Origin of the sequence: Teichococcus wenyumeiae (assembly GCF_003696345.1) — a bacterium.
GTDB lineage: Bacteria > Pseudomonadota > Alphaproteobacteria > Acetobacterales > Acetobacteraceae > Pseudoroseomonas > Pseudoroseomonas wenyumeiae.
Window position 1 is genome coordinate 1 of the sequence record NZ_RFLX01000006.1, and the last position, 56650, is coordinate 56650.

General features: G+C 67.6%; 49 protein-coding genes, 1 tRNA gene, 1 pseudogene and 1 riboswitch (1 of these 52 cut by a window edge). Of the genes and pseudogenes, 22 read left to right on the forward strand and 29 right to left on the reverse strand.

The window, feature by feature from the left end:
• Positions 1–76: 76 nt before the first annotated feature.
• Positions 77–862: an SPL family radical SAM protein gene (locus EBE87_RS09980; RefSeq protein ID WP_147425942.1), complete on the reverse strand. Its 786-nt coding sequence runs from the start codon at positions 860–862 to the stop codon at positions 77–79.
• Between the two features lie 77 nt (positions 863–939).
• The gene (locus tag EBE87_RS09985) at positions 940–1980 is read right to left on the reverse strand and encodes an amino acid ABC transporter substrate-binding protein (protein WP_120636805.1); all 1041 of its coding nucleotides are present in this window, start codon (positions 1978–1980) and stop codon (positions 940–942) included.
• Between the two features lie 128 nt (positions 1981–2108).
• On the opposite strand from EBE87_RS09985, the gene EBE87_RS09990 reads away from it, so the two are divergent.
• The 3 genes from EBE87_RS09990 to EBE87_RS10000 all read left to right on the forward strand — a co-directional run bounded on the left by EBE87_RS09990 (position 2109) and on the right by EBE87_RS10000 (position 5962).
• Entirely contained in the window at positions 2109–3488 is a 1380-nt protein-coding gene (locus EBE87_RS09990; RefSeq protein ID WP_120636753.1) for a deoxyribodipyrimidine photo-lyase, read from the forward strand.
• A 572-nt stretch (positions 3489–4060) separates the two neighbouring features.
• The gene (locus EBE87_RS09995; RefSeq protein WP_120636754.1) at positions 4061–4867 is read left to right on the forward strand and encodes an IclR family transcriptional regulator; all 807 of its coding nucleotides are present in this window, start codon (positions 4061–4063) and stop codon (positions 4865–4867) included.
• A 93-nt stretch (positions 4868–4960) separates the two neighbouring features.
• Positions 4961–5962, forward strand: coding sequence for a Bug family tripartite tricarboxylate transporter substrate binding protein (locus tag EBE87_RS10000; RefSeq protein ID WP_120636755.1), 1002 nt, complete (start codon positions 4961–4963; stop codon positions 5960–5962).
• A 43-nt stretch (positions 5963–6005) separates the two neighbouring features.
• Here the strand turns inward: EBE87_RS10000 and EBE87_RS10005 are convergent, their stop codons facing one another.
• The 11 genes from EBE87_RS10005 to EBE87_RS10055 form a co-directional block, all read right to left on the reverse strand.
• On the reverse strand, positions 6006–7223 hold the full coding sequence (locus EBE87_RS10005) for an ABC transporter substrate-binding protein (protein WP_120636756.1): 1218 nt from the start codon (positions 7221–7223) through the stop codon (positions 6006–6008).
• A gap of 72 nt (positions 7224–7295) precedes the next feature.
• Positions 7296–8210 carry an SDR family NAD(P)-dependent oxidoreductase gene (locus EBE87_RS10010; protein WP_367604569.1) on the reverse strand — a complete coding sequence of 305 codons (915 nt, stop codon included), beginning with the start codon at positions 8208–8210 and terminating at the stop codon, positions 7296–7298.
• A gap of 8 nt (positions 8211–8218) precedes the next feature.
• Positions 8219–8620, reverse strand: coding sequence for a Zn-ribbon domain-containing OB-fold protein (locus tag EBE87_RS10015; RefSeq protein ID WP_120636758.1), 402 nt, complete (start codon positions 8618–8620; stop codon positions 8219–8221).
• Between the two features lie 4 nt (positions 8621–8624).
• Positions 8625–9797 (reverse strand): thiolase domain-containing protein, encoded by a 1173-nt coding sequence (locus EBE87_RS10020; RefSeq protein WP_120636759.1) that lies wholly within the window; start codon positions 9795–9797, stop codon positions 8625–8627.
• A 14-nt stretch (positions 9798–9811) separates the two neighbouring features.
• Positions 9812–10807 carry a Bug family tripartite tricarboxylate transporter substrate binding protein gene (locus EBE87_RS10025; protein ID WP_233553035.1) on the reverse strand — a complete coding sequence of 332 codons (996 nt, stop codon included), beginning with the start codon at positions 10805–10807 and terminating at the stop codon, positions 9812–9814.
• A gap of 61 nt (positions 10808–10868) precedes the next feature.
• Positions 10869–12014, reverse strand: a complete 1146-nt coding sequence (locus tag EBE87_RS10030) for an acyl-CoA dehydrogenase family protein (protein ID WP_120636761.1) — start codon at positions 12012–12014, stop codon at positions 10869–10871.
• Complete coding sequence (locus EBE87_RS10035; protein WP_120636762.1) at positions 12011–13078, reverse strand: acyl-CoA dehydrogenase family protein; 1068 nt, start codon at positions 13076–13078, stop codon at positions 12011–12013. Before EBE87_RS10035 ends, EBE87_RS10030 begins: the two co-directional genes overlap by 4 nt.
• The gene (locus tag EBE87_RS10040) at positions 13075–13920 is read right to left on the reverse strand and encodes a MaoC/PaaZ C-terminal domain-containing protein (RefSeq protein WP_120636763.1); all 846 of its coding nucleotides are present in this window, start codon (positions 13918–13920) and stop codon (positions 13075–13077) included. The genes EBE87_RS10035 and EBE87_RS10040 overlap by 4 nt, the downstream gene beginning before the upstream one ends.
• A complete protein-coding gene (locus EBE87_RS10045; protein ID WP_120636764.1) occupies positions 13917–16055 on the reverse strand; it encodes an acetate--CoA ligase family protein in 2139 nt (712 codons plus the stop codon). The genes EBE87_RS10040 and EBE87_RS10045 overlap by 4 nt, the downstream gene beginning before the upstream one ends.
• 331 nt (positions 16056–16386) lie before the next feature.
• Positions 16387–17433 (reverse strand): zinc-dependent alcohol dehydrogenase family protein, encoded by a 1047-nt coding sequence (locus EBE87_RS10050; RefSeq protein WP_233560076.1) that lies wholly within the window; start codon positions 17431–17433, stop codon positions 16387–16389.
• A gap of 84 nt (positions 17434–17517) precedes the next feature.
• On the reverse strand, positions 17518–18267 hold the full coding sequence (locus tag EBE87_RS10055) for an SDR family oxidoreductase (RefSeq protein ID WP_120636766.1): 750 nt from the start codon (positions 18265–18267) through the stop codon (positions 17518–17520).
• A gap of 390 nt (positions 18268–18657) precedes the next feature.
• On the opposite strand from EBE87_RS10055, the gene EBE87_RS10060 reads away from it, so the two are divergent.
• The 4 genes from EBE87_RS10060 to EBE87_RS10075 are packed head-to-tail and all read left to right on the forward strand — an operon-like array spanning position 18658 to position 21947.
• Entirely contained in the window at positions 18658–19593 is a 936-nt protein-coding gene (locus EBE87_RS10060; protein WP_120636767.1) for a branched-chain amino acid ABC transporter permease, read from the forward strand.
• Positions 19590–20531, forward strand: a complete 942-nt coding sequence (locus EBE87_RS10065) for a branched-chain amino acid ABC transporter permease (protein WP_120636768.1) — start codon at positions 19590–19592, stop codon at positions 20529–20531. Before EBE87_RS10060 ends, EBE87_RS10065 begins: the two co-directional genes overlap by 4 nt.
• Positions 20528–21298, forward strand: a complete 771-nt coding sequence (locus EBE87_RS10070; RefSeq protein ID WP_120636769.1) for an ABC transporter ATP-binding protein — start codon at positions 20528–20530, stop codon at positions 21296–21298. Before EBE87_RS10065 ends, EBE87_RS10070 begins: the two co-directional genes overlap by 4 nt.
• On the forward strand, positions 21285–21947 hold the full coding sequence (locus EBE87_RS10075) for an ABC transporter ATP-binding protein (RefSeq protein WP_120636770.1): 663 nt from the start codon (positions 21285–21287) through the stop codon (positions 21945–21947). Before EBE87_RS10070 ends, EBE87_RS10075 begins: the two co-directional genes overlap by 14 nt.
• A 17-nt stretch (positions 21948–21964) precedes the next feature.
• Here the strand turns inward: EBE87_RS10075 and EBE87_RS10080 are convergent, their stop codons facing one another.
• Positions 21965–22882: a LysR family transcriptional regulator gene (locus EBE87_RS10080; RefSeq protein ID WP_199707100.1), complete on the reverse strand. Its 918-nt coding sequence runs from the start codon at positions 22880–22882 to the stop codon at positions 21965–21967.
• 98 nt (positions 22883–22980) lie between these two features.
• Between EBE87_RS10080 and EBE87_RS10085 the strand changes: the two genes are divergently transcribed.
• The 7 genes from EBE87_RS10085 (at position 22981) to EBE87_RS10115 (ending at position 31296) form a co-directional block, all read left to right on the forward strand.
• A complete protein-coding gene (locus EBE87_RS10085) occupies positions 22981–24315 on the forward strand; it encodes an ABC transporter substrate-binding protein (RefSeq protein WP_233553038.1) in 1335 nt (444 codons plus the stop codon).
• Positions 24316–24375: 60 nt separating this feature from the next.
• Entirely contained in the window at positions 24376–25545 is a 1170-nt protein-coding gene (locus tag EBE87_RS10090; protein ID WP_120636771.1) for a CaiB/BaiF CoA transferase family protein, read from the forward strand.
• A 10-nt stretch (positions 25546–25555) separates the two neighbouring features.
• Positions 25556–26950: an MmgE/PrpD family protein gene (locus EBE87_RS10095; RefSeq protein ID WP_120636772.1), complete on the forward strand. Its 1395-nt coding sequence runs from the start codon at positions 25556–25558 to the stop codon at positions 26948–26950.
• Positions 26951–26964: 14 nt separating this feature from the next.
• On the forward strand, positions 26965–28134 hold the full coding sequence (locus tag EBE87_RS10100; protein WP_408887708.1) for an acyl-CoA dehydrogenase family protein: 1170 nt from the start codon (positions 26965–26967) through the stop codon (positions 28132–28134).
• A 10-nt stretch (positions 28135–28144) separates the two neighbouring features.
• A complete protein-coding gene (locus EBE87_RS10105) occupies positions 28145–29005 on the forward strand; it encodes an FAS1-like dehydratase domain-containing protein (protein WP_120636773.1) in 861 nt (286 codons plus the stop codon).
• Positions 29006–29058: 53 nt separating this feature from the next.
• Positions 29059–30036: a tripartite tricarboxylate transporter substrate-binding protein gene (locus tag EBE87_RS10110; RefSeq protein WP_120636774.1), complete on the forward strand. Its 978-nt coding sequence runs from the start codon at positions 29059–29061 to the stop codon at positions 30034–30036.
• Between the two features lie 261 nt (positions 30037–30297).
• Positions 30298–31296, forward strand: a complete 999-nt coding sequence (locus EBE87_RS10115; protein ID WP_120636775.1) for an MBL fold metallo-hydrolase — start codon at positions 30298–30300, stop codon at positions 31294–31296.
• Positions 31297–31391: 95 nt separating this feature from the next.
• On the opposite strand, the gene EBE87_RS10120 is transcribed toward EBE87_RS10115, so the two are convergent.
• From EBE87_RS10120 to cyoA, 8 genes are all read right to left on the reverse strand, one after another.
• Complete coding sequence (locus EBE87_RS10120; protein WP_120636776.1) at positions 31392–33422, reverse strand: M3 family metallopeptidase; 2031 nt, start codon at positions 33420–33422, stop codon at positions 31392–31394.
• Positions 33423–33521: 99 nt separating this feature from the next.
• On the reverse strand, positions 33522–34052 hold the full coding sequence (locus EBE87_RS10125; RefSeq protein WP_120636777.1) for a response regulator transcription factor: 531 nt from the start codon (positions 34050–34052) through the stop codon (positions 33522–33524).
• On the reverse strand, positions 34042–35379 hold the full coding sequence (locus EBE87_RS10130; RefSeq protein WP_199707101.1) for an ATP-binding protein: 1338 nt from the start codon (positions 35377–35379) through the stop codon (positions 34042–34044). The genes EBE87_RS10125 and EBE87_RS10130 overlap by 11 nt, the downstream gene beginning before the upstream one ends.
• Positions 35380–35425: 46 nt before the next feature.
• Positions 35426–36184 (reverse strand): SURF1 family protein, encoded by a 759-nt coding sequence (locus tag EBE87_RS10135; protein WP_120636779.1) that lies wholly within the window; start codon positions 36182–36184, stop codon positions 35426–35428.
• A 9-nt stretch (positions 36185–36193) separates the two neighbouring features.
• On the reverse strand, positions 36194–36595 hold the full coding sequence (gene cyoD, locus EBE87_RS10140) for a cytochrome o ubiquinol oxidase subunit IV (RefSeq protein ID WP_120636780.1): 402 nt from the start codon (positions 36593–36595) through the stop codon (positions 36194–36196).
• Positions 36592–37230 carry a cytochrome o ubiquinol oxidase subunit III gene (gene cyoC / locus EBE87_RS10145; RefSeq protein WP_120636781.1) on the reverse strand — a complete coding sequence of 213 codons (639 nt, stop codon included), beginning with the start codon at positions 37228–37230 and terminating at the stop codon, positions 36592–36594. The genes cyoD and cyoC overlap by 4 nt, the downstream gene beginning before the upstream one ends.
• Positions 37231–37234: 4 nt before the next feature.
• Positions 37235–39205: a cytochrome o ubiquinol oxidase subunit I gene (gene cyoB, locus EBE87_RS10150; RefSeq protein WP_456316258.1), complete on the reverse strand. Its 1971-nt coding sequence runs from the start codon at positions 39203–39205 to the stop codon at positions 37235–37237.
• A 107-nt stretch (positions 39206–39312) separates the two neighbouring features.
• A complete protein-coding gene (gene cyoA / locus EBE87_RS10155) occupies positions 39313–40368 on the reverse strand; it encodes a ubiquinol oxidase subunit II (RefSeq protein WP_120636783.1) in 1056 nt (351 codons plus the stop codon).
• Between the two features lie 174 nt (positions 40369–40542).
• Here cyoA and EBE87_RS10160 point away from each other — a divergent pair, with 174 nt between their 5' ends.
• Complete coding sequence (locus EBE87_RS10160; protein WP_120636809.1) at positions 40543–41886, forward strand: MFS transporter; 1344 nt, start codon at positions 40543–40545, stop codon at positions 41884–41886.
• A 364-nt stretch (positions 41887–42250) separates the two neighbouring features.
• On the opposite strand, the pseudogene metZ reads toward EBE87_RS10160, so the two are convergent.
• Positions 42251–43438, reverse strand: a pseudogene (metZ, locus tag EBE87_RS10165) (O-succinylhomoserine sulfhydrylase); the annotation flags it as partial.
• Between the two features lie 56 nt (positions 43439–43494).
• A riboswitch (SAM riboswitch) is annotated at positions 43495–43573 on the reverse strand.
• 67 nt (positions 43574–43640) lie between these two features.
• On the opposite strand from metZ, the gene EBE87_RS10170 reads away from it, so the two are divergent.
• Positions 43641–43715: transfer RNA gene (locus EBE87_RS10170), tRNA-Gly, on the forward strand.
• A gap of 20 nt (positions 43716–43735) precedes the next feature.
• Here the strand turns inward: EBE87_RS10170 and thiM are convergent.
• Positions 43736–44533, reverse strand: a complete 798-nt coding sequence (thiM, locus tag EBE87_RS10175; RefSeq protein WP_120636785.1) for a hydroxyethylthiazole kinase — start codon at positions 44531–44533, stop codon at positions 43736–43738.
• 137 nt (positions 44534–44670) lie between these two features.
• Between thiM and EBE87_RS10180 the strand changes: the two genes are divergently transcribed.
• Together EBE87_RS10180 and EBE87_RS10185 are read left to right on the forward strand one after the other, a co-directional pair.
• Positions 44671–45552, forward strand: coding sequence for a LysR substrate-binding domain-containing protein (locus EBE87_RS10180; protein ID WP_120636786.1), 882 nt, complete (start codon positions 44671–44673; stop codon positions 45550–45552).
• Between the two features lie 163 nt (positions 45553–45715).
• Positions 45716–46729 carry a zinc-binding alcohol dehydrogenase family protein gene (locus tag EBE87_RS10185; RefSeq protein WP_120636787.1) on the forward strand — a complete coding sequence of 338 codons (1014 nt, stop codon included), beginning with the start codon at positions 45716–45718 and terminating at the stop codon, positions 46727–46729.
• Here EBE87_RS10185 and EBE87_RS10190 read toward each other — a convergent pair whose 3' ends face one another.
• Together EBE87_RS10190 and EBE87_RS10195 are read right to left on the reverse strand one after the other, a co-directional pair.
• The gene (locus tag EBE87_RS10190) at positions 46730–47497 is read right to left on the reverse strand and encodes a HugZ family pyridoxamine 5'-phosphate oxidase (protein WP_120636788.1); all 768 of its coding nucleotides are present in this window, start codon (positions 47495–47497) and stop codon (positions 46730–46732) included.
• Between the two features lie 183 nt (positions 47498–47680).
• Entirely contained in the window at positions 47681–48631 is a 951-nt protein-coding gene (locus tag EBE87_RS10195) for a LysR family transcriptional regulator (protein WP_158600805.1), read from the reverse strand.
• Positions 48632–48688: 57 nt separating this feature from the next.
• Here EBE87_RS10195 and EBE87_RS10200 point away from each other — a divergent pair, with 57 nt between their 5' ends.
• The 4 genes from EBE87_RS10200 to EBE87_RS10215 all read left to right on the forward strand — a co-directional run bounded on the left by EBE87_RS10200 (position 48689) and on the right by EBE87_RS10215 (position 53961).
• On the forward strand, positions 48689–49894 hold the full coding sequence (locus tag EBE87_RS10200) for a CaiB/BaiF CoA transferase family protein (RefSeq protein ID WP_120636789.1): 1206 nt from the start codon (positions 48689–48691) through the stop codon (positions 49892–49894).
• A 16-nt stretch (positions 49895–49910) separates the two neighbouring features.
• The gene (locus EBE87_RS10205; RefSeq protein ID WP_120636790.1) at positions 49911–51647 is read left to right on the forward strand and encodes an acyl-CoA dehydrogenase C-terminal domain-containing protein; all 1737 of its coding nucleotides are present in this window, start codon (positions 49911–49913) and stop codon (positions 51645–51647) included.
• 99 nt (positions 51648–51746) lie between these two features.
• Positions 51747–52985, forward strand: coding sequence for a CaiB/BaiF CoA transferase family protein (locus EBE87_RS10210; RefSeq protein WP_158600806.1), 1239 nt, complete (start codon positions 51747–51749; stop codon positions 52983–52985).
• Positions 52986–52989: 4 nt separating this feature from the next.
• Entirely contained in the window at positions 52990–53961 is a 972-nt protein-coding gene (locus EBE87_RS10215; RefSeq protein WP_120636811.1) for a D-2-hydroxyacid dehydrogenase family protein, read from the forward strand.
• 17 nt (positions 53962–53978) lie between these two features.
• On the opposite strand, the gene EBE87_RS10220 is transcribed toward EBE87_RS10215, so the two are convergent.
• The 3 genes in view from EBE87_RS10220 to EBE87_RS10230 are tightly spaced (at most 40 nt apart) and all read right to left on the reverse strand, a layout consistent with a single transcriptional unit that may run on beyond the window.
• Positions 53979–54944, reverse strand: coding sequence for a Bug family tripartite tricarboxylate transporter substrate binding protein (locus EBE87_RS10220; protein ID WP_120636792.1), 966 nt, complete (start codon positions 54942–54944; stop codon positions 53979–53981).
• A 13-nt stretch (positions 54945–54957) separates the two neighbouring features.
• Positions 54958–55716: an enoyl-CoA hydratase/isomerase family protein gene (locus EBE87_RS10225; RefSeq protein WP_120636793.1), complete on the reverse strand. Its 759-nt coding sequence runs from the start codon at positions 55714–55716 to the stop codon at positions 54958–54960.
• Between the two features lie 40 nt (positions 55717–55756).
• On the reverse strand, positions 55757–56650 hold the 3' portion of the coding sequence (locus EBE87_RS10230) for a CaiB/BaiF CoA transferase family protein (RefSeq protein WP_120636794.1). The gene runs 297 nt beyond the window's last position; 894 of the gene's 1191 nt are visible here — the last part of the coding sequence; its start codon lies beyond the right edge, outside the window — the gene reads right to left on this strand; its stop codon occupies positions 55757–55759.

Sequence of the window (56650 nt, forward strand, 5' to 3'; positions counted from 1 at the left end):
GCGGCCACAGCCCGCAGGACATATTCCTGGCCGGGTCATTTCTCGATGAAAACGCCGGGTCAGGTCTCAGCGAAAATCAACACTCCCGCCAGTTCACCAGGGGCAGGATGGGAGCCAACGTGATGCCGACAGGGTAGCCTGCCTGCGCGACGGAGCGCAGGGCCTGCAGGCGGCGCGGCATGCGGGGCGCGCCGCCTTCATATTGTTCCGCCGCCCGTGCATTGAGCGAGAAGCGGATGCGCGTGCGGCCACCGTGCGGCAGGCCGAGCAACGGCGCCACGGCATCGAACTTGGTGGTGAAGCGGAGTTGCACGGGGGCGTTCCATGCACCGAAGTGGCGGATTGCAACCGCGAGGCTGCCGGTCAGAGGCTCAATGGCCAGCGGATCGGTGTAGCAGGAGCATTCGAAGGTGGTGCCCTCGTCCCGCCGTGCCTTCGAGCGCGAGGTGACGCTGCCCTGGCCCAGCAGGGGCGGCAGTTCAGCCAGGATCTCGGGCAGATTGGCATAGGCACGGATGATCGGCGGCCCGGCGAGCGAGCCTGCGAGATAGCAGTACTGGCAATGCGCCGGGCATCCCTCGGCCAAGTCGAACCGCCAGTCGGCCGAGGGCGGTATCGGCTGTGGCCGGCGGCGGCTGGGCGAGGCTACCACCACGGCCATGGTGGTCTTGGCGTCGCGGTAGGTTGCGGGCAGTGCGCTCAGCCTGTCGGCCGGCAGCCGGACGATCTCGGTGCCCGCCGCCGCGGCGCGCTCCACCATGGCCGCGCCATGGTCGAAGCGCAGGGCGGCCGGTGTCACCAGCAGGCGCTTGGGGGTCCAGAAGGGTGCAGCGGGCATGGCGATGATGTGGGGTCTCGCCACGATCCGCGAAGGGTGGCCGGGCGGCGATGGGCTAGGCCCAACCCGCCGTGCCGGCCATCGCCGCCGCCGCCGTCAATCTAGCGGAATGGCGGCGACCACATCAGCCCGCCATCGCGCGCCAGTCGGTCCTGCGTCCGCTGCAGGCCCAGCGGCGCCAGGTTGCGCTGCCAGATCTCGCCGTAGTTGCCCACGGCCTTGATGGCGGCCAAAGCCCAGCCATTCTCCAGCCCCAGGGCCTTGCCGAATTCGCCGCTGGTGCCGAGCAGGCGCTGCACCTCGGGGCTGGCGTCATTGTGGCGGCTTTCGGCATTGGCGGCGGTGATCCCGTGCTCCTCGGCCGCCACCAGGGCGTTGTTGGTCCAACGCACGATGTCGAACCAGCGCCAGTCGCCCTTGCGGACCAGCGGCCCCAGCGGCTCCGCGCTGATGGTTTCGGGCAGGATGACGTAATCTGCCGCCCGGTCGCCCTGAGCGGCGCGGGTGGAGGCCAAGCCGGAGCGGTCGGTGGTATAGACGTCGCAGCGGCCGGACAGGAAGGCCCCCACCACTTCCTGGAAATTCTCGATCACCACTGGGGTGAACTTCAGGTTGTTGGCGCGGAACCAGTCGGTCAGGTTCAGCTCCGTGGTGGTGCCGGGCTGCAGGCAGACCGTGGCGCCATCCAGCTCCTTGGCCGAGGAGACGCCCAGCGCCTTCTTGACCATGAAGCCCTGGCCATCATGCATCAGTACGCCGGTGAAGCTGAGGCCAATACCCACGTCGCGGCCGAAGGAGAAGGTGGTGTTGCGCGCCAGCAGGTCCACCTCGCCCGATTGCAGCGCAGTGAAGCGGTTCTGCGGCGTGGTGGGAACGAAGCGGACCTTGGTGGCGTCACCCAGCACCGCCGCGGCGACGGCGCGGCAGAAATCGGTGTCGATGCCCCGCCATTCTCCCCGGCTGTCCGCCTGGGACAGGCCGGCGACACCGGTGGAGACGCCGCAGGCCAGCACCCCCCGCTCCTTCACGGCGGCCAGGGTATCGGCAGGCGCGCCCCGCTGGGCTGCTGCCCCACCTGCGGCGCCGAGCAGTCCCAGCGCCAGCCCGGCCAGACCCCAATGCCATCCTTTTCGCAGTGCCATGGTCATCTCTCCGTCCGCATCCTCGGTGCCGGCACAACGCCTGGGGCGACGGCGCGTAACATGCCCCGAGCGGCATTCTGCCCACTGGGCAGTAGTCAACCGGCAGTCCGGCACCACATCGCAGCACCATGATCCAGCAAAGCCGCATCAAGACCATCAACCAAGCCCCTGAGGGGGAGGCGCCGGCCTATGTCCTGTACTGGATGGGGCTGTCACAGCGCGTGCGCTGCAATCCGGCACTGGAGTATGCGGTGGAGGAGGCGAATGCGCGGGGCCTGCCCGTGCTGGTCTGCTACGGCCTCGCCGAGGGCTTTCCCGAAGTGAATGCCCGCCACTGGAGCTTCCTGCTGGAAGGCATGGCGGAGATCGGGCCGGCACTGAGGCAGCGCGGCATCGGCTTCGTGGCGCGGCGTGCGCCGCCGGTGGAAACGGCCCTGCGCTATGCCGCGAAGGCGGCGTTGGTGGTCTGCGACCGCAGCGAGCTGCGCCTGGCGCGGCAGTTCCAGGCCGATTTCGCTGGCCGCGCGCCCTGCCGTGTCGTGCAGGTCGAGGGCGACGTGGTGGTGCCGGTGGAGACTGCCTCGCCCAAGCATGAGTTCGCGGCCCGCACCTTTCGCCCGAAGATCAACCGGCTGTTGCCGGACTACCTGGTGCCGCTGGAGGAGCGGGAGGTCCTGCACCGCGCGCACGGCCTGCCGGATGACAGCACGCTCGACCTCAGCGACGTGCCGCGCCTCGTGGCCAGCCTGAAGGCGGATCAGCGCGTCCGCCCCGTGCGCCGCTTTCGCGGTGGCACGGCGCAGGCTGAGGCGCGGCTGCGCGATTACCTGGAAGATGCTTTCGGCGGCTATGCCACCGGCCGTGGGCGGCCGGAAGCGGGTGCGGCCTCCCACATGAGCCCTTACCTGCACTTCGGCCAGATTTCCCCCGTGGCCCTGGCGCTGGCGGTGCGGGGCGCACCGACCGGGGATGGGGATGACCGCGCCGCCTATCTGGAAGAGCTGATCGTGCGGCGGGAACTGGCGCAGAACCATCTGCACTACGAACCACGCTACGACGAATACGCCGCCGCCGTGCCGGCCTGGGCACGCAAGACACTGGATGCGCGCCGGGACGACCCGCGCCCCTTCCTTTATTCGCCCGAGCAGTTCGAACTGGGCCTGACCCATGACCGCTACTGGAACGCGGCCATGACCGAGATGCGGGAGACCGGCTACATGCACAACCACATGCGCATGTACTGGGGCAAGAAGATCGTGGAATGGTCGGCCTCGCCAGAGGAGGCCTGGGATACGGCGCTGCGCCTCAACAACCGCTACTTCCTCGATGGCCGGGATGCGAATTCCTTCACCAACGTCGGCTGGCTGTTCGGCCTGCACGACCGGCCCTGGGGGTCGCGCCCGGTCTATGGCAGTGTCCGCTCCATGGGTCCGGCCAGCCTGAAGAAATTCGATGCCGATGGCTATGTGCAGGAAGTGGCGCGGCTGGCGGCGGCGGAGCAGGACTGAGGCTGAGGCAGCAAGCACCAGTACGCAAGGCCGCACGTCCTTGGTAGCCGGCGAAGATGGCCATGTGCGACGCAGCGGCTGGCGCAGGATGCCGATCCCCGGCCGATTCCTCTTGCGGGCCTGGGCTGCGCTGAATCCCCCGGCCTGCATATCGCCAGAGACTTTTCCACAGTTTGCGGGGACAGACCTGTGGATCAGTGGGTGGACAGCTTGTGCGCAGCAGGAAGGGGGCTGACCAGCCGCTCTTATCGGCCCGCGCGTACGGGCCATCGCTGGCGTGCCGTCCGGGAACAAAAGACAGGGAGGTATAGCGGGGCCGTCACCTTGTCGTTTCGACTGCGTTCATTGCGCATGCGAGGCCAATCTGAAGATACCACCAAGGGCCCTGGTACCCGCCGCGCGCTCCTCGCGCTCGGCCTATTGCTCTGCGTCCTCCTGTCCGTGGTAGGCACGTTTCTGTTGGGCTGGCTGGACGCATTGCGTTGATCCCCTGGCGTGGCAACTCAGGGCGCAAGGTTTGCCAAGCTCTTCCGCTGCCATAGATTGGCCCTCCTATCGGAGCAGGCTGTTGAATGGGCGAGCGTTCCTCTCTTGAACCCGGCAAGGCGACGGGCCAGCGCGACGTGGGTGCCGTGGTCCATGCCATCGGCATCCTGCGTTATCTGTCCATGGCCACCACGCCATTGGGGGTGGCCGCCATCGCGCGGGGCACGGGCATCAGCGTCAGCACCTGCTTCAACATCCTGCGGACCCTGGCCCGGGCGCGCTACGTCTCCTTCCACGAAAAGGACAAGACCTATGCGCTGGGCCTTGCCGTGGCCGAGCTGGCGGCGGGCCTGCTGGGGATGAGCCATGCGGAGCTTCTTCAGCCGGAGCTGCAGCAGCTCGCCCTGAAATACGAGATGATCATCGTGCTCTGGCGCGTGACCGAGGATGGGCACATCGTCCTGATCGACCGCGCCTATAGCCCCGCGGCGGTGCGGGTGGAGATGGCCATCGGCATCCGGCTTCCAATGCTGGTGGGCGCCGTCGGCCGCTGCGTGGCGGCGGCACTGGCGCTGAAGCAGGATGAACTTCGCCAGCGGTTCGCCGCCCTCCGCTGGCAGTCCCCGCCCAGTTTCGAAGCCTATTGGGCAGATGTGCAGGCGGCGCGGCAAAATGGATGGAGTATCGATTCCGGCCACCTTTACCGCGGCCTCACCACCATCGCAGCGCTGGTGACGGATCAGGAGGGGCGGCCGCGCTTCGGCATCAGCGGCATCACCATCACGGCGCAATATGATCCAACGGTCTCGCCGCGCCTTGGCGCCGAACTACGCGACCTGGCGGAGCTGACCGGTAAGGCGCTCTTTCCCCGCCCTTTACCAGATAGTGAATAGCATTCCCGATTTGGAATGACTCCCAGGCAGGACTTGCCGCAAAATCTTCCGATGCGGATCGCCGGCACAGGCTGACCGCGAAGGAGGACGACCATGACCCGATCAGCCCGTCGTGTCCTGTTGCAACATGGCGCTTTACTGGTGGCGGGGCTGGCGGTGCCCGGCCTTGCCCGTGCCCAGGGCCGCTGGCGGCCCAGCCAGCCTGTCCGCATCGTCGTGCCCGCTGCCGCCGGTGGCACGACGGATATCATGGGGCGCCTGCTGGCCCCCTTTCTGCAAGAGCGATGGGGTCAGCCCGTCGTGGTAGACAACCGCTCCGGCGCCGGCGGAACGCTCGGCGCGGCGGAGGTAGTCCGCGCCAAGCCAGATGGCCATACCATCCTGATTGGCAATATCGGCCCGCAGGCCATCGCTTATTCATTGTTCCGCGGCCTGTCCTACCGGCCTGACCAGCTCATCCCGGTCTCCAACATGATCCGCGGGCCGAATGCGCTGATGCTGCACCCTTCGCTGCCGGTACGCACGGTGCCGGACTTCGTGCGCTACCTGAAGGAGAATCCGGGAAAGCTGAACTACAGTACCTCCGGCCCTGGGCAGTCGCCGCATCTCTCCGGCGTCTGGTTCCATCAGCTGACCGGCACGCAGGCCACCGCGATCCATTACCGGGGTGCGGGACCGGCGATGGTGGGAATGGTGGCGGGTGACGTGCAGTTCGGCTTCGATAACCTCACCAGTTCCGTCGAGCAGATCCGCGCGGGGCAGGTGCGCGGGCTGGGCGTCACCAGTGCCGACCGAAACCCGCAGATGCCGGAGTTGCCCGCGCTGCGGGAAACCATGCCGGAGCTGGCGCAATACGATGTCAGCACCTGGTTCGGCGCCTTCCTTCCCGCCGGCACGCCAGAACCGGTGGTGCAGGCCCTGAATGCCGAGATCAAGGCACTGCTGGAACTGCCGGTGACGCAGCGGCGCTTCGCCGAAATGGGTGGCGTGCCGGCCTATGGCACACCAGCCGAATACAGCGCCTTCGTCCAGGCCGAGATCGAGAAATGGGGAGGCGTGGTGCGGAAGGAAGGGCTGCAGATGGACATCGGCTGAAGCATGCCGGGCGGCGCCGAAAGCCGCCGCCCGGTAAGCATAGTCAGGCCAGAGAGCAGCCGCCTTCCGAAAGCGGACGGAAGGCTTCGGCCGCCGGCGTGCTCCGGACGAGCTTCAGCAGGTCCCACGGATGCGTGGATTCCGCTGGAGCCTTGGCCTCGAAGAGATGCACGTCATGCAGGTGCCGCCCGTCGACGCGGATGCTGCCGGCACCGAAGGCATCGTCATCCGTGGGCATGCGGCGCATCACCTCGATCACGTCGCGGCCGGACGCCTTGGCCCGCGCGGCACCGACCTCCGCTACGGCTTTCAGGTAATGAATGACGGCCGAGTAATTGCCCGCATGTGTCTGATTTGGGTAATTGTCCGGCGTCTTCGGCAGCACGCGCTTCGTGAAGGCACGGGTTCGATCGTTGAGGTCCCAGTAGAAGCTCTCGGTCAGCAGCAGACCCTTCGTCGTCTCCAGCCCCAGGGACTTCACGTCGTTGATGAAGGCGATGGTTCCCAGCAGCTTCTGGCCGCGTGCCATCAGGCCGAATTCATGCGCCTGCTTCACGCAGTTGATGAAATCCGCCCCGGCATTGGCGAAGGCGACGACCTTGGCCCGGCTGCGCTGCGCCTGCACCAGCATGGAAGAGAAATCCGTCGTGCTAGGAAAGGGATGGCGAAGCGCGCCGACCACCTTGCCGCCGCCGGCCTCGACGAACTTCGTGACGTCGCGCTCCATCTGGTGGCCGAAGGCCATGTCGGCGGCGATGATGAAGAAGGTATCCGCCCCTGCCTGCACCGTAGCCACGCCGGAAGAGCGGGCGAGCATATAGGTATCGTAGGTCCATTGGATGGTATTGGGGCTGCAGGCCTTGGCTGTCAGTTCGGAGGTGGCGGCGCCGGTATTGAGATGGATCTTGTCCTTCTCCCGCACCAGCGCATTCAGCGCGAGGGCGATGGAGGAATTATTCACCTCCAGCACCACGTCGACCCCGCCGCGGTCGAACCACTCGCGCGCCGTGGCCAGTCCTACATCAGCCTTCTGCTGATGGTCGGCCTGCAGCACCTCCACGGTGATGCCTTTCTGGCGGATGCCCGAATCTTCCACCGCCTGCTGCACGCAGGCAACCGCTGTGGGGCCGGAGAGATGCCGGTAGGGTCCGGAGAAATCCCCGAGCACCGCGAGGCGGATAGGCTGGGCCTGGGCCTTTGCCAGACGGGAGCCGAGCGGTGCCAGGGCGGCGCCGGCCAGAAGCACTCTGCGTCCGAACATTCCTCTCTTTCCCCCTAAATTTTGTTCTGTGTGGAAGCTCCCGTGCCATGCATCTCCTGCCAGGAGGCGAGGCTAAACCGGGTCCCAGGAAAACACGTCCGGGCTGCGGTCCAGTGGCAGGAACTGCGCACGCAAGGCCGGCATAGCGTGCTCGGCAATCAGTTCCGGAGTCCAGCCCTCGCCGCGGTGCGTGCTGCGGAGCGGGCGGGGCTGGCTGAACAGGAAGATCTCGTTGTTGCGCGCGGCGAAAACCTGGCCATTCACATCCTTCGCGGCATCGCTGGCCAGGAAGACGGCCAGGGGCGCGTTCTTCTCCGGCGTCATCTGCTTCAGCTTCTCCACCCGCGCCTTCTGCTCCGGTGTCTCCGCCGGGATGGAACTGGTCATGCGGCTCCAGGCGAAGGGTGCGATGCAGTTGGAGCGTACGCCGAAGCGGTGCATGTCCAACGCGATGGATTTAGACAGAGCCGTGATGCCGAGCTTCGCCGCCGAGTAGTTCGCCTGCCCCACATTGCCGACCAGACCTGAAGTGGAGGTCATGTGTACATAGGCGCCGGAGCCTTGCGCCCGGAAGTGCCCCGCCGCCGCGCGCGAGATATAGAAGCTGCCGTTCAGATGCACATCGATGACGGCGCGCCATTCCTCGGGCGTCATCTTGTGGAAGATCTGGTCCCGCAGGATACCGGCATTGTTGACCACGATATCGATCCGGCCGAAGGCATCGATGGCGCTGGCGACAATACGCTGCGCGCTCTCCCAATCGGCGACACTGTCGGTATTGGTGACGGCCTGGCCGCCGCGCTGCTCAATGATGGCCTTGGTCTGCTCGCCGGGCGTGGCGGAGGTTTCGCCAATACCGGTGAGCGAAGCGCCAATGTCATTGACCACGACCCTCGCGCCGGCCAGTGCCATAGCCAACGCGATTTCCCGGCCGATCCCGCCACCCGCGCCGGTGACGACCGCGACCTTTCCTTCCAACATGGACATGATGTCGGTCAATCCTCAAGCGGGGTGAACATGGGAATGGGCTGGCCTGCTTCGCTGTCCACGAAGGTCAGGCGCACAGGCTGGCCCACTTGCAGCGCCGCCATGTCGCAATGGACAATATTGGTCATGATGCGCGGCCCCTCGGCCAGTTCCACGTAGGCGATCACGTAGGGTGTCTTGGCCCGCATGATGCTGAAGGTGTAGATCGTGCCCTTGCCGCTGGCGGGGACATATTCCACCTCCCCCTCGTCATCGAAGGGGCAGACGGGGCGGGGCGGGTAGTGCACGCGGCCTGTGCGGATGTTGCGGCCGATCAGGAGTGTTCCTTCCCGTGCCGCGTCCCAGAAGGCGCGGGTCGAGGGGTCCGGCACGGGCGAGGGCGGCACGCGCTGCGCGGTTTGTTCGCTCATGGCTTCATTCCCTCTCCAGGACCAGCGTGCCGCTGCCATGGCGGGTGCCGAGCGAGCCGCCCGTGCCATGCGCCAGCGCAAGGTCGCAATTCTTCACCTGCACCGCCGGGTGCGCTTCACCGCGCAATTGCCGCACCGCCTCGATCACCTTGGTGATGCCGCCGCGATTGGCCGGATGGTTGTTGCAGAGCCCGCCGCCATCCGTATTGAAAGGCAGCCGACCGACGCCGCTGATCAGGTTGCCATCAGCCACGAAGCGGCCACCCCGGCCCTTCTCGCAGAAGCCGAGGTCCTCCAGTTGCAGCAGCACGGTGATGGTGAAGCTGTCATAGATGCTGGCGTATTTGATATCCGCCGGCGTCACGCCAGCTTCCTCGAAGGCGCGGGCGCCGGAGAAGCGGGCACCAGTATAGGTCAGGTCCAGCTCGCCGCCCATCTGGTGCTTCACCGCCTCGCCAGCGCCGCGCACCGTCACCACCGGCCGCTTCAGGCTACGCGCAATCTCTGGCCGAGCTACCACCAGCGCGCCGCCGCCATCGCTGATGACGCAGCAATCCAGCCGGTGCAGCGGGTCGGCCACAAGCGGGGAGTTCACCACTTCCTCCACTGTCACCACCTTGCGCAACATGGCGTGCTTGTTGTGCTGGGCATGATGGCTGGCCGCCACCTTGATCCAGGCCAATTGCTCGCTGGTAGTGCCGAACTCATGCATGTGGCGCTTGGCGCACATCGCATACATGTTGGCGATGGCGGCGCCGTAAGGATATTCGAACTGCACATCCGGCTGCGCGGGGTTGCCGGCACGAGGTGCCGTGCCGGTGGCCACACCTTCGGAACGTGGCCGCCCGGCGAGGGTGATCAGCGCGACATTACAGCGGCCCAGCGCGATGGCCTGCGCCGCGTGACTGACATGCAGCAGGTAGGAACTGCCGCCGACATCGGTGGAATCAACATGCCGCAGCCCATTGAGCCCGATGTAGTCGGCCATGCTGAGCGGCCCCATGCCGGGCGCATCGCCAGCGCAGAAATAACCGTCCACATCGGCGCGCGTCAGCCCGGCATCGCGCAGCGCACCGAGCGCCACCTCTGCATGCAATTGCGCCGTGCTCTTGTCCTCGGCTTTGCGTGTCGGATGCTCATAGGCACCGACGATGCAGGCCTTACCCCGGATGCTCAATGCTTCACTCCCTGCTATTCCACCGTCATGTGGCTGGACTGCGCCACTTCCGCCCAGCGGGCGATCTCTGTTGCGATGAAGGCGGCAAAGGCGGCTGGCGTGGTGCCGCCCTCGGCGGTCAAGCGTGGCGGATCGGCGGCGAAGTCCCGCATCCGCGCATTCCACTCTGGCTCGCGCACGATGGCGTCGATGGCTTCACCCATGCGGGCGACCACCGCCTCCGGCGTGCGGGCGGGCGCCTGTACGCCGAACCAGGAAGTGGCATCGAAGCCCGCGACGCCGGCCTCGCGCAGCGTCGGCACATCCGGTAGCACGGTGGAGCGTTCGGCGCTCGTCACCGCCAGTGCACGCATCTGGCCGTCGCGGATGAAGTTCAGCGCGGTAGGGATGTTGTCACAGCCAAGCTGCACACGCCCTGCCACCACCTCCGTCAGCATCGGACCGGAACCGCGATAGGGGACATGCTGCAACTGCGTCTTGGTCAGCGACTGGAAGAGTTCCATGCAGGCATGCGTGCTGCTGCCGATGCCTGCCGTGCCGTAGTTGAGGTTGCCGGGCGCCGCCCTGGCGCGCGAAAGCAGGCCAGCGATATCGGTGATGCCGCTGTTATTCGCTGCCAGCACGACATTGGCCACCCTGGTCACCAGCCCCACAGGCGCCAGGTCCTGCGGCCTGAAGGGCATCCGAGTACCATAGACAGCGTAGTTGATGGCCGCCGTGCCGACCGAGGCCATGAGGAAGGTATAACCATCCGGCTCGGCCTTCGCGACCGCCTCGGCACCGATGTTGCCGCCGGCGCCGGAGCGGTTCTCCACCACCACCGTCTGCCCCAGCCGGGAGGACAACTTTTCCGCCAGCAGTCGGCCGATCAGATCCGTCGTGCCGCCGGGTGGGAAGGGGATGACGAGCTTGACGCTGCGTCGCGGCCACGCCGCCCCCTGCGCCCGTGCCAGCATGGGTAGTGAAAGCCCCATGGCCGCTGCGCCAAGCAGGCCACGGCGTGTCGTCATCACTCTCATCCTGTGACCTCCTGGCGGTGCGGCCTTGTACCTGGCGGCTTCCGCGTTGCTGTCAGCCTGGCAACTCCAGCACGTTCTTCGCGAGGATGCCGCGCTGGATTTCCGAGCTGCCGCCGTAGATCGTGGTGGGCCTTGCCTCGATGAACTGGCCGGCCGGGTGCAGGTCGCCATTGCCGCCCATGGGCTCCAGCAGTCCGGCATTCTCGCCAGCGATCTCCAGCATCAGCTCAGTGATGCGCTGGAACAATTCGGCCTGGTGCAGCTTCAGCATGGAAACATCGGGGCCGAGCGTCTCCCCCCGCCGCAGCATGGCGACAAAGGTTTCGTACAGAGCCTTGTGGTCTTCCAGGTCCAGACGCAGCCGGGTGTAGCGGTCCTGGAAATCAGCATCCTCGAAGACGCCCATCCGCTCCGCCAACAGCTTCAGCCGCGCCAGCGCATATCCGGATTGCCGTGGCGAGCCGAGGAAGATGCGTTCGAAGCCCAGCAGCGCCTTCGCCATGCTCCAGCCCTTGTTAGGCTCGCCCACAAGGTTCTCGCGCGGTACGCGGACGTTGTCGAAGAAGACCTCGCAGAACTCGTCATGTAGGGCGAGGTTGATGATCGGTCGCACGATCACGCCGGGGCTTTTCATGTCGATCAGCAGAAAGCTGATACCTTCCTGCTTCTTCGCCGTCTTGTCGGTCCGGACCAGGCAGAAGATCCAGTTGGCGTCCGTGGCGAGGGTGGTCCAGATCTTCTGGCCATTGACGACGTAGTGATCGCCTTTCAGCACGGCCTCGGTGCGGAGAGAGGCGAGGTCGGAGCCCGCGTTGGGCTCGGAATAGCCCTGGCACCAGATATCCTCGCCCGCCAGAATCCTGGGCAGGAAACGCTGCCGCTGCGCCTCGGTGCCGAAGCGGATCAACAATGGCCCCAGCATGACGATGCCGTGGTCTGGCAGGCGCGCCACGCCATGGCGCTCGTATTCCTCGATCAGGATGATCTGCTGGGAGGCATTGAGCCCCAGGCCACCGTATTCGCGCGGCCATCCCGGCGCCACCCAGCCCTTGGCGCGCAGCGCCTTGAACCAGGCCCGGCCCTGTTCCCAGTGCAGCCGGTGACGTGGGTGGCGCAGTTCGGGCGGGTATTCCTGCTCGATGAAGCGGCGCACCTCGGCGCGGAAGTCCTCGTCGCTCAATGTGCTCAGGTCGGTCATGCCTCGTCCTCCCGGGCATCGGCGGCAAAGCGGCGGCGATGGAAGGCGGCAGAGCCGAAGGCGTTGGCCAGCACCATGGCCTTGCGCAGGTAGAGGCCGATATCCGCCTCGTCCGTGTAGCCGATGCCGCCATGGAACTGGATGGCCTGCCGGGTCACCAGCAAGGCGGCATCGGCGGCACGGGCCTTGGCACGAGAAACGGCGGCGCGCCGGGCGGCGGGTGGTGCATCTCCCCGGTCGATCAGGGCTGCCACTGAATCGATGCTGGCCCGGGTCAGCGCCACCTGAATCTTGAGATCGGCCGCGCGGTGCTGCAATGCCTGGAAGCTGCCGATCGGCCTGCCGAACTGCTGGCGCGTGCGGAGATAATCCAGCGTCAGCGCGAAGGCCTGATCCATGACCCCGAGCAGATAGGCCGCCGTGGCCAGGGCGGCTTCATCCAGCGCATCCTGCAAGGCGGGACCGATATCGGCCACGATCACCTTGCCCTCGCCGGGCTGCAACGTGCCGAGGAAGCCGCCATCCTGGGCCCGTTCCAGCGTTAGTCCCGCGCCGCCCTGCTGCAGCCGCAAAGCCATCCGGCCATCCTGCGCCACCGGCACCAGGAAGCCCGTGGCGCCGCCGGCGGCGGGGATGAAGAGGCGCGGCGCCCCGGCATGCCCCGGCGCCTCCAACGTGGCCGGGGCCTCCTGCCAAGCGGTGAGCAGCAGGGTCTCGCCAGAGAGCATCTGTTGCAGCGGTTCCTCCGCCTCCGCGGCGGTCAGGAGGACGGCGGAAAGTGCAGCCGGGATCAGCGGTTCAGGCACCAGCGCCGCGCCGAGTTCTTCGGTCAGGGCACAGAGTTCACGCAGGCCGAGCCCGGCGCCACCCAGCGCTTCCGGCACCCGAAGGCCGATCCAGCCTTGCTCGCCCATCTGCCGCAGCATGGCAGGGTCGTATCCCGGTTCCCGGAAGCGCAGCTCGCGTATCCGGCGGCGGTCTCCACCGCGCGGCGCGATGCCGGCCGCGCTGTCGCGGATCATGCGGATGGACTCCGCGCGGTCCTCCTCCATCGCGGCGCTCATGCGAAGGCCGCCGCGCCGTTGTTCACCACCACCACGTCACGCTCCACCACGCGGGCGCGGAAGGCGCCGTTGCGCCAGATCTCGGTGCGGATGGTCTCGCCCGGATAAACCGGCGCGGAGAAGCGGAGGGAGAGACTTTTCATGGATGGCGCCTCATAATTCCCGAGAGCCCGCAACAGGGCATGCGCCACCACGCCCAGGGTGCAGAGACCATGCAGGATCGGGCGCGGAAAGCCTGCCCGTGTCGCGATGGCGGGGGCGGCGTGCAGCGGATTGTCGTCGCCGTTCAGGCGGTAATACAGCGCCTGTTCGGGCCGGGTAGGCAGGTCCAGGACGATTTCCGGCGGCGCCTCAGGCATCGCGTTGGGGGGCTTCACCGGGCCTGAGGGGCCGCCGAAGCCGCCATCCCCGCGCAGGAAGGTCGTGCTGCCGGTGACCGCCAGAAGGGTGCCCTTCGCGTCCCGCAGCTCCTTCTCGGAATAAAGCAGGGCACCCTTGCCTTCACCCTTATCCACCAGGCCGGTGACACGGGTCCGGGCGATGATCTCGCCTTCGACCGGCAAGGGCTGATGCAGCGTCAGCGACTGTTCCCCATGCACGATCCGCACGGCATCGACGCCCGTGGCTGGATTGCCCAGCCAGAAGCCTGGATGCCCCAGCACCACCGCCATGGAGGGCAGGGCTCGCAACTGGCGATGACTATCGACGAAATCGAGTTGCCGCTCGTCCAGCGGGTCCTGACCAAGCCCGACCGAGAGGGCATAGAAGACGGCATCACGGGGTGTGATGCGTTGCCGTACCTCGGGGATCGGGAAATGCCGCAACGTGTCGTAGTCGATCACGCCGCGCCCTCCGTGATGTCGATCACGGCATCCGCCACGAAGGCGCCCTGGCCCTCCGGCATCGCGAAGACCGGGTTCAGGTCGATGCCCGCCAGTTGCGGACCAGCCTGCACCGCGAAGACCGAAAGCCGCGACAGCATGCGAGCAAGGGCGGGGATATCTGCCGGCAGTCGCCCGCGCGCACCCAACAGCACCGGTGCGCCGCGGATTGAGCGGATCATCGCCTCCGCCGCATCCTCGCCGAAGGGGCAGCGGCGGAATGCGACATCCTTCAGGATCTCGACGAAAATGCCGCCCAGCCCGAACATGGCAACCGGCCCGAACACCGGGTCGCGATGCACGCCCAGGATGCACTCCACGCCGCCGGCGAGTTGCCTGGCGACGAGCACGCCCTCGATCCGCGCCCCAGGCACCGACGAGGCCGCCCGCTGTTGCAGCAGCGCGAAGCCTTCCCGCACGGACACAGCATCCATCTGGTTCAGCAGCACGCCGCCGATTTCGGATTTGTGCAGGATATCTGCCGAAAGGATCTTGAGGACCACCGGATAGCCCAGCGCCTCTGCGGCGGCCACCGCTTCATCGGCACTGGCGCAGGCTCTCTCCGGCGCGGCTTCGATCCCCGCTTCGGATAGGATGCGCTTGGCCTCCGCCTCGCTCGGTGTCCGCGCAGGCAGCGTCACGGGCGGCAGGATCGGTGGGGGCGCGGGCGGTGCGGCCGCGAAGGCATCGCCAAACCGCCCCATGGCCTGGATCGCCACTACGGCGCGCGAAGGATCGGGAAAAACCGCGAAGCCATCGGCCTCGAAGTCCCGCACTAGCGGTGGATCGGCCAGCACCGAAAGCACGAAGAGCCGGTCGGGGAAGGCAGCGCGCATGGCACGCAGCTCCCCCCGCAGGCGCGGCACGATGGATGGAGCACCGCCGGCATGGGTGAAGAAGCAGAGAATGGAGCCGTATCCCCCATCCTTGACCAAAGCATCGGCGAAGCGCCCGACCAGCGAGACGTCGTTCAACACCTGTGCCGTGCAATCCACCGGGTTCTGTGGCGCGCAGAAGGGCAGGACCTCACGCAGCGCCTGCTGCGCCGATTCCGGCATCGGCGGCATGGGCAGGCCGGCGGCCTGCGCGGCATCCGAGATCAGCACGCCCGCGCCACCGCTGACCGTTAACACGCCTAGCGTGTTGCCGACGGGGTAGATGCGCCGCGTCGCCAGCCGCGCGATATCGAGCAACTCTTCCGTCGTGCGGGCACGCACCACGCCGAATTCGGCCAGCACGGCGTCCGTGACAGCGTCATCGCCGGCGATGGAGGCGGTGTGCGACCGCGCGGCGGCGCTGCCGACCTCGCTGCGGCCGACCTTCATCATGACAACCGGCTTGCGGTTCCGCCGTGCCAGATCCAGCGCCGCCAGGAAGCTGGGGGCGTCGCGAATCCCCTCGGAATAGGCGGCGATGACTTCCGTGGCGGGGTCCTGTGCCATCCAGCCGATCAGGTCGCCGACATTCACATCCGCTTCGTTGCCGGTGGTGACGCAGCAGGAAAGGCCCATGCCTTCATCGCGGGCCATGCTGAAGAGGTGCATGCCATAGGCGCCTGACTGGCTGGCGATGCCGATCGGGCCGACCACCGGATAGCCACGTTCCAGCGAGGAACTGAAGGTGCCGTAGAAGCCCTGTGCTGCATTGAACAGGCCAAGGCTGTTCGGCCCCAGCAGGCGCATTCCGTGCTGGCGGGCCTTTGCCAGCAGCCGCGCCTGGGCTGCGGCGCCGTCCTCCCCGGTCTCGGCGAAGCCCGCGCTGAAGACAATGGCTGCCCGGGTGCCACGTTCCGCAAGTGCTGCGATGGCTGTTTCCGCCGCCTCGGCAGGAACGGCGATGATGGCAGCATCAGGCACCATGGGCAGGGCGGCCACGGATGGATAGGCGGCAAGACCCTGAACCGTCTCCCGGTTGGGATTCACCGGCAGGATGGTGCCGGCATAGCCACGTTCGAGCATGGCGGCGATCGGGCGTCCGCCGATCCGGGTCGCATCCCCCGAAGCACCGATGATGGCGACCGACCGCGGTGCGAAGAGCGCCGAAAGCGCGTCCATGGACTGAGGTGGCGCGGCAGCAGCCTGGGGCAATGCGTCCATTCCTGTCCTGGGACAGCCGCACGCCAGGTGGCGCCATCGGCTGTCCTCCTCCCTTGGGTATCGCCTTTGCGGCTTGCAGGAAGGCTAATCGGCTCCGGCAAGCCTTTCAACAACGGAAATGGCGTTCCATATATAAAAAGGTAATGAGCTCTCAGGTCAGGCAGGGCGCTTGAGGCTATCGAGCATCGCATGGAGCAGGCGCCGAATAGCGCTACTCCATGCCACCCAGCGAAGTAATGCGTGTCATGGCCGCCTTGCGTGCTGAATCGGCGTGGCCGTCCGCCCCGCCCCAGTCACCAGAACAGGGAAGGTGGTGTCCTGCTGTGGGTGTTCATGGCATCACAACCACATGACGCACCACTTCGCCGCGATCTAGGCGATCAAAGGCCGCATTGATGCCTTCCAGTGGCCCAGTCGAGGATAGCAACTTGTCTACAGGCAGCTTTCCGCTGCGGAACAGCGAGATGTAGCGTGGGATATCCCGTGACGGTACGCAACTGCCCATGTAGCTGCCGCGGATGACACGCTCCTCGGCCACGAGAGGCACCGGAGGAATATGGAAGACGCTGTTGGGGCTTGCCAACCCCGCCGTGGCGGTGGTGCCGCCACGGCGCGTGAGGCGGAAGGCCAGTTCAAAGGCCGCCGCAGCGCCCGCCATCTCGACCGCATGATCAACACCCCCGTCCGTCAGTTCACGCACGGATTCCTGGATATCAGGATCATCCGCCAGGAAAGCATGCGTGGCGCCGAGGTCGCGCGCGATTCTGAGCTTCTCGGCAGAGAGGTCGATGGCGATGACCTGGCCTGCTCCAGCCGCAACCGCGCCCAGAACCGATGAAAGGCCGACGCCACCGAGGCCAACCACCGCCACGCTCTGCCCCAGCCGAACGCCGCAGGTATTCAACACGGTGCCGACGCCGGTCATCACGGCGCAGCCGAACAGCGCCGCCTGAACCAAGGGGATCTCTTGATCGATCTTCACGATCGAACGGCGGTGGATCACCGAATACTCAGAGAAGGCGGATACACCGCTGTGGTGATTGACCTCTGCACCGTCGCAGACGATGCGGCGCTTGCCGGAGAGCAGGGTGCCGGCCGCATTGGCGGCGTGTCCCGGCTGGCAGAGGGAGGCCCGGCCATCGGAGCAGGAAGGACAGTGGCCGCAGACCGGCAGGAAGGACATCACGACATGGTCGCCTGCGGCGAGGTCCGTCACCCCCGAACCCGTCTCCACCACCACGCCTGAAGCCTCGTGGCCCAGAGCGACAGGCAGGGGGCGGGGCCGGTCGCCATTGATGCCGGACAGGTCCGAATGGCAGAGGCCGGCCGCGGCGATCTTGACGAGAACTTCCTCCGGCCCTGGCGGCCGCAGCTCCACCTCCTCAATGCTCAGCGGCTGACTTTGCGCGTAGGGGCGGGAAAGGCCAGACTGGCGCAGGATGGCGGCACGTGTCTTCATGATTCAGACGGTCCTTCCGCCATCGACCTCAAGCACCACGCCGGTGACGAAATTGGCCTCGTCCGATGCCAGGTAAAGGCAGGCACCCGCGATGTCTTCTGGCGTGGACAACCTGCCGAGCGGAATGGTGGCCAGGAACTTCGCGCGATTCTCCGGCGTGTCGGGCATGCCCATGAAGGATTCCAGCATGCCGGTCACGCCCATCACCGGCGCGACGCAGTTGACGCGGATCTTGTCCGGCGCCAGCTCCACCGCCATGGAACGGGAGAGCAGGTTCACCGCGCCTTTCGTGCCGTTGTACCAGGTCAGCCCCGGCCGGGGACGGATGCCGGCGGTGGAACCGATATTGATCATGACGCCGCCGCCCTGTTGCCGCATGCGCGGCACCGCCGCCCGGGCCATGTGGAACAGGGATTTGACGTTGATGGCATAGACGCGATCGAATTCTTCCTCTGTTACGTCCAGCAGCGGCTTGTTGCGATGCGTCCAGCCGGCATTGTTGACGACGATGTCCAGCCGTCCGCCATGTGCGGCGGCCCTGGCCACCGCAGCCTCGGTATCGGCATGGGAGGTGACGTCACCCTGGAAAGCGGTGGCATTGGGGCCGATGGACTTAGCCACTTCCTCCGCGCCAGGGCCGTTCAGGTCCATGATGGTGACCTTGGCTCCCTGCTCGGCAAAGAGGCGGGCAATGCCGGTCCCGAAGCCAGAGGCGCCGCCGGTGACGAGCGCGGACTTGCCTGCAAGACGCATGCTGTGTTCCTCCATTTCTGATGATCTACCCTGGACGTGGACGGTTTTGCCGCCTCTTGGGATGATGGTCTTCGCTGCCGCCGATGCCTAGAGCATCTTGATTGCCTTGTGAGGGCGTTTCACGTTTGAGCCGTGTGGAGGTGTGCCACTCACCTCGTGAGTTGACGACCTGATACGCGCATGAAAGACTGCCAGGAAAATGACAGAAGTGTCACAGGGAGGATAACATGCGCTCCGAGATTCCCCGGATTCCGCTGGTTCTGCCTTGCCTTTCTCTAGGGCATCCTGCGTGAACAGGATGCCTTCCGCAGGGAAAGGTACCCTTACTGGAACGGCGTAGGACGCTGTGGCCGCAACGCTGAGTATCCTGGTCTGAAGGAGTACCGCTCGATGCTGGCGTGGCTCTCCGATAATGGTTTGCTGCTCGGCCTGGCGGTTCTGGATGGTCTCGCCTCTGCCGCCTCTATCTTCATGGTCGCTGTCGGCCTGAATCTCGTCTTTGGCGTGATGCGTATCCTGAACGTGGCCCATGGCAGCCTTTACGCGATCGGCGCCTATAGCGCCGCATCCCTTACGCTGTTCCTGACCTCGCGGGGCCTGCCGGGATGGCTCTGCTATCCCGCCCTGGTAATCGCCGCCGCGCTCGTCGGCGCCATTCTGGGGCCGCTGATCGAGCGCGTGCTGCTGAAGCGGGTCCAGAACCAGGAGCCGGTCCTGCAACTGCTGGTGACCTTCGCGCTGTTCATGATCCTGGAGGATGTTCAGAAGCTCATCTGGGGTGTGCAGCCCGTCTCCAACGATACCCCGATGCGCCTGCTGGGCACGGTGGATGTGCCCTTCGGCACGGACGTCATCCCTTATACCGCCTACCAGCTTTACGTGCTGCCGGGCGTTGCGCTTCTAACCCTGGTTGGCTTGGCCTGGTTCATGCGGCGCACCCTGGCGGGACGTGTGATTGTAGCCGTGACGACCGACCGGGAGGCCGCGACATCCCAGGGTATCGATGCCGCGAAGGTCACCATGCTGACCTTCACCTTCGGTGCCGCCCTCGCGGCATTGGGCGGGGCGCTGGCTTCGCCCATGACATCCATGGTGCCGGGCGTCGGCGCCTCCACCATCGTGCTCTCCTTCGCGGTCGTCGCGACAGCCGGGCTGGGGCAGATCGAGGGCGCCGCCATCGCCGCCGTGATGATCGGCCTTGGCCGCTCCATCGCCGTTTATCTGGAGCCGGAACTGGAAGTCGTGGTCCCCTACCTGATCATGGTGCTGGTTCTGCTGGTGCGCCCGCAGGGGCTGTTCGGCGTGACGGAGACACGGCGCATATGACAGGCCGCCTGGAAATCCTCGCCGCCATCCTGGGTGCGGCATTGCTGGTGCTGCTGGCCTGGGCCGTGCCATGGCTGCGTTTCGTGCTGACCATCGCCCTGGCCAAGGGCATCACGGTGCTGGGTATCCTGCTGCTGCTGCGCGCAGGGCAGGTGAGCTTCGGCCACGCCATGTATGTCGCCATCGCCGCCTACGCGGTGGCCTTCGTGGCGCCGCAGATGCGGGAAGCGCTGCTGCTGCTGCCCATGGCGGCACTCGTCTCCGCACTGGCCGGTCTGATCATCGGCCTTTTCGTCATGCGGTACCGCGAGATCTTCTTCGGCATGCTGAATCTCGCGCTCAGCATGGTGTTCTACTCGTTGCTGGAGAAGCTCTACACCATCACCCATGGCACGGACGGCATCCGCCTGCCCATGCCCACCTTCCTGGGCGTGGAACTCACCGGCGCCTCCTATGACTGGGCGGTCTTCACGCTGGCGCTGGTCCTGGCCGTCGGCTTCGCCATCTTCATCCGCATCTACCTCGCGGCGCCGCTGGGGCAGGCCCTGGCGGGCATCAAGACGCGGGAAGCGCGGCTGGAATTCATGGGCGTGCCGGCGCGTTACGTGTTGCTCTCCGCCTATGTGCTCTCGGCCCTGATGGCGGGCTGCGGCGGCAGCCTCGTGGCGCTCACCAGCCGCCATGTCACGCCGGCCCTGGCCTATTGGACGGCCTCGGGAGAGCTGGTCTTCATTGCCATCCTTGGCGGCGCCGGCAGCGTGCTGGGCGCCTTCCTGGGGGCCGTGGTCTATGAGCTGACGCGGGTCTATGCCGCGGCCAACCTCGCCGATGCCTGGCAGCTCATCCTGGGCTTGGTGCTGCTGCTGGTCATCCTCTTCGCGCCGGGGGGACTGGTGGGCATGGCCCGTGGCCTGCTGGGCCGGAGGAAGGTTGCATGAGCGTGCTGCTCTCCGCGCAGGATCTGTGGCTGGCCTTCGGCGGGGTGAAGGCCGCCGATGGCATCAACCTGGATGTGCTGGAGCGTGAGTTCCTCGCCATCATCGGCCCCAATGGCGCCGGCAAGACCACCTTCATCAACATGAGCACCGGCTACCTGCGGCCTCAGGCTGGCTCGATCACCTACCGCGGCCGGCAGGTGCTGGGCATGAAGCCGCGTGACATCGTCCGCATGGGCATCGCGCGCTCCTTCCAGCTGCCGCAGCTCTTCACCGAGCATACGGTGCTGGAGAACGCGGCCCTGGCCGTGGCGGCGCGGGAAGGGGTCTTCTCCATCTTCCGCCCCCTGCTGCGCCCTGCCTTTCGCGAGGAGGCGGAGGATCTCCTCAACCGCTTCGGCCTGATGCCAAATGCCCATCAGCGTGCCGATGCACTGAACGAAGGCACGCGCAAGCTGGCCGACATCGCCATGGCGGTGGCCATGCGGCCGCAGTTGCTGCTGATGGACGAGCCCACCAGCGGTGTCGCCGCCGCCGACAAGATGGCGGTGGTGGAGACCCTGGCGCGGGTTCTGCGGGATGCCGGGGTCACGGCGGTTTTCGTCGAGCATGACATGGATGTGGTCGCCCGCATCGCTGACCGTGTGGCGGTCTGGGGCCAGGGCAGAATCGCCGCGCTGGGGCCGCCGGAGCAGGTCCTGTCGGACCCGGTGGTGCAGCGCGAGGTCATCGGCATCCGTCCCGGCGAGGCGCCCCATGCTGCGGCTTGAGCAGGTCTCGGTGGACATCGCCGGGGCACCGGTGCTGCGCGGCGTGGATCTGGCGGTGCCGGCCGGCGCGCGCGTGGCGCTGATCGGCCGCAATGGCGCCGGCAAGACCACCACCCTGCGCACTCTGATGGGCCTGCTGCCGGTCCGCGGCGGCCAGATCACGATCGACGGCAAGGCCTGCGCTGAGGCGCCTGCGCACCAGCGCGCCTCGCTTGGGATCGGCTATGCGCCGGAGGAGCGGCGGCTCTTCGGCAGCTTCACGGTGCTGGAGAACCTGCGCCTGCCGGCGGAGGTGCTGAAGCTGCCCGAGCAGGAGTTGAACCGGCGGCTGGAGATGGTCTTCGGCCTGCTGCCGGAGTTGCGGGACTTCGGCCCGCGCAAGGCCGCCGGCCTTTCCGGTGGCCAGGGCAAGATGGTGGCGCTGGGGCGTGCCCTGATGGTGGGCACCCGCGCCGTGCTGCTGGATGAACCCTTCCAGGGCCTCGCCCCGGCGCTGGCGCTTCGCTATGCCGAGGCTCTGGGCCGCCTGCGCACCGCCTTGCCGGATGTCGCCATCCTCATCACCGAGAGCAGCCCGGCCTTGCTGCAATCCCTGGTGGACCAGACCTTCGTCATCGAACGGGGCGAGATACAAGCCGGACAGGCCTGAAGCCTGTCAGGAGGGGTTCAGGTGGAGGGACCCGCCCGCCTGGCGCGCTCCAGCACCAGTCGGGTGAAGGCGCTGGTCACCTCCTGCGCGGTGTCGGTCTGGTGAACCAGGCTCAGATCGGCACGGGGCGCGGGGCCGCGCAGGGGGCGGTAGGTGACACCTTCCGCCAGCAACTGCCCCATGGAGGCTGGCACCAGCGAAATGCCGATGCCGCTGGCAATCAGCGTGACGGTGGAGGCCATCTGCGGCGCCTCCTGCGCCACGCGCGGGCTGAAGCCGGCGGCCTCGCAGGCCTCGACGATGGCATCGTACAGGGCCCGCCCGTTGCGGCGCGGGTAGAGAATAAAGGACTCTCCCTTCAGCGCCGTCAGGGGGATGCTGCGCCGCCCGGCCAGCGGATGGCCCGCCGGCAGCGCCACCAGCATCTCCTCCCGCAGCAGCAGGCGGCAGGGCAACTGGCCGGTCTCGCCCGATGCGGGGCGGATAAAGGCGACATCGAGCCGGTGCGTCTGGAAGCCCTCCAGCAACTGCGCTGTCGTGGCCTCCATTAACTCCACCCGGACATCCGGATAGGCTTGCCGGTAATCCCGGATGCTGGCGGTGACAAAGGGGTTGAAGGAGGCGGAGGGCGTGAAGCCGATGCGCAGCAGCCCCAACTCACCCCAGGCGGCGCGACGCGCGTTCAGCACCGCCTGTTCGCTGCGGGCCAGGATCTCCTTGGCATCCCGCAGCATCCGCTGCCCGGCCGCCGTCAGCGCGACACCACGCGGCAGGCGGTCGAACAAGGGCGCGCCGACTTCCCGCTCCAGTTGCTGGATCTGTTGGCTGAGCGGCGGCTGCCCCAGGCCCAGGCGGCTGGCGGCGCGCGTGAAGCTCAGTTCCTCGGCGACGGCGATGAAGTAGCGGAGATGGCGGAGATCCATATCCCGGACCATGGAGGTTGCAGCGGTTCCATATATTGGACCTATGGGAGAATCAGTGCCAGTCTCCGTGCCAGAGCCGCTCAAGCGGCCGCCGTCCTGGAGGAGCGTCCATGAGAAGCGTCAATCCGCCTGTGTCCCGTCGAAGGCTGCTGCAATCCGGGCTGGGGGCCGGCAGCCTGCTGCTGGCCGGGCGTCCGGCCCATGCGCAGGCGCAGGCCCAGAAGCCGGCCGAGGTCAAGGTCGGCATCGCCACCTTCCTGTCCGGCCCCTCCAGCGTCTTCGGCGTGCCGGGACGCCAGGCGGCCGAATTGCTGTTCGACGAGCTGAACGCCGCTGGCGGCATCGCCGGGGTGAAGGCACGGCCGATCTTTGTCGATGAAGGCCCGGGCGTGGACCATTTCGCCGGCGAGTTCCGCCGTCTCGTGCAGAGCGAGAACGTCAACATCATCTTCTCCGCCATCTCCTCGGCGGATTGCCTGGCCTGCGCGCCGCTGGCCGATGAGCTGAAGCGCCCGACGCTGCTCTGGGATTGTGGCACCCAGCGGATCTTCGAGGATGCCAAGTACGACTATGCCTATCGCACCGGCGCCAACGCCACGCCCGAGGTGCTGTCGGCCCTGCTGTACCTGCTGAAGACGAAGCCGGAGTTCCGCAGCGTGGCCGTGGTGAACCAGGATTACGCCTGGGGCCGCGATTCCTGGGATATCTTCCGCACGGGCCTGCAGACGCTGAAGCCGGGCGTGCGCGTCGCCGCCGAGCTTTTCCCGCGCTTCGGCGCCACGGATTTCTCGAGCGAGATCACGCGGCTCCTGGCGCTGCGGCCGGATGTGATCCTCTCCACGTCCTGGGGCGGAGACCTCGATACCTTCATCCGTCAGGCGGCAGACCGGAAGCTGTTCGACCGCAGCACCTTCGTGCTGCCGCTGGCGGAATCCTCGCTGGAGCGGGTGGGCAAGGTGCTGCCCGCCGGGCACATCATCGGCTCGCGCGGAGACCACTGGTTCCTGCACCCATCGCCGGCCGACCCGGCGCTGCTCAAGAACTTCACCGAGAACTACCGCAAGCGCTTCAACAGCTATCCGATCTATTCCTGCCATCACATGGCGCAGGCCGTCTTCGCCATGAAAGCCGGGTATGAGAAGGCGCTGGCCGCCAAAGGCGGGCAGTGGCCGACCGATGCCGAGCTGGCCGCCGCCTTCAAGGGACTGACCTTCCCCTCGCTGACCTCCTCCATCACCATCCGCCCGGACGGGCAGGGGCTGGAGGACCAGCTGATCGGCACCACTCTGCACACCGACCGGTATCCCTTCCCGGTGATGACCGACATGGTCATCTTTCCGGCGGCATCGGTCACCACCCCGGTGGGGCAGAAGAGCCTGGACTGGCTCAAGACCCTGAAGCCCGACATGCTGGACAACATGGCCCAGCCCGTCGCCTTCCGCTGACCGCGCGGGGGCGGGCACAATCCCGCCCCTGGCCTTACCACTGGCTAGGATAACCGGACGATGACCGGACAGACCACGCAGAACACCCCTGAAACCCGCCGGCCGCTGGAGGGCCTGCTGGTGGTGGCACTGGAGCAGGCGGTGGCCGCGCCCTATTGCAGCTCCCGCCTTGCCGATGCCGGGGCCCGGGTGATCAAGATCGAGCGCCCGGAAGGCGATTTCGCGCGCGGCTACGACGCCGCCGTGCATGGGCTGTCCAGCTACTTCGTCTGGCTCAACCGCGGCAAGCAAAGCCTCATCGCCGATATCAAGAAGCCGGAAGATGCTGCCCTGCTGCACCGGATTCTGGAGAAGGCCGATGTCTTCATCCAGAACCTGGCGCCGGGCGCCGCCGCGCGGGCCGGCTTCGGCTCGGAAGAACTGCGGCGGCGCTACCCGCGCCTCATCACCGTCGATGTGTCGGGCTACGGCTCGGGCCATGCCTATGCCGGCATGAAGGCCTATGACCTGCTGGTGCAGGCGGAAAGCGGATTGGCGGCGATCACCGGGCATCCGGCGGGGCCCGGGCGGGTCGGCGTTTCCGTCTGCGACATTGCCTGCGGGATGTCCGCCTATGCCGCGGTGCTGGAGGCGCTGATCGGCCGCTCCATCACCGGCCAGGGGCGCAAGGTGGAGGTCAGCCTCTTCGACGGCATGGCGGACTGGATGAACGTGCCCCTGCTGTATTTCGAGGGCACGGGCAAGGCGCCGCAGCGCGTCGGCCTCGCGCATCCCTCCATCTGTCCTTATGGCGCCTTCCAGACATCGGATGGCGCGCTGGTGCTTTTCTCCATCCAGAACGAGCGCGAATGGGCCAGGTTCTGCGCTGGTGTCCTGGAACAGCCCGACCTGCCGGCGCAGCCGGGCTTCGAGAGCAACAACGCGCGCGTGGCCAACCGCGCGGCGGTGGATGCCGGCATCGCCCGCTTCTTCGCCGCGCTGACGCGGGAAGAGGCCGCGGCTCGCCTGGATGCGGCCGGAACTGCCTATGGCTTCGTCAACGAGGTCGCCAATCTGGTGCAGCACCCGGCGCTGCGGCGGGTGAATGTCGCCACGCCGGGCGGCCCGGCCTCCATCGTCGCGCCGCCAGCCATCCATGATGGCGCCGTGCCCGCGCTGGGTCCGGTGCCCGGCATCGGCGAGCATGATGCGCTGATCCGCACCGAATTCGCCGTGCCGCAGCCGGCTTGAGGGAAACGCCATGACCATCACCAACGAACTATCCGCCTTCGCAGCCGGCCTGCGTGTCGAGGCGCTGCCGCCCGAGGTGGTCGCCCGCGCCCGGCTGCTGGTGCTGGACCTGATCGGCAATGCCGTCCGCGCGCGGCAGGAGGCCGAGAGCACCCCCGCGCTTCTGGCGGCCGTGAAGGCCCTGGGGCTGGCGCAGGGCGAGGCCCGCGTGTTCGGCGACGACGCCGGCTATGCGCCCGCCGGCGCCGCGCTGGTGAATGCAACGCTAGGCCATTCGCTGGATTTCGATGACACGCATGCCGAGGCGGTGGTGCATCCCGGTGCCCCGGTCATTCCCGCTGCGCTGGCGGCGGCGGAGATGGTGGGGGCTTCAGGGGCCGAGACCCTGGCGGGCATCGTGGCCGGCTATGAGGTGGCGCTGCGCCTGGCGCTGGCCCTGCCGGCGGGGGCGCATTACGACCGGGGCTTCCATCCCTCGGCCACCTGCGGCGCCTTTGGCGCGGCGGCAGCGGCGGGTCGGGTCTTCGGGCTGGATGCGGCGGGCATCGCCTCCGCGCTCGGCATCGCCCTCAGCCAGAGCGCGGGCAGCCTGCAGTTCCTGGCCAATGGCGCCTGGACCAAGCGTTTCCAGGTCGGCTGGGCCGGCATGGCAGGGCTCACCGCCGCCACCCTGGCCCGGGAAGGGTTCAAGGGTGCCGCCGACGCCATCGAGGGCAAGCACGGCTTCCTCAACGCCTATGCCCCGGCGCCGAGGCCGGAGCGCGTGCTGCAGGATCTCGGCCAGTTCTACGAGCTGATGGCGACGGGCGTAAAGCCCTATCCCTCCTGCCGCTGGGGCCATGCCGGCATCGATGCCGCCCTGGCGCTGCGGGCCGAGCTGGACCTGAAGCCGGAGGAGATCGAGGGCGCGACACTCGGCATCTCCCGCGCCGCGCTGCTGCTGGTCGGCGAGCCTGCGGAGCGGAAGGCGGACCCGCAGAACGTGGTGGACGGCCAGTTCAGCGGCCCCTTCGTCATCGCCACGGCGCTGGCGACCGGCGGCATGGACTGGGACAGCTACAAGCTGCTGCAGGACCCCGGCATCCGCGCCCTGCTGCCGCGTGTCATCTGCGCCCATGACGAGGAGATCGAGGCCGAGTTCCCGGCCAATATGTCCGGCAAGCTGACCCTGCGCGCGCGGGGCCAGACCTTTATCCGCAAGGTGGTGGTGCCGAAGGGGGAGCCCTCCAACTTCCCCACGGACGCCGAGCTGCGGGCGAAGTTCGCCGGGCTGGCCGATGCCGTGCTGGGCGCCGGCCCTGCCTCCGCCCTGGCGGAGGAGGTGCTGCGCCTGGAGCAGCTGAACGAAGCGGCCTCGCTTCTCCGCCGGGCCGCGCCGACGCCCGATGCCCGCGCAGCCGCCTGAACAGGACGCGTTTGATGGACCAGATGATGACCGAGAGCGACCCGCATGCCGACCTGCGGGAGGAAGTCGCCAAGCTCTGCGCCCGCTTCCCCGGCGAATACTGGCGCAAGCTGGACGAGGTGCGCGGCTACCCCACCGAATTTGTGCAGGCGCTGACGGAGGCGGGTTACCTTGGCGCGCTGATCCCCGAGGAATATGGCGGCGCCGGGCTCGGGCTTTCCGCCGCCGCCGCGATTTTGGAGGAAGTGCAGCGCCAGGGCTGCAATGGTGCCGCCTGCCACGCCCAGATGTACATTATGGGCACCATCCTGCGGCACGGCAGCGCCGCGCAGAAGCAGGAATACCTGCCCAAGATTGCCAGCGGCGAACTGCGCCTGCAGGCCTTCGGCGTGACGGAGCCAACCAGCGGCACCGATACCACGGCGCTGCGGACCTTCGCCCGCCGCGAGGGCGACAAGTACATCGTCAACGGCCAGAAGATCTGGACCAGCCGGGCCGAGCATTCGGACCTGATGCTGCTGCTGGCGCGCACGACGCCGCGCGACCAGGTGGCGAAGAAGACTGAGGGGCTGTCCACCTTCATCGTCGACATGCGGAAGGTGCTGGGCAAGGGCCTGACCATCCGCCCGATCCGCACCATGATGAACCACAACTCCTGCGAGGTCTTCTTCGACAACATGGAAGTGCCGGCGGAGAACCTTGTGGGCGAGGAGGGCAAGGGCTTCCGCTATATCCTGGATGGCATGAATGCCGAGCGGCTGTTGATCGCCAGCGAATGCATCGGCGATGCCAAGTGGTTCATCGAGAAGGCGGTGAACTACGCGAAGGAGCGCGTGCTCTTCGGCCGGCCGATCGGGCAGAACCAGGGCGTGCAATTCCCCATCGCCCGCGCCTATGCGCAGATGCGCGCGGCCGAGGCCATCGTGCAGAAGGGGCTGGAGAAGTTCGAGCGCGGCGAGCGGCCGGGCGAGGAAGCCAATATGGGCAAGATGCTGGCAGCGGAAGCCAGCTGGGCGGCCGGCGAGGCCTGCGTGCAGACCCATGGTGGCTTCGGCTTCGCGGAAGAATACGATGTGGAGCGGAAGTTCCGTGAGACGCGCCTCTACCAGGTGGCCCCGATCAGCACCAACCTGATCCTGTCTTATCTTGGCGAGCATGTCCTGGGCATGCCGCGTTCCTATTAAGGGCGGACGCATGGGCCAGGATACCCTGACCGACTACAGCGCCTGGGTCGGGCGGCAGGAGGAGCAGCGGGACGTGGTGGCCGCCGGGCCGCTGGACCGCCTTGCCGCGACGCTGGACCGCGACGACCCCGCAGCGCAGCCCGGCGATGCCGCGCCGCCGCTGTCCCATTGGATCATGTTCCTGCCAGGGGCACGCCATTCCGCGCTGGGGGTGGACGGCCACCCCATGCGGGGTGGCTTCCTGCCGCCGGTGCACCACCTGCCGCGCCGCATGTGGGCCGGCGGGCGGCTGTCCTTCCATGCGCCGCTGCGCGTCGGCATGGCGGTGACGCGGACATCCACCATCGCCAATGTCTCCAGCCGTACGGGCGCCTCGGGAGAACTGGTCTTCGTGACGGTGCGGCACGAGGTCCGCGAAGACGGGCAGGGCGCCGTGCTGCTGACGGAGGAGCACGATATCGTCTATCGCTCGGCCACCGGGGCGGCGGTGAAGGCGGCACCGGAGGCGCCTTCAGCCGGCGCCTGGCAACGCAGCCTGGTGCCGGATGCGGTGATGCTCTTCCGCTACTCGGCGCTGACCTTCAACGGCCATCGCATCCATTACGACCGCGACTATGTGACGCATGAGGAAGGCTACCCCGGCCTCATCGTGCACGGTCCGCTGGTCGCGACCCTGTTGCTGGATCTGGTGCGCCGCCAGATGCCTGAAGCGAGGGTGACAGGCTTTTCCTTTAGGGCCATGTCGCCGCTCTTCGACGGCGCGCCCGTGACCCTGAACGGTAATCTGCCGGACGGCGAAGGGCGCGTCACGCTCTGGGCCACCAACCCGGCTGGCGGGCTGGCCATGCGGGCGGAGGCACAGATCGGCTGAACCTCCGCCTGCGCGCTGATCCTGCCACAAGAGAAAATTTCGGGAGAAGACGGATGATTCAGCGCAGAAACCTTTTGACCGCGGCGGCCCTTCTGGCGGCGCCGGCGGTGGTTCGGGCCCAGGGGAATTACCCGAACCGCCCGATCACGATGCAGGTTCCTTTCGCCGCCGGTGGCCCGACCGATGTCATGGCGCGTATCCTGGCGCAGGAGCTTTCCGCGGTGCTGGGGCAGCCGGTGCCAGTGGAGAATATCGGTGGCGCCGGCGGCATCCTGGGCACGCAGCGCACGGCCCGCGCTGCTCCGGACGGCTACACCATCGGCCTTGGCCACATGGGCACCCATGCGGCCAATCCATCCTTCTACAAGCAACTTCCTTATGACCCGGTGGAGAGCTTCACGCCACTTGGCCTCTTCGCCATCAATCCCATGGTTCTGGCGACCTCGCCGGGAGCGGGGAAAAGCCTGGCGGAACTGCGGGAGTGGGTCCGCCGCAACGAAGGCCAGCTGACCCTGGCAACAGCTGGCACGGGATCGGTGTCCTATCTCGGAGCGTTGCTGTTCGACCGGGCCATCAACGCGAAGGCAACCCTGGTGCCGTATCGCGGTGCCGGGCCGGCCTTGCAGGACACCATGAATGGGGTGACGCGGGCCATCGTGGATCAGGCGGTGACGGTGATCCCGCAGGCCAAAGGCGGAAGCCTGAATGCGCTCACGGTGACTGTCGGTGAAAGGCTGCCGCAACTGCCGGATGTTCCGACCTCGGCGGAGGCGGGTCTGCCCAGTTTCGATATTGCTGTCTGGAACGCTGCCTTCGTTCCGCGTGGCACGCGGGAGGCGATCGCGCAGACACTGACCCAGGCGATCAACACCGTGCTTGAGAGGCCAACGGTGAAATCCCGCTTCGGCGACATGGCCATTCAGATCCCACCGCCGGAGCGGCGCGGGCCGGAACCTTTGCGCGCCCTGATGTCACGAGAAATTCCGCGGTGGAAGCAGCTGACGAGCGAAGCCGGGGTGACACCGGAGTAGCAGGGAGGCCGGGCTGCTGCGGCAAGAAGCAGCCAGCGCCTCCGTGCCTTGCCAGCGGGTCGCTCACAAGATGTTGGGGCGGGACCTGCGCTGCATCACGCCGCTGAACTGGATGCGCATCATTCGCTTCTATACCATTGGGCTGCGGCATGAAGCATGGCCGTGCCTGCGCAGGACAGCAATCCGTGTCAAGCCGGCACCTCGATGCGATGAGCCACGCGGAAACAGTCGCGTTAGAACCAAGCGGGAGGAAGAATAAAGATGACGATTCAACGGCGCGTCTTGCTTCAGGCTGGTGCCGGCTTGCTGACGGGCGCCGCGCTTCTTCCATATGGTCTGCATCAGGCACGCGCGGCTGCGCCGTTCCGCAACGACGTTCCGCCAGCATGGTACCGATTCCGGTTTGGTGAATATGAGGCCACGATCATCTCCGATGGGCGCCTGCCGCTCGGCAAGCCGGAGCCAGCCTTTCCGGCGTCCCCACCCATTGAAATCGTCTCGTTGCTGCGGGACAACTTCCTGCCGCCGGATGCCGCGACGCTGGAGCAGAACGCACTCGTCCTGAATACCGGCCGGCAGCTCATTCTGTTCGATACCGGGATGGGCGAGAGCATGGGCGCGGACAGCAGAATGTTCGGCCCGACGACCGGGCGCCTGCTGGCTAATATGCGCGCCTCCGGCATCCAGCCTGAGCAGATCGACCTCGTGGTACTGAGCCACGCCCATAGCGACCATTGCTGGGCGCTCGTGGACGCCAATGGCAAGAAAAACTTCCCCAATGCGCAGGTTGCCGTCAGTGAAGCCGACCTTCGCTACTGGACTGACGACGGCAACAAGCGCGGCCCTGCGTTCATGACCACCTTCATCGATGGCGCAAAGAAGAATCTCTCTGCATATCGCGACCGCATGGTGATGGTGCGGGACGGGGGAGAGGTGGCGCCGGGTATCACGGCCATCTCGGCGCCTGGACATACGGTGGGGCATACCTGTTACAGCATCACCTCCGCAGGTCAGACCATGGTCTATACCGGAGATCTGGCCCACCATCATGTTCTGCTGTTGCAGCGGCCATTGTGGGAATTCTCCTTCGACACCGACCCGAAGCAATCAGCGCAGACGCGTAGCCGGATGCTGGACCGCCTGGCAAACGACAAGCACCTCGTGCTGTCGTATCACTTCCCCTGGCCGGGGCTGGGGCATGTCGTCCGCTCGGGCAGCGCCTATGAGTGGGCGGCCGAGCCCATGGATCTGACCGGCTGAAGCACATCGTCAGGCGGCACTGAGAGGGCATTGATGCATCGAGCCTTGAGGGGGCCACGCCGGCGTGCAGTCCCCTCGGCAGGCTCGCCGGCCAGCTAGGCGGCCGCTTGCAGGCCGCGGTTGCGGAGCAGGGCCTTGGTGCTCGGCTCCCGCCCGCGGAAGGCGATGTAAAGCTGCATCGGGTCCCTGGTATCGCCGGCGCTGAGCAGGCGCCGAAGCCGTGCGGCCGTGGCGGTGTCGAAGGGGTCGCCGGTTTCCTCGAAGGCCTCGAAGCCATCGGCATCCAGTACTTCCGACCAGAGGTAGGAGTAATAACCCGCCGCATAGCCGCCGCCGGCAAAGAGGTGCTGGAAATGTGCAGGACGATGGCGGATGCCGATCTCCACCGGCATCCCGATGCTGGCGAGGAACTCGCGCTCGAAGACATCGATGTCGATGCTGCCCGGTGCCGGGTGGCTGTGCAGCGCCATGTCGATCAATGCCGAGGCGGCGTACTCGACCGTGGCGAAGCCCTGGTTGAACGTCTGCGCCGCCCGCAGCCGCTCGATCAGCGCATCCGGCAGCGGCGCGCCTGTCTCGGAGTGCAGGGCGTATTGGCGCAGGGTTTCCGGCAACGCCACCCAGTGCTCGTAGATCTGCGAAGGCAGTTCCACGAAGTCCCGCCGCACCGAGGTGCCGGATTGCGCCGGGTAGCGCACTTGGCTCAGCAGCCCGTGCAGGGCATGGCCGAACTCATGGAACAGCGTCTCGGCATCGTCGAAGCTCAGTAGCGTCGGCTTGGCCTTGGCGAAGTTATTGTTGTTGACGATGATCGGCGTGACCAGGCCGTCCATGTTCTCCTGGTCGCGGTAGCTGCTCATCCAGGCGCCGGAGCGCTTGTCGGCGCGCGCATAGGGGTCTGCCAGGAAGACGCCGACGGTGCCCTTCTCGTCCCGCACCTCATAGGCCTGCACATCGGGGTGATAGGTGGGAAGATCCTCCCGCCGCAGGAACTCGAGGCCAAAGAGGCGACCGGCGGTGTCGAAGGCGGCACGCTGGATGTTCTCGAACTCGAAGAAGGACTTCAGTTCCGCCTCGTCCAGCGCGTAATCGGCGCGGCGCACCTTCTCGCTGTAATAGCGCCAGTCCCAGGGAGCCAGGGCATCGTCGAAGCCTTCGGCGCGGGCCAGTTCCAGCAATCGCTCGCGCTCGGCGGCGGCGCGGCGCTTGGCGGGTTCCCAGACCTCCGCCAGCAGGCCCTGGGCGGCCTCCACCGAGCCCGCCATGCTGTCGGCCAACCGGAAGGTGGCAAAGTCGGGGTAGCCGAGCAGACGCGCACGCTCGTTGCGCAGCGCCAGGATCTCCGGGATCAGCGGACGGTTGTCATGCGCGCCAGGATGGGTTCCGCGTGCGATCCAGGCTTCATAGGCGACCCGCCGCAGGTCCCGGCGGGCCGAGAAGGTGAGGAAAGGCTCGATCAGGGAACGGGACAGCGTGATGGCATAGCCGGGGATACCCCGCTCCACCGCCGCCTGGGCTGCGCCGGCGCGCAGGAAGTCGGGCAGGCCGTCCAGGTCCGCCTCGGTCAGCGGCAGGTGCCAAGCCTTCTCGTCATGCAGCACATTCTGGCCGAAGGCGGTGTGCAGCACGGCCAGGCGCTCGGAGATCTCGCTCATCCGGGCCTTCTCCGCCGGTGCCAGCGCCGCGCCGCTGCGGATGAAGCCGAGATGCGTGCGGTCCAGCAACCGAAGCTGGTCTTCCTCCAGCCCCAGCGTATCCCGCTGCGCGTGCAGCGCCGAGACGCGGGCGAAGAGTGCCGGGTCCAGCGCCACCTTCATGCTGTGCTGGGCCAGTTGCGGCGAAAGCTCGCGGTCCAGCTCCTCCAGCGCCTCGCCGCCCAGGCTGGCGGCCAGGTTGCCGAAGAGATTGCCGACCCGCTCCAGCGCCCGGCCGCTGCGTTGCAGGGCCTCGATGGTATTGGCGAACGTGGGGGCCGCCGGGTCGGTGCCGATGGCAGCGACTTCGGCCAGATGTTCCTCCATGGCCGCGGCGAAGGCCGGCGGGAAATGTTCCGGCCGGATGCGGTCGAAGGGCGGCATCCCGAAGGGGCCAGTCCAGGGGGCGAGGAGGGGATTGGTCGTGGTCATCCCCTGATCCGGGCAGAAGCTCCCTGCCTGGTCAAGAGCCGGCGGTGCCATGGAGGGCTGCGCTGGATCGATGTCACTGTCGCGTGAAGCGTGCCGGCGTCAGGTCACCTGCCGCTTGCTCAGCTTCCGCGCCAGCGTGCGGCGGTGCATGCCGAGGCGGCGGGCGGCTTCGGAGATATTGAAGCCGGTATCCGCCAGGGTCTGGTGGATGTGCTCCCATTCCAGCGTCTTGATGGAGGTCGGGCGCTCCGTCACCGGCACCTCGGCATCGGCCTCGGCATGGAAGGCGGCCTCGATGTCGTCGGTATTGGAAGGCTTGGCCAGATAGTGGCAGGCGCCGAGCTTGATGGCCTCCACCGCCGTGGCGATGCTGGCAAAGCCCGTGAGCACCACGATCAGCATCGCAGGGTCATGTGCATGCAGCGCCTGCACGCAGGCGAGGCCGGATGCTCCTGCCAGCTTCAGGTCCACCACGGCATATTGCGGCGTGTCCTGCTTCAGCAGCTCCAGCATTTCCTCCAGCCCGGGTGCTGCCAGGACACGGTAGCCCCGCCGCTCGAAGGAACGCTTGAGGGTGCGGGAGAAGCTGGCATCGTCCTCGACGATCAGCAGCAGGCGTTCAGGCGGCATGGCCGGCGCTTCCTTCGATGGCCAGGGCGGCGAGGGGGAGGGTCAGTGTCACCGTTGCCCCGCCTTCCGGCCTGTTGCGGGCCGTGACGCTGCCCCCCAGCTTACGCACCACATTCACCACCAGGAACAACCCGAGGCCGCCGCCCGTCCGCCCCTTGCTGGAGCGGTAGGGCTTGCCGAATTCCGCCAGCATATCCGGCGCGAAGCCAGGGCCCTTGTCGCTGACCTCCAGCACCAGATTGGCATCCTGCTGGAAAGCCGAGAGGCGGATGGGTAGCCCGCTGCACTCATAGGCATTGTCCAGCACGTTGAAGAGCACCTGCTTCAATGCACGGTCGGCGATGATCTCCAGATCGCGGTCCAGGCTGCTGTCCCAGGTGACGGTAGCGGCGGGGCGGGTAATGCGCCAATCCTCCACCAGCTCCCGCAAGAAGGTATTGGCCAGGGTGACCACCGGCGCCTCCCCGCGTGCCTCGCCGGCGGAAAGCAGGATGCCGCTCACGATGGCCTTGCAGCGCTCCACCGCCACCTGCATCTCGTCGATCTCCTGCAACAGGTCTGGCATGGAGCGTAAGGCCTCCATGCGGCGCCAGTCGCCCAGGATCACGGAAACCGTCGACAGCGGCGTGCCCAATTCATGCGCGGCGCCGGAAGCCAGCAGGCCCATGCGGACGATGTGGTCGGCCTCCGCCGCCTGCTGGCGCATATGGGCGAGGTTGGCGTCCCGCGCCCGCAGATTGCCGTTGATGCGCGTGACAAAGACCACCAGCAGCGCGGCATCCAGGATGAAGCAGACCAGCAGCCCCTGCAGATGCAGCCGGAACAGATCATCCGCGAGGTGGGAGGGGAGCTCCAGCGGGCGGTACTGCAAGGTGAGGCCCAGCACGCAGGCGCTGGTGATGGCGACCAGCACCCAGGCACGCCGCACATCCAGCAGCACCGCCGCCAGCGTCACCTGCAACAGGTAGAGCGAGATGAAGGGATTGGTCGGCCCGCCGCTGAGGTAAAGCTGCGCCGTCAGCGCCGCCACATCGAAGGTCAAAGCCAGGAAGAGGGCGGAGCTGCTGACCTCCGCCTGCCGCCGGAGCCAGAAGTGGCTGACGAGGTTCAGCAGCACCAGCACCGCCAGCACCAGCGCCATGGTTCCAAGGGGCAGGGTGATGCCGAAGCCGAAATGCACCACGCCGATGGTCAGCAACTGCCCGGATACGGCGAGCCAGCGGAGCTGGATGAGCTGCAACATGTTCTTGCGGCCGGTCGCGTCCCCCGCCCCGGCGGCTGGCCCCTCCAGGGAGGAGGCCGTCGGGCGAAGGGTGACAGAACTCATCGTGCATTCTCCGTGGGCGGGCCGGGTCGGCATGGAAGCCGCTGCCTCAACCCGGCCGCCGCCTCGCCCGCCATTCCTCCCGCGCGAGATAGGCGCTGGCGCCGGCGAGCATCAGGGCCAGAGCATACCATGTCAGCGCATAGACCAAATGGCTGTTGGGGAAGGAAACCACCGTCAGGCCGCCCACCGGCAGGCCACCCGGATTGGGCGTGGCATCGGCGTCGAGGAAGAAGGGTGCCACATCCCTAAGCCCACGGGCGGCGGCGATGGCCTCGACATCCCGCGAATGCCAGCGGTCCGCCGCCGGGTCGTTGCTGCGCAGGAAGCCGCCCCTGGGCTCAGGCATGCGTAGCAGGCCGGTAACGGTGACCTCCCCGGGCCGCTCGGAAGCGGCGCGGCTGGCACGGTCCCGCCGGTCCGCCGGCACGAAGCCGCGGTTGACCAGCAGGGTGCCCTCCCGCATCCGCAGCGGCGTCATGACCCAGAAGCCGGCGCCGAGTGAGGTGGTCGCCTGGGTCAGCGCTTCCTGGTCATAGAGAAAGGTGCCGGTGGCCTGGATGCGGCGGTATTCATCGGCCGCGGCGGTGACCCGGGGCCAGTCGGCCGGCGGGGGCAAGGCCGCTGGCCGGGCATGAACGCGGGCGTCCACGCGCGCGATCAGGTCGAGCTTCCAGGCGCGGCGCTCGACCTGCCAGTTGCCCAGCGCCACCAGGCCGGTGATGCCCAGCAGCGCCAGGAGCCCCAGCAGCGCCAGCGCCACCGGGGAACGGCGCCGTGCCGCGCCGCTGGCGTCAGGGGCGGGCACGGCGGTGGGTCACGGCATGCTCCGCATGTCGTGCGGCATGGGCATCATGTTGGTGTTCATGTGGTACATGACCCAGAGCGAGCCAGCCAGCGTGATCACGACGATCACCAGCGTGAAGATCAGCGCCAGCATGGTCCAGCCGCCTTCCGAGCGGCTGTTCATGTGCAGGAAGTACACCATGTGCACCACGATCTGCACCACGGCGAAGCCCATGATGACGAAGGCCGTCACGCGGGAATCCGCGATGACCTCGCCCATCACCAGCCAGAAGGGAATGGCGGTGAGGATGACGGAGAGCAGGAAGCCCGTCACATAGCCCTTCAGCGAGCCATGGCCGGCTTCCTCGCCATGGCCATGGACAACGCCGTGGCCATGCACGTCGCCGCTATGCGGTGCCGGTTGCGCGCTCATGGAAGCACCCCGATCAGATAGACGAAGGAGAAGACGCCGATCCAGATGACGTCCAGGAAGTGCCAGAAGAGGCTGAGGCACATCAGGCGCCGCTTGTTCTCCGGCACCAGCCCCCGCTGCGCCACCTGCACCATCAGCACCACCAGCCAGATGATGCCGAAGGTGACGTGCAGGCCGTGCGTGCCCACCAGCGCGAAGAAGGAGGACAGGAAGGCGCTGCGCTGCGGCGTCGCGCCCGCATGGATCAGGTGGGAGAATTCGTAGAGCTCGATGCCCAGGAAGGCGAGGCCGAAGAGGCCCGTGACGCCCAGCCAGAACAGCGTGGCGGCCTTGCGGTTCCGCTCCATCAGCAACATGGCGAAGCCATAGGTGATGGAGGAGAACAGCAGCATCGAGGTGTTCAGCGCCACCAGCGACAGGTCGAAGAGATCCGCCGGGCCGGGCCCGGCCGCGTAGTTGCGGCCAAGCACGCCGTAGGTGGCGAAGAGCACGGCGAAGATGAGGCAGTCGCTCATCAGGTAGATCCAGAAGCCGAGCATGGTGCCGGCCCCGGAATGCACGTGCTCGTGCTCCTCGGTGACGTAGAAGTTCACTGGCCCGCCCGGGACGGGGCTATGGGCATGCGCCTGGTCCATCGCCTTACTCCCCCGCCAGCATCCGGGTGCGGGCACCCTCGGCGCGCGCCACATCCTCGGCCGGGATGTAGAACTCGCGGTCGTAGTTGAAGGTATGCACGATCGAGACCACCAGGATCGCCACGAAGGAGAGAGCGGCCAGCCACCACATGTACCAGATCATGCCGACGGAGAAGGCAACCGCCAGCGCCGAGAGGATGACGCCGGTGCCGGTGTTCTTCGGCATGTGGATGGGCCGGAAGCCTTCCACCGGGCGCTCGAAGCCACGCTTCTTCATGTCCCACCAGGCGTCATTGTCATGCACCACCGGCGTGAAGGCGAAGTTGTAAGCCGGCGGCGGGGAGGAGGTGGCCCACTCCAGCGTGCGGCCGCCCCAGGGGTCGCCGGTCCAGTCGCGTAGCTGGTCGCGCTTCATGAAGCTGACCACGAGCTGGATCAGGAAGCAGGCGATGCCGCAGGCGATCAGCACCGCGCCGAAGGCGGCGATGACGAACCAGATCTGCAGCGAGGAGTCGTCGAAGTGGTTGACGCGGCGGGTCACGCCCATCAGGCCCAGCACGTAGAGCGGCATGAAGGCGACCCAGAAGCCCACCAGCCAGAACCAGAAGGACAGCTTGCCCCAGAAGTCATCCAGCTTGTAGCCGAAGGCCTTCGGAAACCAGTAGGTGATGCCCGCCAGCAGGCCGAAGACCACGCCGCCGATGATCACGTTGTGGAAGTGCGCGATCAGGAACAGCGAGTTGTGCAGTTGGAAGTCCGCCGGCGGCACCGCCAGCAGAACGCCGGTCATGCCACCCACCACGAAGGTGACCATGAAGCCCACGGTCCACATCATCGGCAGCTCGTACCGGATGCGGCCGCGATACATGGTGAAGAGCCAGTTGAAGATCTTCGCGCCCGTCGGGATCGAGATCACCATGGTGGTGATGCCGAAGAAGGAATTGACGCTGGCGCCGGAGCCCATGGTGAAGAAGTGGTGCAGCCAGACCAGGTAGGACAGGATCGTGATCACGACGGTCGCGTAGACCATCGAGCTGTAGCCGAAGAGGCGCTTGGAGGAGTAGGTGGACACCACCTCGGAGAAGATGCCGAAGGCGGGCAGGATCAGGATGTAGACTTCCGGGTGGCCCCAGATCCAGATGAGGTTGACGTACATCATCGGGTTGCCGCCGAAGTCGCTGGTGAAGAAGTTCGTCCCCACGTAGCGGTCCAGCGACAGCAGCACGAGCACGGCCGTCAGCACCGGGAAGGCGGCGACGATCAGCACGTTGGTGCAGAGCGAGGTCCAGGTGAAGACCGGCATCTTCATCATGCTCATGCCCGGCGCGCGCATCTTCACGATGGTCGCGATCAGGTTGACGCCTGATAGCAAGGTGCCCACGCCCGCGACCTGCAAGGCCCAGATATAGTAGTCCACGCCGACACCTGGACTGGCCTCGATGCCGGAGAGCGGCGGATAGGCCAGCCAGCCGGTCTGCGCGAATTCACCCACGAACAGCGACATCATGACGATCACGGCACCGGCCGTGGTCATCCAGAAGGAGAAGTTGTTCAGGAAGGGGAAGGCCACGTCGCGCGCGCCGATCTGCAGCGGCACAACGAAGTTCATCAGCCCCGTCACCAGCGGCATGGCGAAGAAGAAGATCATGATCACACCATGGGCGGTGAAGATCTGATCATAGTGGTGTGGCGGCAGGTAGCCCTCGGACCCGCCGAAAGCGATAGCCTGCTGGGCGCGCATCATGATGGCGTCGGAGAAGCCGCGCAGCAGCATCACCAAGGCCAGGATGACATACATGATGCCGATGCGCTTGTGGTCCACGGTGGTGAACCATTCGCGCCAGAGATAGGCCCAGAGCCGGTATTTCGTGATCGCTGCAACAAGCGCGATGCCGCCCAGGGCGACCATGGCAAAGGTGGCGACCAGGATCGGCTCATGCAGCGGCAGGGAGTTCAGCGACAGGCGGCCGAACAAGAACGACGTTGAGTCCGGGGATGGTGACATAGGTCTAATCAGTCATTCCGTTGTCATGGCCACGGGCAGCACAGCCGCCCCTGCCGTGGCAGGCAGGGGCGACAGGATCAGTTGATGGCGCGGGACTGCGCCGGCTGGCCGGTGCCACGGGCATCGGCGAAGGTGCAGAAGGCGGCGACATAGCGCTGCGGCTTGCCGGAGGGCGTGGGCTCCGGGCTGGTCAGCACGTTGATCGTGCCGGCCATGCCCAGGCCGCCGCGCATGTCGATGCCCATCATCTGGTCCATGCACATGCGGGAAGCATCGACGCAGCGGTTGACGACGGCATTGAACAGGTCCGGCGCGAAGCTGGCGAAGTGGCGCACCGGCTCCTTGTGGCTTGGCTTCTCCAGCTCAAGGTACTCGGCACGGCCGAGCTGCGCGGTGTTGTTCGCCTTGGCATCGGCCACCCAGCGGTTGAAGTCGTCGGTGCTCAGGCCATGCACCTTGAAATGCATGTCGGAGAAGCCGCCGCCGCTGTAGTTGGCCGAGAGGCCGTGATAGACGCCGGGCTTGTTGATGACGGCATGCAACTGGGTCTGCATGCCCGGCATGGCATAGATCATGCCCGCCATGGCTGGCACCGAGAAGGCATTCATCACGGTGGAAGCGGTGATGTTGAACTTCACCGGCACGTCCACCGGCAACGCCAGCTCATTGACCGAGGCGACGCCCTGCTCGGGGTAGAGGAAGAGCCACTTCCAGTCCAGCGCCACCACGTCCACCTGCAGCGGCTTCACATCCGCAGGCAGCGGGCGCTCGGCATCCAGACGCGCGATGGGCCGGTAAGGGTCCAGCAGATGGCTGCCCACCCAGGTCAGGCCGCCCAGCGCGACGATGATGCAGAGCGGCGCGGACCAGATGATCACCTCCAGCCGCGTGGAGTGGTGCCAGTCGGGATCATAGGTGGCGCTGGTATTGGACTGGCGGTAGCGCCAGGCGAAGAAAAGGGTCAGCAGGATCACGGGGACGATGATGATCAGCATCAACACCGTGGACCAGACAATCAGGTCACGCTGCTGCGCCGCCACGTCTCCCGAGGGATTCATGATGACCAGGTTGCACCCGGACAGAAGGAGTGCCAGCGGCCCCAGGGCCAGGAGACGCAGGATCTTGGAAGCCATACCCATCACTCGAGAAACCATGAAGCTCCCGCGCCACTTAGGCTCTTGGTAGCCTGGCCGGGAGTGGACGTTTTGTCCTATCGGCATGGGCGCCGCCGCAGGGCACATGCAAAGGCATCATGGCCGAGTGACGGCCGGCGGAACCCTCGCCGGGCCGAGATGGGGATCGAGTGGATGAGCGCCAGTTCCGCGCACGGAAAGCCGAATTCGACCGGGCTGGAAAGCGACGCCCGGCGCGCCTACGAGAATAACGACACCCACCATGTCTCGCCCGGCGACATCGCGCTGGGCGTCATCATCGGCCGCACGTCGGAATTCTTTGACTTCTTTGTTTATGCGATCGGCTCGGTGCTGGTCTTCCCGGGGCTCTTCTTCCCGGGCTTCAGCCCGCTGCAGGCAACAATCCTGTCCTTCGCCATCTTCACGCTGGCCTTCATCGGCCGGCCGATCGGCACGCTGGTCTTCACCGCCATCGACCGTGAGCATGGCCGTGGCACCAAGATGACCATGGCCCTGTTCCTGCTCGGCGGTGCCACCGCGGCCATCAGCTTCCTGCCGGGCACGGAAAAGATCGGCTACTGGGCGGTGGTGCTGCTCGCCACCTTCCGCTTCCTCCAGGGCGTGGCCCTGGGCGGCGCTTCGGAAGGCCTCGCCTCCCTGCTGGCCCTGAACGCACCGGCCAACCGGCGTGGCTGGTATGCGATGATGCCGCAGCTCGGCGCGCCCCTGGGCTTCCTGCTGGCGGCGGGGCTGTTCCTCTTCCTGCTGACCACGCTGCCGCGGCAGGACTTCCATGACTGGGGCTGGCGCTATCCCTTCTTCGTCGCCTTCGCGGTGAACGTGGTGGCGCTCTTCGCTCGCCTCCGCCTGGTGGCTACCAGCGAATTCGCGACGCTGCTGGAACGGCTGGAGCTTCGCCCCGCCTATGTCACGGATCTGGTCCGCTCCGAGGGCTGGAACGTGGTGGTCGGCGCCTTCGTGCCGCTGGCGAGCTTCGCGTTGTTCCACCTTGTGACCATCTTCCCGCTGGCCTGGGTGGTGCTGAATTCCGAGCGCATCGGCGCCGGCATGCTGCGCACCCAGATGGTCGGCGCCGTGGTGCTCTTCATGATGGTGATCCTCTCCGGCCGCATCGCGGATGCCATCGGGCGCGCCCGCATGCTGCGGATCGGCGCGGTGCTGATCGGCATCTTCTCCTTCGGCGCGCCCTTCATCCTGGGTGCGGGGCCGGTGGGTGAGACGGTCTATACCATCCTGGGCTTCGGCCTGCTGGGCCTGTCCTTCGGCCAGACCAGCGGCGCGTTGGCTTCCAGCTTCTCGCGCCAGTTCCGCTACACCGGCTCGGCCCTGACGGCGGATATTGCCTGGCTGATCGGCGCCGGCTTCGCGCCGCTGGTGGCGCTGAGCCTCTCCAGCTACATCGGCCTCTTCGCGGTGGGCGGCTATCTGCTCTCCGGCGCCATCTGCACCGTGGTGGCGCTGCGGCGCGGCCGCTCGCTGGAGATGCGGGACCAGTAACCAGCTGGCCCGCTCCGGGAAGGAGCGGGCCATTAGCTCCCGGCGGCGCGTTGAGGAAAGGGGGAGGGGCAAGCCCCTCCCGTCCCATTCAGCCCTTGCGGCGGCGCTTTCCGGCCGGCGCGGCTTCGGCGGCAGGCTCGGCCGCCTGGGGCTCGCGGAACAGCCCTTCCACCGCCTTGGCGAAAAGGTCGGGCTCTTCCGGCTTGGCGGCGCGGGCGACGGGCTCAGGCACCGCGGCCCCGGCCTTGCGCTTGGGGCGCGGCTTGGTCTCGCCGGCGGGCTCGGGCTGCGACGGCGGCGCGCTGGCCTGCTCCACCACCATCTTGGCGACGGACTTCGGGCGCGGGGCCGCATGGCCGCCGGCGGCATCCAGGGCCGTCGAGATATCCTCGATCAGGTCCGCCACATCCTCCAGGCCCACGGAAAGCCGCACCGAACCCTCGGTGATGCCCAGCCGTGCCCGCTCCTCCGGCGCCACCTTGCTGTGGGTGGTGGTGGCGGGATGGGTGATCAGGCTCTTGGCGTCGCCCAGGTTGTTGGAGATGTCGATGACCCGCAGCGCATCCAGGAAGCGGAAGGCGGCTTCCTTGCCGCCCTCGATGTCGAAGGTCACCAGCGTGCCGCCCGCGGCCATCTGCTGCTTCGCCAGGTCGTATTGCGGATGGCTGGCCAGGAAGGGGTAGCAGACGCGGGAAACCTCGGCGCGCTCCTCCAGCATCTGGGCGATGGCGGCGGCGGAGCGGCACATGGCCGGCACGCGCAGGTGCAGCGTCTCCATGCCCTTCAGGATGGTCCAGGCATTGAAGGCCGAGATGGCCGGGCCAGTGTTGCGGGTGAAAGGCTGCAACACCTCCTCGATCCACTTCTTGCTGCCCAGCACGGCGCCGCCCAGCACGCGGCCCTGGCCGTCGAAATGCTTGGTCAGGGAATAGACCACCACATCGGCGCCAAACTTCAGCGGGCGCTGCAGCAGCGGCGTGGCGAAGACATTGTCCACCACCACGATGGCGCCGGCCTCATGCGCCATGTCGCTGACGGCGCGCAGGTCGACCATCTCCAGCATCGGGTTGGAGGGGGTCTCCAGCAGCACCAGCTGGCAGGGACGCTTGAAGGCGGTGCGCCACTGCGCCAGGTCCGCGCCATCCACGAACTCGGTCTGGATGCCGTAGCGCGGCAGCAGGGTGGAGACGATCCAGTGGCAGGAGCCGAACAGCGCACGGGAGGCCACGACCCGGTCGCCGGCCTTCAGATGCGCCAGCATGGCGGCGGAAACGGCGGCCATGCCCGTGGCGGTGACGCGGCAGGCCTCGGCGCCTTCCAGCGCGGCCAGGCGCTGCTCCAGCATGGCGATGGTGGGGTTGCCGAAGCGCGAATACTGCCAGTGCTCGACCTCGCCGGTGAAGGTCTGCTCCGCCTGCTTGGCGCTGTCATAGACGAAGCCGGAGGTCAGGTAGAGGGCCTCCGAGGTCTCGTCCTGGTTGCTGCGCATGAGCCCACCGCGGACGAGCAGGGTGGCGGGGCGAAGCGGACGATCTGAAGCGGGCTTGGCCATCTGGCGGGCAACTCTCGGGCTATGCAACCCGGCCCGGTCGGGCGAGAACGCGCGCACGTGTCCCCGCCACGGCCGTTTAGCGCGGTTCTTTTAGCTCGCCGCAAGCTGGCCGGACAAATCGCGAGCGCCCCGTCTTAAGGGGCGGGCCGACCTTACGCCCGGCTTGCCGACCGCACAAGGGCAGGCTAAAGAGTGTTCCAACGCGGGCGTAGTTCAGAGGTAGAACGTCAGCTTCCCAAGCTGAATGTCGTGGGTTCAATTCCCATCGCCCGCTCCAAGCTTCCTCGCGCGCCGCCTTCAGGCGGCTGAGACGCGGGCCTGCCGGGCCAGATCGGCATCCACCAGCGTATAAAGACCGTCCAGCAGCGCCACCTGAAAGCTGCCGGGCGCGGTCGCCTTGCGGGCCGCTTCCTCCGCCACCACGCCCAGCACCGCCAGCCCGGCCGTAGCCGCAGCCATGCCATCCAGCCCCGCGCCCAGGAAGGCGCCGATCAGGGCCGTGGCGGTGCAGCCAGTGCCGGTGACCCGCGTCAGCATCGGGTGCCCGTTGGCGATGGCCAGCATCGCCGCGCCGTCCGTCACGTAATCCGTGGCGCCGGTGACCGCGACCACGGCGCCGGATTGCCGGGCCAGGAACCGCGCGGCCTCCCGCGCCGCCTCGGGCCGGTGCGCGCTGTCCACGCCCTTGCCGCCTGCCGCCTCCCCGGCCAGTGCCAGGATCTCGGAGGCATTGCCCCGCACCACGCTCGGCCTACGCCCCAGCAGGCTGCGCGCGGTTTCCAGCCGGAAGGCCATGGCGCCAGCGGCTACGGGGTCCAGGATCCAGGGCACCCCGGCCGCGGCGGCGGCTGCCGTCGCCACATGCATGGAGGCGCGTTGCGGGGCGGTCAGCGTGCCCAGGTTGACCACCAGCGCGGCGGCCTTGGGGGCGAATTCTCCTACCTCTTCCTCGGCCAGCACCATGGCGGGAGAAGCGCCGATGGCCAGCAGCGCATTGGCGGTGACATTCGCCACCACCTGATTGGTGATGTTGTGCACCAGCGGCGCTGCCGCCCGCAGGCGCGACAGTGCGAGGGAAAGATCGGGTAGGGTCATCCTGGCCATGCTCGCTGCTCGTCGGGCGGGGACATAGCGGCCCCCAGGCCCCGCGCCAAAGCAGCGCCGCCACAGGCTTGCCGTTCATGCGGAAGGCAAATAGAACTGGGGGCAAGCAGCAGCATGGCTTCTAAATCATGCGTCATCCTGACCTTGAGATCGACCTCCTCCGCGCCTTTGTGGCAGTAGCGGAAGCCGGAAGCTTCACGGCGGCCGCCGAAGTGGTCGGCCGCTCGCAATCCGCCGTCAGCCAGAAGGTGCTGCGGCTGGAGGAGATCCTGCAGCGCCGGGTCTTCGAGCGCACCAGCCGTTCCCTGCACCTGACGCGGGAGGGGGAGCAGCTTCTGGTCGCCGCCCGCCGCATGCTGGAATTCAACGATGGCGTCATGCGCCAGATGCGCGAGCCGCTGCGGGCCGGCACGCTGCGCCTGGGGGTATCGGAAGACTTCATCCCCTCCGAACTGCCGAAGCTGCTGGCCCGCTTCAGTCGCCTGCACCCCAGCGTGCGGATCGACCTGATGACAGGCCTGAGCTGCGACCTGCTCACGGCCCATGAGGCAGGTCAGCTTGATGCCGTGATTGCCAAGAAGGACGGCACCGCCCAGCGCGGCCGGGTGGTGTGGCGGGAGCCGCTGGTCTGGATGGCGGCGGCGGATTACCAGCTCGACTTCACCCGCCCGGCGCAGTTGGTGATGCTGCGGCCGCCCTGCACCTACCGGGAGATCATGATCGCGGCGCTGGATGCCGTCCGGCGGGAATGGGTGGCGACCTGCACCGCCAGCAGCCTGCAGGGCGTCCAGGCGGCAGTGGCCGGCGGGTTGGGTGTCACGGTGCTCGGCCGGTCCTTCGTGCGGGAAGGGATGCAGGTGCTGCAGGCGCCGCAGCACTGGCCCGCCTTGCCCATGACCGAGATCATCGTGATCGGGGAGGATGGCGAGGCCGCCGACCTGGTGCGGCCTTTGGTTGGCTTCCTGACCGAAAGCCTTTCCAGCCGCCATGCTCGGGACTTGGCCGCCTGACGAGGCGCGAAGCTGCTATTGGCCGGCGCAAGGCTGATCCAGTGACGTTTCCGCTGGATGCCATCAGCACTATGCGTTTCACCGCTTCCCTCTGCTGCGGCAATCTGGTCGCAACGGCGCCGCCGGCGCCAGCAATCCAGGCACCCTGGGAAGAGATCACACCATGAAGGCCATTGGCTTCCACCGCCCCCTGCCCATCACCGAAGCTGAATCCCTGATCGACCTCGAACTGCCCAAACCGGAACCCGGCGAACGGGACATCCTGGTGAAGGTCGAGGCGGTCTCCGTGAACCCGGTCGATGTAAAGCTCCGTGCCGGCACCACCCCGCCGCATGGCAGCCCCCGCATCCTGGGCTTCGATGCCGCCGGTACGGTGGAGGCGGTGGGCAGCGCGGTGACGCAGTTCCGGCCGGGCGACACGGTCTTCTACGCCGGTGCCATCGACCGCCCCGGCACCAATGCCGAATTCCATGTGGTGGATGCCCGCATCGCCGGGCCGAAGCCGGCCTCGCTCTCCTTCGCCCAGGCGGCGGCGCTGCCCCTGACCTCGCTGACGGCCTGGGAACTGCTGTTCGACCGCCTCCGCGTCCCCTATGGCCGCATGGCGACGGATGACGCGCTGCTGATCATCAACGGTGCCGGCGGCGTCGGCTCCATCCTGACGCAGATGGCGCGGCGCCTTACGGGGCTGACTGTCATCGCCACGGCCTCGCGCCCCGAGACGGTGGAGTGGGCGCGGCAGATGGGCGCGCACCATGTCATCGACCACCGCAAGCCGCTGGATGAGGAACTGAAGGCGATCGGCATCCCGCAGGTGCGCTATGTCGCCGGCCTGACCGCCACGGACCGGCACCAGAAGGCCATTCTGGAGGCCCTGGCGCCCCAGGGGGCCCTGGCGATGATCGACGACCCCGAGAGCTTCGACATCGTGCCCTTCAAGCGCAAGAGCCTGGCGGTGCATTGGGAGTTGATGTTCACCCGCTCCCTCTTCAACACGCCCGACATCGCCGAGCAGGGCCGCATCCTGGCCGAGGTCGCCGCCCTGGTGGACCGTGGCGTGTTGCGTAGCACCTTCCGGGACGATGCCGGGCCGATCAATGCCGCCAACCTGAAGAAGGTCCATGCCATGCTGGAAGCCGGCAAGGGCATCGGCAAGACGGTGCTCTCGGGCTTCTGATCAGCCGGCCTCGCGCGCCTGCCGGGCCATGCGGGCCAGAAGGGCGCGCAGCGCCGCCGGGTCCCGCACCGGCTCGGGGAAGGGGATGCGCAGTGCCTGACCTTCCAGCAGCAGGTCCATCCCCTCCGGATCCAGGCCGCTCAGCCGCCAGGGGCCGGGGGCGGCGCCGGCAAGGCGGGTGGCATAGAGGCCGACCGCCTCGGCATGGTCGGCATTCATATGCGCCACGGCCTCCGGCTCGGCGGCCAGAAGGCTGTCGGCGCCAGTGAGGTCGGTCAGTAGCGCAGCTGGCGGCAGTTCCGGGGCGCGGCCGAAGCCCGCCACCAGATGCGCCGCTTGCACCCGCACCCGCCAGAAGCTGAAATCCGGAAAATCGACGTAAAGCGCCGCCTTCGGGTGGCGGGCCAGGAAGCGCCCGCGCAGATGCGGCGCCTCTGCCCGCTCCGCCATGCCGGAGAGCGTCAGGCGTGGATGCGCCAGCGGGTCGCCCTTGCCGCCGCGCGCCAGCAGCAGCGACACCCGCCCATCCGCCGCCATATTGCGGCTGTGCAGCGCGAGGCGCGAGGCCAGCAGCAGCGGCGATCCATCAAAATCCGTGGCCATTGTCACCAGCGACACGAAAGGATGCCCGCCTGCCGGGTCCAGCGTGGCGAGGGAGGCGGTCAGGGCTTCCCGCAGCAGTGTGCGGGCCAGGGCAGGGTGGTCGCCCGCGCCCGGCTCGGGCAGGCTTTCGGCGCGTGGCGTGATGGCGGGGCCTTCGGTGCTCATGCCACATCCTGCCATGGGCGCACGGGCGCCGCACTCATCAGTTTGGCTGATCAATGGGTCAATTAAACGCGTTGGACAGCGACGGCCGCGCCTCTAGTTTGGCAGCAAGGAGACAGGGCGCCGCCGCGCCTGTGGAGGAAGGAAACGATGATGCCGCTGGCCGCGACGCGCCGTCGCGCCGGTTCAGACCATATCCACCGGGCCGCTCCAGGGCATGGGCTCGGCCCTCGGCCGGCTGGCCGCGCCCGTGCTCAGAACGCCCGTGACGATGCGTTCCAGCTCCACCGCCAGCGAGGAAAGGGTACTGCCCCGCCGGGTCAGGATGCCGACCTGCCGCACCAGCCCCGGCATGCCCTTGGCCACGCCCAGCGGCAGCACCTGCAAGGGGCCGCCGGCCAGCGCCTCCGCCGCCACGCGGGGCACGATGCCGATGCCCAGCCGCGCCTCCACCAGCCCGGCCACGGTCAGGATCTGCTGCGCCTGATAGCGGATGGAGAGGCTGAGGCCCTGGCTGCTGGCGGCATCCTCCACCGCCTCCCGCAGCCCGGCCATCATCACCAGCGGGTGGCGTGCCACCAGGCGCAGCCCGGCGCGCGGGCGGGCCGGCAGCAGGCCGGGCGGCGCCAGGGCGCAGATCGGGTCCTCCAGCAGGGGGCGGAACAGCACCGCGGCCCCGGCCGGCGGGGTGGGGCCCAGGCCGAAATCCACGTCCTGCGCCCGCACGCAGTCCAGGATGCCGGCCATCGGCAATTCCCGCACCTCCACCTGCGCGCCGGGGAAGGCGGCCTGGAAGGCGCTCATGACCGCGGGCAGGCGGCTGCCGGCCAGGCTTGGGGCGCAGGCCAGCGCCACCCGGCCCCGGTGCGTGGCGGCCAGTCCATCGGCCTGCCGCAGCCCGGTCATCAGCTCCGACATGGCGCTGCGCACATGGGTCAGCAGCTTGGCGCCCTCGGCTGTCAGCCGCACCTGGCGCGTGGTGCGCTGGAACAGCCGCAGGCCGAGCTGGTCCTCCAACTGGCGGATCTGCATGGAGACAGCGGATTGCGTGCGCCCGATCTCCTCCGCCGCACGGCGGAAGCTGCTGTGCTCGGCCACTTCGATGAAGGCCTGCAGGAGCTTCAGATTGACGTTCACCCCCGGCTTATCGCCCGCGCCGCGCGGCGCCGCAACATCAGCTAAGGAAGCAGGATCATGACGGAACAGGACCAGCCGCTCTCGGGCGTGCGCGTGCTGGATATCGCGACCTTCATCGCGGCACCCTTCTGCGGCACCATCATGGGCGACTTCGGCGCCGAGGTGATCAAGATCGAGCATCCGCGCGATGGCGACCCGATGCGCAAGTTCGGCACCCCCACCGAGGCCGGCGACACCCTGGCCTGGCTCAGCGAGGCCCGCAACAAGCGCTGCATGACGCTGGACCTGCGGGCGCCGGAGGGCGCGGAGCTGTTCAAGAAGCTGGTCGCGGAGTCCGATGTCGTGATCGAGAACTTCCGCCCCGGCACGCTGGAGAAATGGGGCCTGGGCTGGGACGTGCTGCACGCCATCAACCCGAAGATGGTGATGCTGCGGATCAGCGCCTATGGCCAGACCGGCCCGATGCGCGGCAAGCCCGGCTTTGCCCGCATCGCGCATGGCTTCGCGGGCCTGTCCTATCTGGCCGGTGAGCCTGGGCGGCCGCCGGTGGTGCCGGGCTCCACCTCGCTGGCCGATTACATGTCCGGCGTCTGGGGCGCGGTGGGCGTCATGATGGCGCTGCGGCAGGCCGAGAAGACCGGGCGCGGGCAGGTGGTGGATATCGGTCTTTACGAGTCCGTCTTCCGCCTGCTGGACGAGATCGCCCCCGCCTTCGCCCGTCACGGCCTGGTGCGGGAGCGCATGGGCGCCGACGTGCCGCAGGTGGTGCCGCATGGCCACTGGCAGACCCGGGATGGCCGCTGGATCGCGCTGGCCTGCACCAGCGAGAAGATTTTCGCCCGCCTCTGCGAGGTCATGGGCAAGCCCGAGCTGGCGGCGCCCGATGCCCTGGGCCCGACCAAGAACCGCCTGGCGCGGCGGGAGGAGACCAACCAGCTTGTGGCCGACTGGGTCGGCAGCCTGGACTTCGAGGAATTGATGCGCCTGACGGACGAGGCCGGCGTGCCCTGCGGCCCGATCAACAGCATCGCCGATATCTTCACCGACCCGCAGTTCGAGGCCCGTGGCAACCTGCAGACGGTGCAGGACCCGCGCGTGGGTGAGATCGTGCTGCCGGCTGGCGTGCCGACGCTGTCGGAAACCCCGCCGGTGCTGCGCCATGCCGGCCGCGCCAAAAGCGCCGATACCGATGACATTCTGCGTGAGATTCTCGATATGTCGGCGCAGGACGTCGCCCGGCTGCGTGCCGGCGGCGTGATCTGAACCAGAGGAACCGCCCATGCCCGCCTATACCGCGCCGGTCGATGACATGATCTTCGTGCTGGGAGACCTGCTGGACGCGCCCGCCGTCCTGGCGCCCCTGGGCGGGGAGGAGGTGCCGCTTTCCCTGATGGCCGAGGTATTGGGCGAGGCCGGGCGCTTCTGCGAGAAAGTGGCGCAGCCCATCAACCGCAGCGGCGACGAGGAGGGCTGCGTGCTGGAGAACGGCGCTGTCCGCACGCCGAAGGGCTTCCCGGAGGCCTATGCGGCCTTCGTGGAGGGCGGCTGGCCCGGCCTGTCCCACGCACCCGAGCATGGCGGGCAGGGCCTGCCGCGCGTGCTGCAGGTGCTGTTCGATGAAATGCTGTCCTCGGCCAATTTCTCCTTCGGGCTCTATCCCGGCCTGACACGCGGCGCGGTGGAGGCCATCGAGCGCCACGCCGATGCCAGCCTGAAGGACATCTATCTGCCGCCGATGGTGGAAGGCCGCTGGATGGGCGCCATGGCGCTGACCGAGGCGCATGCGGGCACCGATCTCGGCCTGCTGCGCGCCAGGGCAGAGCCGCAGCCGGATGGAAGCTACCGTGTCTCCGGCAGCAAGATCTTCATCAGTGCCGGCGACCACGACCTGTCGGAGAACATCATCCACCTCGTGCTGGCGCGGCTGCCGGATGCGCCGCCGGGGGTGAGGGGCATCAGCCTGTTTCTGGTGCCGAAGTTCCTGCCGGATGGCGAGGGCCGCCCCGGCCAGCGCAACGGTGTCTTGGTCGGTTCCATCGAGCACAAGATGGGCATCAAGGCCTCCGCCACCTGCGTCATGAACTATGACGAGGCCACGGGCTGGCTGGTGGGCGCACCGCACCAGGGGCTGCGCGCCATGTTCACCATGATGAATGCGGAGCGGCTTTTCGTCGGCATCCAGGGCCTCGGCATCGCGGAGGCCGCCTACCAGGGCGCCAGCGCCTATGCGCGGGAGCGGCTGCAAGGCCGCGCACCCGGTGCCGCCGCCGGCGCCGCGCAGCCCATTTTGGTGCATCCGGACGTGCGGAAGATGCTTCTTAGCATCAGGGCCTTCGCCGAATCCGGCCGCGCCCTGGCGGCCTGGACGGCACTGGAGATGGAGAAGGCCGCGCGCCACCCGGACCCCGCCGCCCGCGCCCGCGCCGATGGCATGGTCGCGCTGCTGACGCCGGTCATCAAGGCCGCCTTCACCGACCTCGGCTTCGAGGCGGCGGTGCAGGGGCAGCAGGTCTTCGGCGGCCATGGCTATGTGCGTGAATGGGGCATGGAGCAGCTGGTGCGCGACGCCCGCATCGCGCAGATCTATGAGGGCACCAATGGCGTGCAGGCCATGGACCTCGTGGGCCGCAAGTTGACGATGGAGGGCGGCGCCCTGCCGCGTGCCTTCTTCGCCGAGGTCCGCGACAGCTTGGCCGCGCATGCTGGCTCGGAATTCTCCGCTCCGGTGCTGGAAGCCCTGAGCCGGCTGGAAGCCGCCACGGAGGCCCTGGCCGCCCGTGCCGCCGCCGACCCTGCCGAGACCGGCGCCGCCGCCACCGATTACCTGCGCTTCTTCGCGCTGGTGGCGCTGGGCTGGATGTGGGCGCGCATGGCGCTGCTGCCCTCCGCGCCCCCGGCCAAGCAGGCCGTGGCGCGCTTCTTCATGGCGCGCGTGCTGCCGCAGACGGTGGCGCTGGAACTGGCCCTGAAGGCTGGCGCCGCGCCGCTGATGGCGCTGGAGGAAGCTGCCTTCTGATCCGTGCCGGTGCAGCACAGATGTTGTGCTGCACCGACCCGTGCCCGCCCCGCGCGGATGCCCATAACACTGCGGCAAAGCCTTCGGGAGGAGATTGCCATGGGCGCCGCTGCGGGAATGCCGCCTCTGACAGGGTTGCGCGTACTGGACTTCACCCGCGTCATCGCCGGGCCTTACCTCACCATGATGCTGGCCGACCTGGGTTGCGAGGTCATCAAGGTGGAAAGCCCGGCGCATGGGGACGATACCCGCGTGCACCAGCCGCCCGGCAAGGGCGGTGAAGCCGCGATCTTCATGGGCCTCAACCGCCACAAGCGCAGCGTGGTGCTCGACATGGCGCGCTCCGAGGGCCGTGACCTGGCCCGCCGCCTGGCGCTGGAATGCGACGTGCTGGTGGAGAATTTTCGCCCTGGCGCCATGCAGCGCCTCGGCCTGGACTACGCGGCACTGCGGGAGGCGCATCCGGAGCTGATCTATTGCTCCATCTCCGGCTATGGCCACCACAGCCGCTTCAGCGACATCCCCGGCTATGACCCCATCGCCCAGGCGGAAACCGGGCTGATGTACATGACCGGCGATGCCAGCATGCCGCCGATCCGCTCCGGCGGTTCGGTGATCGATGTGCTGACAGGCATGCATGCCGGCATGGGTATCCTGGCGGCGCTGCATGCGCGGGCGCAGACGGGGCAGGGGCAGTTCGTCGATCTCTCGCTCTACGATACCGCGCTGTCGTCCCTTGGCTTCATCATGCAGGGGCCGCTGCTGGCCGGGCGCGATCCACAGCGGCTGGGCAATACCTCCTTCTTCATGGCGCCCAACGGTGTCTATTCCTGTGCCGATGGCGATGTGATGATCAGCGCCGGCAACAACCGCCTCTTCGCCCGCCTCTGCGAGGGGCTCGGCCTGCCGGACATGCCCGGCGACCCGCGCTTCAACAGCAATGCCGCGCGCCTGACCAACCTGGAAGCGATGAACGCCATGCTCTCCGCCCGCCTGGGCCAGAAGCCGCGCGAGGAATGGGTGGTGAAGCTGCGGCAGGTGGGCGTGCCGATCGGCGCCGTGCGCACGCCGCTGGAGGCGCTCTCCGCCGTGGAAACCGAAGCCAGCGGCATGCTGCATGAGGTGGAGCACCCGGCCGCCGGCACTATGCGCACGGTGGGCAATGCCATCCATCTTTCCGGCACGCCGCTGCGCGCCCCGGCGCCCGCCCCGCTGCTGGACCAGCATACGGACGGGGTGCTACGGGATGTTCTGGGGCTGGAGCCGGAGGAGATCATCCGGTTGCGCCAGGAAGGGACCATTGGCCCGGCGCACCAGCCTGCCGCGGCGGAGGCCTGAAAACATGACACTGCCACGCTGCGTGATTCTCGATGACTACCAGGATGCGGCCCTGCGCTCGGCCGACTGGTCCGCACTCGAAGGCCGCGTGCGGGTCGAGCCCCTGCGCGAGCACCTTTCCCCCGCGGAACTGCCCGCCACCATCGGCGATGCCGAGATCGTGGTGGCGATGCGGGAGCGCACGCGCTTCGATGCCGCCACCCTGGCGCAACTGCCGGCCCTGAAGCTGCTGATCACCACCGCCATGCGCAACGCTTCCATCGACATGGTGGCGGCGAAGGCGCGCGGCATCACCGTCTGCGGCACGCCCAGCGTGCCCAACCCGACGCCGGAACTGACCTGGGGCCTGCTGCTGGCCCTGGCGCGGCACATCCCGCAGGAACACGCCAATCTGCGGGCCGGCGGTGCCCAGTGGCAGACCAGCCTGGGCTTCGACCTGGCGCGCAAGACCATCGGCATCATCGGCCTCGGCAATATCGGGCAGGTGATCGCGCGCTACGCCCATGCCTTCGGCATGTCCGTCATCGCCTGGAGCCCCAACCTGACGCAGGAGCGCTGCGGGGCCGCCGGGGCGCGCCTCGCGCCCTCCCTGGACGCGCTGCTGGCGGAAGCCGATGTGGTGACGCTGCACATGGTGCTGGCGCCCAGCACGCGCGGCATGATCGGCGCGCGGGAAATCGGGCTGATGAAGTCCGGTGCGCTGCTGGTGAATACCTCGCGCGGCCCGCTGGTGGATGCGGCGGCCTTGCAGGCAGCGCTGCGGGAAGGCCGCATCGGCGGCGCCGCGCTGGATGTCTTTGAGGAAGAGCCGCTGCCGGCCGACAGCCCCTGGCGCAGCCTGCCGAATCTCGTGACCACGCCGCATCTCGGCTATGTCAGCGCGGACAACTACCGCCACTATTTCACCGGCGTCGTCGAGGATATCGACGGCTGGCTGCGCGGCAGCCCGGTGCGGGTTCTCGCCGCGCCGGGCTGAACGCCTGCGCCTGCGGCTCAATCGAGCCGCAGGTTCCGCTCCTTCACCAGCTTGCCCCAGGCAGCGCGCTCCGAGGCCAGCTTCGCCGTGAATTCAGTGGGGCCGAGGTAGCGCGGCTCCAGCCCGCCACGCATCAGCTTCTCCTGCGTCGCGGGGTCTTCCACCGCGGTGCGGACATCACGTGCAATGCGGTCCCGCAGCGCCTCCGGCAGGCCCTTGGGGCCGATGAAGCCGTACCAGGTCTCGGAATCCATCGGCACGCCGGATTCCCGGATGGTGGGCACATCGGGCATATCGGTGCCGCGCGTGGCACGGCCGCTGGCCAGCACCTTCAGCTTGCCTTCCCGCACGAAGCTCATGGTGCCGGCGGTGTCGAAGACCGCATCGACATTACCGGCCATCAGGTCCGTGATGGCGGGGGCGGAGCCGCGATAGGGCACATGCGTCATCTGGAACCCCGCTTGGCTCGCCAGCATCTCCGCCGCCGTATGCGTGCTGCTGCCGACGCCGGAGGAGCCGAAGCTCACCCCGCCGCGCGTGCGCTTGGCATAGGCGATGAACTCCTGCAGGTTACTGGCCGGCAGGTCCTTGCGGACATAGAGCACGCCGACGGAAACACCGATCTGCGCGATGGGCACCATGGCATTCGGGTCGAAGGTCAGGTCCCGCATCATCAGCGGGTTCATGACGAAGCCAAAGGCCGTCAGCAGCAAGGTATAGCCATCCGGCGCCGCCTGTGCCGCATTGGCGGTGCCGATCATGGTGCCGCCGCCGGGGCGGTTGTCCACCACCACGCCGTGCTTCCACACCGCCGCCAGCGGTTGGCTGATCGAGCGCGCAAAGATATCCGTGGGGCCGCCGGCCGCGTAGGGCACGACGAGCTGCACGGCGCGGGCGGGGAATTCCGGCTGCGCCCGCGCAGGGCGCGCGGCGGCCATCCCTGCCGCGCCCAGCAGCAGGGCCAGATCGCGTCTCTTCAACATGGTCCTGCTTTCCTCAACGGCCGACAAAGACCGGGGCGCGCTTCTCCAGCGTGGCGCGGCGGGCTTCCTGCGCGTCCTCGGTGCGGGAGAGGGCGACGGTGAAATCCTGCTCCATGCGGTAGGCGTCGCGCGGCGGCATCAGGTCGGCGATGTCGCAGGAACGCTTGGCATAGCCGATGGCCAACGGGCTCTTGGAGGCGATGGTCGCGGCGATGGCCATTGCCTCCGGCATCAGCTTCTCCTGCGGCAGCACGGCCTCGATGACATTCATGCGGTAGAGTTCGCTGGCCGGGACGCGCTTGCCGGTGAAGAACAGGTGCCGCATGTGGGAGCGCCCCAGCAGGCTCTTCAGCATCGCGGCGCCGCCGGCCAGGCCGACATCGATCTCGGGCATGCCGAAGATGGCTTCCTCGGCCGCCAGCATGATGTCGCAATGCGCCATCAGCGCGAAGCCCAGGCCCAGCGCCGCGCCGTTCACCGCCGCGATCACCGGCTTCTTGCATTCCATGATGGAATTGCCGGTCTCGCGCGTCACGCGGTTATGCGCGCCGAAGACACCGGGCTGCGAGGCATCCGGCCGGTCCTTCAGGTCGGCGCCGGCGCAGAAGACCTTGTGGGCGGAACGCAGGATGGCGACACGGGCGTCGTCCCGGTCGCTGACCTCGTCGAAGACCTCGATCAGCCGGTGCCGCATCTCGCGGTTCATGGCATTCACCGGCGGGCGGTCCAGCGTGACGACGGCGATGTAGTCCGACACTTCCAGATGGATCATGTTCTTTCCTCCCTTGTTGTTCGTAGGCGCGGCAATCTGTTCAGGCGGCGGGTTCCAGCCCCAGCTCGCGCAGGATCTCGTCCGAATGCTGGCCCAGCAACGGCGGCGGCCGGTCGAAGGAGAGCGGCGCCTCGCGGAAGCGCAGCGGGCTCACGATCTGCGGCACGGTGCCGCTGGCCGGGTGCGGCAGATCCTGCACCATCCGGCGGTGCCGCACCTGCGGGTCGGCCAGCACCTGCGGAACGGTGTTGATCGGGCCGCAGGGTACGCCGGCCTTGGTCAGGCCTTCCACCACATCCTGCACCCGCATCCGGCCCAGGGCGGCGCGCACGCCTTCCAGCAGCTCCGGCAGGTGCTTCAGCCGGCTGGGATTGTCCACGAAGCGCGGATCGGTGGCGAATTCCGGGATGCCGATGACATGGCAGAGCCGGCGGTACTGCGCGTCGTTGCCGACACCCAGCGCGATCTTGCCATCGGCGCAGGCGAAGACATCCTGCGGCTGGATATTGGGGTGCTTGTTGCCGCTGCGCTTCGGGGTATTGCCGGTCAGCAGGTGGTTCATGCCCTGGTTGGCCAGCAGCGCGGTGGCGACATCCAGCATGGCGATATCGGCATGGTCGCCGCGCCCGGTGGCATTCCGCCGCGCCAGGCCCGCCAGCGCCGCGATGGCGGTGTAGAGCCCGGTTGTCAGGTCGATGATCGGCACGCCCACCTTCTGCGGCCCGCCGCCGGGCAGGTCGTCGCGCTCGCCGGTTACGCTCATCAGCCCGCCCATGGCCTGGATGGCGAAGTCATAGGCGGCGTCCTGCGCCCGCGGCCCGTCCTGCCCGAAGCCGGTGACGGAGCAATAGACCAGCTGCGGCGCGATCTCCTTCAGGTCGTCATAACCCAGGCCGAAGCGGGCGAGGTTGCCGACCTTGTAGTTCTCCAGCAG

What these genes read in the sequence shown, in the direction of transcription:
- EBE87_RS09985 (WP_120636805.1), bottom strand. Translation starts at nt 1,980, where the DNA reads ATGGCACTGCGAAAAGGATGGCATTGGGGTCTGGCCGGGCTGGCGCTG.
- EBE87_RS09990 (WP_120636753.1), top strand. Translation starts at nt 2,109, where the DNA reads ATGATCCAGCAAAGCCGCATCAAGACCATCAACCAAGCCCCTGAGGGG.
- EBE87_RS09995 (WP_120636754.1), top strand. Translation starts at nt 4,061, where the DNA reads ATGGGCGAGCGTTCCTCTCTTGAACCCGGCAAGGCGACGGGCCAGCGC.
- EBE87_RS10000 (WP_120636755.1), top strand. Translation starts at nt 4,961, where the DNA reads ATGACCCGATCAGCCCGTCGTGTCCTGTTGCAACATGGCGCTTTACTG.
- EBE87_RS10005 (WP_120636756.1), bottom strand. Translation starts at nt 7,223, where the DNA reads ATGTTCGGACGCAGAGTGCTTCTGGCCGGCGCCGCCCTGGCACCGCTC.
- EBE87_RS10010 (WP_367604569.1), bottom strand. Translation starts at nt 8,210, where the DNA reads ATGTCCATGTTGGAAGGAAAGGTCGCGGTCGTCACCGGCGCGGGTGGC.
- EBE87_RS10015 (WP_120636758.1), bottom strand. Translation starts at nt 8,620, where the DNA reads ATGAGCGAACAAACCGCGCAGCGCGTGCCGCCCTCGCCCGTGCCGGAC.
- EBE87_RS10025 (WP_233553035.1), bottom strand. Translation starts at nt 10,807, where the DNA reads ATGACGACACGCCGTGGCCTGCTTGGCGCAGCGGCCATGGGGCTTTCA.
- EBE87_RS10030 (WP_120636761.1), bottom strand. Translation starts at nt 12,014, where the DNA reads ATGACCGACCTGAGCACATTGAGCGACGAGGACTTCCGCGCCGAGGTG.
- EBE87_RS10035 (WP_120636762.1), bottom strand. Translation starts at nt 13,078, where the DNA reads ATGAGCGCCGCGATGGAGGAGGACCGCGCGGAGTCCATCCGCATGATC.
- EBE87_RS10045 (WP_120636764.1), bottom strand. Translation starts at nt 16,055, where the DNA reads ATGGACGCATTGCCCCAGGCTGCTGCCGCGCCACCTCAGTCCATGGAC.
- EBE87_RS10055 (WP_120636766.1), bottom strand. Translation starts at nt 18,267, where the DNA reads ATGCGTCTTGCAGGCAAGTCCGCGCTCGTCACCGGCGGCGCCTCTGGC.
- EBE87_RS10060 (WP_120636767.1), top strand. Translation starts at nt 18,658, where the DNA reads ATGCTGGCGTGGCTCTCCGATAATGGTTTGCTGCTCGGCCTGGCGGTT.
- EBE87_RS10065 (WP_120636768.1), top strand. Translation starts at nt 19,590, where the DNA reads ATGACAGGCCGCCTGGAAATCCTCGCCGCCATCCTGGGTGCGGCATTG.
- EBE87_RS10070 (WP_120636769.1), top strand. Translation starts at nt 20,528, where the DNA reads ATGAGCGTGCTGCTCTCCGCGCAGGATCTGTGGCTGGCCTTCGGCGGG.
- EBE87_RS10075 (WP_120636770.1), top strand. Translation starts at nt 21,285, where the DNA reads ATGCTGCGGCTTGAGCAGGTCTCGGTGGACATCGCCGGGGCACCGGTG.
- EBE87_RS10080 (WP_199707100.1), bottom strand. Translation starts at nt 22,882, where the DNA reads ATGGTCCGGGATATGGATCTCCGCCATCTCCGCTACTTCATCGCCGTC.
- EBE87_RS10085 (WP_233553038.1), top strand. Translation starts at nt 22,981, where the DNA reads ATGAGAAGCGTCAATCCGCCTGTGTCCCGTCGAAGGCTGCTGCAATCC.
- EBE87_RS10090 (WP_120636771.1), top strand. Translation starts at nt 24,376, where the DNA reads ATGACCGGACAGACCACGCAGAACACCCCTGAAACCCGCCGGCCGCTG.
- EBE87_RS10095 (WP_120636772.1), top strand. Translation starts at nt 25,556, where the DNA reads ATGACCATCACCAACGAACTATCCGCCTTCGCAGCCGGCCTGCGTGTC.
- EBE87_RS10100 (WP_408887708.1), top strand. Translation starts at nt 26,965, where the DNA reads ATGGACCAGATGATGACCGAGAGCGACCCGCATGCCGACCTGCGGGAG.
- EBE87_RS10105 (WP_120636773.1), top strand. Translation starts at nt 28,145, where the DNA reads ATGGGCCAGGATACCCTGACCGACTACAGCGCCTGGGTCGGGCGGCAG.
- EBE87_RS10110 (WP_120636774.1), top strand. Translation starts at nt 29,059, where the DNA reads ATGATTCAGCGCAGAAACCTTTTGACCGCGGCGGCCCTTCTGGCGGCG.
- EBE87_RS10115 (WP_120636775.1), top strand. Translation starts at nt 30,298, where the DNA reads ATGACGATTCAACGGCGCGTCTTGCTTCAGGCTGGTGCCGGCTTGCTG.
- EBE87_RS10120 (WP_120636776.1), bottom strand. Translation starts at nt 33,422, where the DNA reads ATGACCACGACCAATCCCCTCCTCGCCCCCTGGACTGGCCCCTTCGGG.
- EBE87_RS10125 (WP_120636777.1), bottom strand. Translation starts at nt 34,052, where the DNA reads ATGCCGCCTGAACGCCTGCTGCTGATCGTCGAGGACGATGCCAGCTTC.
- EBE87_RS10130 (WP_199707101.1), bottom strand. Translation starts at nt 35,379, where the DNA reads ATGAGTTCTGTCACCCTTCGCCCGACGGCCTCCTCCCTGGAGGGGCCA.
- cyoD (WP_120636780.1), bottom strand. Translation starts at nt 36,595, where the DNA reads ATGAGCGCGCAACCGGCACCGCATAGCGGCGACGTGCATGGCCACGGC.
- cyoC (WP_120636781.1), bottom strand. Translation starts at nt 37,230, where the DNA reads ATGGACCAGGCGCATGCCCATAGCCCCGTCCCGGGCGGGCCAGTGAAC.
- cyoA (WP_120636783.1), bottom strand. Translation starts at nt 40,368, where the DNA reads ATGGCTTCCAAGATCCTGCGTCTCCTGGCCCTGGGGCCGCTGGCACTC.
- EBE87_RS10160 (WP_120636809.1), top strand. Translation starts at nt 40,543, where the DNA reads ATGAGCGCCAGTTCCGCGCACGGAAAGCCGAATTCGACCGGGCTGGAA.
- thiM (WP_120636785.1), bottom strand. Translation starts at nt 44,533, where the DNA reads ATGACCCTACCCGATCTTTCCCTCGCACTGTCGCGCCTGCGGGCGGCA.
- EBE87_RS10180 (WP_120636786.1), top strand. Translation starts at nt 44,671, where the DNA reads ATGCGTCATCCTGACCTTGAGATCGACCTCCTCCGCGCCTTTGTGGCA.
- EBE87_RS10185 (WP_120636787.1), top strand. Translation starts at nt 45,716, where the DNA reads ATGAAGGCCATTGGCTTCCACCGCCCCCTGCCCATCACCGAAGCTGAA.
- EBE87_RS10190 (WP_120636788.1), bottom strand. Translation starts at nt 47,497, where the DNA reads ATGAGCACCGAAGGCCCCGCCATCACGCCACGCGCCGAAAGCCTGCCC.
- EBE87_RS10200 (WP_120636789.1), top strand. Translation starts at nt 48,689, where the DNA reads ATGACGGAACAGGACCAGCCGCTCTCGGGCGTGCGCGTGCTGGATATC.
- EBE87_RS10205 (WP_120636790.1), top strand. Translation starts at nt 49,911, where the DNA reads ATGCCCGCCTATACCGCGCCGGTCGATGACATGATCTTCGTGCTGGGA.
- EBE87_RS10210 (WP_158600806.1), top strand. Translation starts at nt 51,747, where the DNA reads ATGGGCGCCGCTGCGGGAATGCCGCCTCTGACAGGGTTGCGCGTACTG.
- EBE87_RS10215 (WP_120636811.1), top strand. Translation starts at nt 52,990, where the DNA reads ATGACACTGCCACGCTGCGTGATTCTCGATGACTACCAGGATGCGGCC.
- EBE87_RS10220 (WP_120636792.1), bottom strand. Translation starts at nt 54,944, where the DNA reads ATGTTGAAGAGACGCGATCTGGCCCTGCTGCTGGGCGCGGCAGGGATG.
- EBE87_RS10225 (WP_120636793.1), bottom strand. Translation starts at nt 55,716, where the DNA reads ATGATCCATCTGGAAGTGTCGGACTACATCGCCGTCGTCACGCTGGAC.